This is a genomic window from Vibrio sp. HM8-C, assembly GCF_058630515.1.
This window is the reverse complement of sequence record NZ_JBMMKS010000015.1, coordinates 1-57,671: the sequence shown is the minus strand read 5'-3', so window position 1 is coordinate 57,671 and position 57,671 is coordinate 1. Positions and strand designations below refer to the sequence as shown.

Annotated in this window: 52 protein-coding genes, 9 tRNA genes and 1 pseudogene (1 of these 62 running past the window's edge); 24 read left to right on the top strand and 38 right to left on the bottom strand. The window is 43.2% G+C overall.

Annotated features, from left to right (window positions below):
- Positions 1-181 carry the final stretch of a threonine/serine exporter family protein gene (locus ACOSVQ_RS16335; protein ID WP_491983549.1) on the top strand. It extends 293 nt beyond the left edge of the window, so 181 of the gene's 474 nt are visible here — the last part of the coding sequence; the start codon falls outside the window, past its left edge; the stop codon is at positions 179-181.
- 44 nt (positions 182-225) lie between these two features.
- Positions 226-708 carry a type 3 dihydrofolate reductase gene (gene folA / locus ACOSVQ_RS16330; RefSeq protein ID WP_491983548.1) on the top strand — a complete coding sequence of 161 codons (483 nt, stop codon included), beginning with the start codon at positions 226-228 and terminating at the stop codon, positions 706-708.
- A 56-nt stretch (positions 709-764) separates the two neighbouring features.
- Here folA and apaH read toward each other — a convergent pair whose 3' ends face one another.
- Genes apaH through lptD form a run of 6 tightly spaced genes read right to left on the bottom strand, consistent with a single transcriptional unit; the run spans position 765 to position 7,641 of the window.
- On the bottom strand, positions 765-1,583 hold the full coding sequence (apaH, locus tag ACOSVQ_RS16325) for a bis(5'-nucleosyl)-tetraphosphatase (symmetrical) ApaH (RefSeq protein WP_491983547.1): 819 nt from the start codon (positions 1,581-1,583) through the stop codon (positions 765-767).
- 11 nt (positions 1,584-1,594) lie between these two features.
- Positions 1,595-1,975 (bottom strand): Co2+/Mg2+ efflux protein ApaG, encoded by a 381-nt coding sequence (gene apaG / locus ACOSVQ_RS16320; RefSeq protein ID WP_491983546.1) that lies wholly within the window; start codon positions 1,973-1,975, stop codon positions 1,595-1,597.
- A gap of 59 nt (positions 1,976-2,034) precedes the next feature.
- Positions 2,035-2,895 carry a 16S rRNA (adenine(1518)-N(6)/adenine(1519)-N(6))-dimethyltransferase RsmA gene (gene rsmA, locus ACOSVQ_RS16315; protein WP_491983545.1) on the bottom strand — a complete coding sequence of 287 codons (861 nt, stop codon included), beginning with the start codon at positions 2,893-2,895 and terminating at the stop codon, positions 2,035-2,037.
- 13 nt (positions 2,896-2,908) lie between these two features.
- Positions 2,909-3,901, bottom strand: coding sequence for a 4-hydroxythreonine-4-phosphate dehydrogenase PdxA (gene pdxA / locus ACOSVQ_RS16310; RefSeq protein WP_491983544.1), 993 nt, complete (start codon positions 3,899-3,901; stop codon positions 2,909-2,911).
- Positions 3,891-5,186, bottom strand: coding sequence for a peptidylprolyl isomerase SurA (gene surA, locus ACOSVQ_RS16305; RefSeq protein WP_491983543.1), 1,296 nt, complete (start codon positions 5,184-5,186; stop codon positions 3,891-3,893). The genes pdxA and surA overlap by 11 nt, the downstream gene beginning before the upstream one ends.
- A 46-nt stretch (positions 5,187-5,232) precedes the next feature.
- Positions 5,233-7,641 (bottom strand): LPS assembly protein LptD, encoded by a 2,409-nt coding sequence (gene lptD / locus ACOSVQ_RS16300; RefSeq protein ID WP_491983542.1) that lies wholly within the window; start codon positions 7,639-7,641, stop codon positions 5,233-5,235.
- Positions 7,642-7,788: 147 nt separating this feature from the next.
- On the opposite strand from lptD, the gene djlA reads away from it, so the two are divergent.
- The gene (gene djlA, locus ACOSVQ_RS16295; protein ID WP_491983541.1) at positions 7,789-8,652 is read left to right on the top strand and encodes a co-chaperone DjlA; all 864 of its coding nucleotides are present in this window, start codon (positions 7,789-7,791) and stop codon (positions 8,650-8,652) included.
- Positions 8,653-8,766: 114 nt separating this feature from the next.
- Here the strand turns inward: djlA and ACOSVQ_RS16290 are convergent.
- The 12 genes from ACOSVQ_RS16290 to mutY form a co-directional block, all read right to left on the bottom strand.
- Positions 8,767-8,842: transfer RNA gene (locus ACOSVQ_RS16290), tRNA-Asn, on the bottom strand.
- 39 nt (positions 8,843-8,881) lie between these two features.
- Positions 8,882-8,957, bottom strand: a tRNA-Thr gene (locus ACOSVQ_RS16285).
- 36 nt (positions 8,958-8,993) lie between these two features.
- Positions 8,994-9,069: transfer RNA gene (locus ACOSVQ_RS16280), tRNA-Asn, on the bottom strand.
- Between the two features lie 39 nt (positions 9,070-9,108).
- Positions 9,109-9,184, bottom strand: a tRNA-Thr gene (locus tag ACOSVQ_RS16275).
- Positions 9,185-9,231: 47 nt separating this feature from the next.
- Positions 9,232-9,307, bottom strand: a tRNA-Phe gene (locus ACOSVQ_RS16270).
- Between the two features lie 391 nt (positions 9,308-9,698).
- Positions 9,699-9,774: transfer RNA gene (locus tag ACOSVQ_RS16265), tRNA-Asn, on the bottom strand.
- Between the two features lie 47 nt (positions 9,775-9,821).
- A tRNA-Phe gene (locus ACOSVQ_RS16260) sits at positions 9,822-9,897 on the bottom strand.
- 7 nt (positions 9,898-9,904) lie between these two features.
- A tRNA-Thr gene (locus ACOSVQ_RS16255) sits at positions 9,905-9,980 on the bottom strand.
- A 53-nt stretch (positions 9,981-10,033) separates the two neighbouring features.
- A tRNA-Phe gene (locus ACOSVQ_RS16250) sits at positions 10,034-10,109 on the bottom strand.
- 109 nt (positions 10,110-10,218) lie between these two features.
- A complete protein-coding gene (gene mltC, locus ACOSVQ_RS16245) occupies positions 10,219-11,346 on the bottom strand; it encodes a membrane-bound lytic murein transglycosylase MltC (protein WP_491983540.1) in 1,128 nt (375 codons plus the stop codon).
- 157 nt (positions 11,347-11,503) lie between these two features.
- Entirely contained in the window at positions 11,504-11,776 is a 273-nt protein-coding gene (locus tag ACOSVQ_RS16240; protein WP_491983539.1) for an oxidative damage protection protein, read from the bottom strand.
- A gap of 16 nt (positions 11,777-11,792) precedes the next feature.
- A complete protein-coding gene (gene mutY / locus ACOSVQ_RS16235; RefSeq protein WP_491983595.1) occupies positions 11,793-12,842 on the bottom strand; it encodes an A/G-specific adenine glycosylase in 1,050 nt (349 codons plus the stop codon).
- A 188-nt stretch (positions 12,843-13,030) separates the two neighbouring features.
- On the opposite strand from mutY, the gene trmB reads away from it, so the two are divergent.
- The 3 genes from trmB (at position 13,031) to ACOSVQ_RS16220 (ending at position 15,421) form a co-directional block, all read left to right on the top strand.
- Complete coding sequence (gene trmB / locus ACOSVQ_RS16230; protein ID WP_491983538.1) at positions 13,031-13,750, top strand: tRNA (guanosine(46)-N7)-methyltransferase TrmB; 720 nt, start codon at positions 13,031-13,033, stop codon at positions 13,748-13,750.
- A gap of 106 nt (positions 13,751-13,856) precedes the next feature.
- Positions 13,857-14,777 carry a glutaminase B gene (gene glsB, locus ACOSVQ_RS16225; protein WP_491983594.1) on the top strand — a complete coding sequence of 307 codons (921 nt, stop codon included), beginning with the start codon at positions 13,857-13,859 and terminating at the stop codon, positions 14,775-14,777.
- A 20-nt stretch (positions 14,778-14,797) separates the two neighbouring features.
- Positions 14,798-15,421: a DNA-3-methyladenine glycosylase family protein gene (locus ACOSVQ_RS16220; protein ID WP_491983537.1), complete on the top strand. Its 624-nt coding sequence runs from the start codon at positions 14,798-14,800 to the stop codon at positions 15,419-15,421.
- Here ACOSVQ_RS16220 and hemW read toward each other — a convergent pair.
- The 7 genes from hemW to ACOSVQ_RS16185 all read right to left on the bottom strand — a co-directional run bounded on the left by hemW (position 15,418) and on the right by ACOSVQ_RS16185 (position 20,248).
- Positions 15,418-16,590 (bottom strand): radical SAM family heme chaperone HemW, encoded by a 1,173-nt coding sequence (gene hemW / locus ACOSVQ_RS16215; protein ID WP_491983536.1) that lies wholly within the window; start codon positions 16,588-16,590, stop codon positions 15,418-15,420. The two genes, ACOSVQ_RS16220 and hemW, sit on opposite strands and share 4 nt — an antisense overlap.
- The gene (locus tag ACOSVQ_RS16210) at positions 16,590-17,186 is read right to left on the bottom strand and encodes an XTP/dITP diphosphatase (RefSeq protein ID WP_491983535.1); all 597 of its coding nucleotides are present in this window, start codon (positions 17,184-17,186) and stop codon (positions 16,590-16,592) included. Before ACOSVQ_RS16210 ends, hemW begins: the two co-directional genes overlap by 1 nt.
- Before the next feature lie 57 nt (positions 17,187-17,243).
- On the bottom strand, positions 17,244-17,675 hold the full coding sequence (locus tag ACOSVQ_RS16205; RefSeq protein ID WP_491983534.1) for a DUF4426 domain-containing protein: 432 nt from the start codon (positions 17,673-17,675) through the stop codon (positions 17,244-17,246).
- Positions 17,676-17,761: 86 nt separating this feature from the next.
- Positions 17,762-18,055, bottom strand: a complete 294-nt coding sequence (gene yggU, locus ACOSVQ_RS16200) for a DUF167 family protein YggU (RefSeq protein WP_491983593.1) — start codon at positions 18,053-18,055, stop codon at positions 17,762-17,764.
- Entirely contained in the window at positions 18,052-18,609 is a 558-nt protein-coding gene (locus tag ACOSVQ_RS16195; protein ID WP_491983533.1) for a YggT family protein, read from the bottom strand. Before ACOSVQ_RS16195 ends, yggU begins: the two co-directional genes overlap by 4 nt.
- 39 nt (positions 18,610-18,648) lie before the next feature.
- On the bottom strand, positions 18,649-19,467 hold the full coding sequence (gene proC, locus ACOSVQ_RS16190) for a pyrroline-5-carboxylate reductase (protein ID WP_491983532.1): 819 nt from the start codon (positions 19,465-19,467) through the stop codon (positions 18,649-18,651).
- A gap of 76 nt (positions 19,468-19,543) precedes the next feature.
- On the bottom strand, positions 19,544-20,248 hold the full coding sequence (locus ACOSVQ_RS16185) for a YggS family pyridoxal phosphate-dependent enzyme (RefSeq protein ID WP_491983531.1): 705 nt from the start codon (positions 20,246-20,248) through the stop codon (positions 19,544-19,546).
- A gap of 44 nt (positions 20,249-20,292) precedes the next feature.
- Here ACOSVQ_RS16185 and ACOSVQ_RS16180 point away from each other — a divergent pair, with 44 nt between their 5' ends.
- Together ACOSVQ_RS16180 and ACOSVQ_RS16175 are read left to right on the top strand one after the other, a co-directional pair.
- Positions 20,293-21,330, top strand: a complete 1,038-nt coding sequence (locus tag ACOSVQ_RS16180; protein WP_491983530.1) for a type IV pilus twitching motility protein PilT — start codon at positions 20,293-20,295, stop codon at positions 21,328-21,330.
- A gap of 11 nt (positions 21,331-21,341) precedes the next feature.
- Entirely contained in the window at positions 21,342-22,448 is a 1,107-nt protein-coding gene (locus tag ACOSVQ_RS16175) for a PilT/PilU family type 4a pilus ATPase (protein ID WP_491983529.1), read from the top strand.
- A 67-nt stretch (positions 22,449-22,515) separates the two neighbouring features.
- On the opposite strand, the pseudogene tnpA reads toward ACOSVQ_RS16175, so the two are convergent.
- From tnpA to metK, 9 genes and pseudogenes are all read right to left on the bottom strand, one after another.
- A pseudogene (gene tnpA, locus ACOSVQ_RS16170) lies at positions 22,516-22,951 on the bottom strand (IS200/IS605 family transposase).
- Positions 22,952-23,141: 190 nt separating this feature from the next.
- The gene (gene ruvX, locus ACOSVQ_RS16165) at positions 23,142-23,567 is read right to left on the bottom strand and encodes a Holliday junction resolvase RuvX (protein WP_102942714.1); all 426 of its coding nucleotides are present in this window, start codon (positions 23,565-23,567) and stop codon (positions 23,142-23,144) included.
- 76 nt (positions 23,568-23,643) lie between these two features.
- A complete protein-coding gene (locus ACOSVQ_RS16160) occupies positions 23,644-24,207 on the bottom strand; it encodes a YqgE/AlgH family protein (protein ID WP_491983528.1) in 564 nt (187 codons plus the stop codon).
- 26 nt (positions 24,208-24,233) lie between these two features.
- A complete protein-coding gene (gene gshB / locus ACOSVQ_RS16155) occupies positions 24,234-25,190 on the bottom strand; it encodes a glutathione synthase (RefSeq protein ID WP_165312334.1) in 957 nt (318 codons plus the stop codon).
- 12 nt (positions 25,191-25,202) lie between these two features.
- Positions 25,203-25,934 (bottom strand): 16S rRNA (uracil(1498)-N(3))-methyltransferase, encoded by a 732-nt coding sequence (gene rsmE, locus ACOSVQ_RS16150; RefSeq protein WP_491983527.1) that lies wholly within the window; start codon positions 25,932-25,934, stop codon positions 25,203-25,205.
- Positions 25,935-26,099: 165 nt separating this feature from the next.
- Positions 26,100-26,801, bottom strand: coding sequence for an endonuclease (locus ACOSVQ_RS16145; RefSeq protein WP_491983526.1), 702 nt, complete (start codon positions 26,799-26,801; stop codon positions 26,100-26,102).
- Between the two features lie 148 nt (positions 26,802-26,949).
- Positions 26,950-27,453: a SprT family zinc-dependent metalloprotease gene (locus ACOSVQ_RS16140; RefSeq protein WP_491983525.1), complete on the bottom strand. Its 504-nt coding sequence runs from the start codon at positions 27,451-27,453 to the stop codon at positions 26,950-26,952.
- 145 nt (positions 27,454-27,598) lie between these two features.
- A complete protein-coding gene (locus tag ACOSVQ_RS16135) occupies positions 27,599-28,396 on the bottom strand; it encodes a DUF2189 domain-containing protein (RefSeq protein WP_491983524.1) in 798 nt (265 codons plus the stop codon).
- Between the two features lie 243 nt (positions 28,397-28,639).
- Positions 28,640-29,794 (bottom strand): methionine adenosyltransferase, encoded by a 1,155-nt coding sequence (gene metK, locus ACOSVQ_RS16130; RefSeq protein ID WP_491983523.1) that lies wholly within the window; start codon positions 29,792-29,794, stop codon positions 28,640-28,642.
- Positions 29,795-30,110: 316 nt separating this feature from the next.
- Here metK and tkt point away from each other — a divergent pair, with 316 nt between their 5' ends.
- From tkt to mscS, 5 genes are all read left to right on the top strand, one after another.
- The gene (tkt, locus tag ACOSVQ_RS16125) at positions 30,111-32,108 is read left to right on the top strand and encodes a transketolase (RefSeq protein ID WP_491983522.1); all 1,998 of its coding nucleotides are present in this window, start codon (positions 30,111-30,113) and stop codon (positions 32,106-32,108) included.
- Between the two features lie 150 nt (positions 32,109-32,258).
- Positions 32,259-33,284: an erythrose-4-phosphate dehydrogenase gene (gene epd, locus ACOSVQ_RS16120; protein WP_491983521.1), complete on the top strand. Its 1,026-nt coding sequence runs from the start codon at positions 32,259-32,261 to the stop codon at positions 33,282-33,284.
- Between the two features lie 149 nt (positions 33,285-33,433).
- Positions 33,434-34,597, top strand: a complete 1,164-nt coding sequence (locus ACOSVQ_RS16115) for a phosphoglycerate kinase (RefSeq protein WP_491983520.1) — start codon at positions 33,434-33,436, stop codon at positions 34,595-34,597.
- Between the two features lie 162 nt (positions 34,598-34,759).
- Positions 34,760-35,836 (top strand): class II fructose-bisphosphate aldolase, encoded by a 1,077-nt coding sequence (gene fbaA, locus ACOSVQ_RS16110; protein WP_491983519.1) that lies wholly within the window; start codon positions 34,760-34,762, stop codon positions 35,834-35,836.
- A 314-nt stretch (positions 35,837-36,150) separates the two neighbouring features.
- Positions 36,151-37,014 (top strand): small-conductance mechanosensitive channel MscS, encoded by an 864-nt coding sequence (gene mscS / locus ACOSVQ_RS16105; protein ID WP_491983518.1) that lies wholly within the window; start codon positions 36,151-36,153, stop codon positions 37,012-37,014.
- A gap of 79 nt (positions 37,015-37,093) precedes the next feature.
- Here mscS and ACOSVQ_RS16100 read toward each other — a convergent pair whose 3' ends face one another.
- Complete coding sequence (locus ACOSVQ_RS16100) at positions 37,094-37,726, bottom strand: LysE/ArgO family amino acid transporter (RefSeq protein ID WP_491983517.1); 633 nt, start codon at positions 37,724-37,726, stop codon at positions 37,094-37,096.
- A 111-nt stretch (positions 37,727-37,837) separates the two neighbouring features.
- Here ACOSVQ_RS16100 and ACOSVQ_RS16095 point away from each other — a divergent pair, with 111 nt between their 5' ends.
- The 3 genes from ACOSVQ_RS16095 (at position 37,838) to ACOSVQ_RS16085 (ending at position 41,559) form a co-directional block, all read left to right on the top strand.
- A complete protein-coding gene (locus tag ACOSVQ_RS16095) occupies positions 37,838-38,734 on the top strand; it encodes a LysR family transcriptional regulator ArgP (protein ID WP_491983516.1) in 897 nt (298 codons plus the stop codon).
- A gap of 95 nt (positions 38,735-38,829) precedes the next feature.
- The gene (locus ACOSVQ_RS16090) at positions 38,830-39,525 is read left to right on the top strand and encodes an oxidative stress defense protein (RefSeq protein WP_491983515.1); all 696 of its coding nucleotides are present in this window, start codon (positions 38,830-38,832) and stop codon (positions 39,523-39,525) included.
- A gap of 156 nt (positions 39,526-39,681) precedes the next feature.
- Positions 39,682-41,559, top strand: coding sequence for a sensor domain-containing diguanylate cyclase (locus ACOSVQ_RS16085; RefSeq protein ID WP_491983514.1), 1,878 nt, complete (start codon positions 39,682-39,684; stop codon positions 41,557-41,559).
- 410 nt (positions 41,560-41,969) lie between these two features.
- Here ACOSVQ_RS16085 and pykF read toward each other — a convergent pair whose 3' ends face one another.
- A complete protein-coding gene (pykF, locus tag ACOSVQ_RS16080; protein ID WP_491983513.1) occupies positions 41,970-43,382 on the bottom strand; it encodes a pyruvate kinase PykF in 1,413 nt (470 codons plus the stop codon).
- Between the two features lie 427 nt (positions 43,383-43,809).
- On the opposite strand from pykF, the gene ACOSVQ_RS16075 reads away from it, so the two are divergent.
- Both ACOSVQ_RS16075 and glmS read left to right on the top strand, forming a co-directional pair.
- Entirely contained in the window at positions 43,810-44,574 is a 765-nt protein-coding gene (locus ACOSVQ_RS16075; RefSeq protein WP_491983512.1) for a DeoR/GlpR family DNA-binding transcription regulator, read from the top strand.
- A gap of 78 nt (positions 44,575-44,652) precedes the next feature.
- Positions 44,653-46,485, top strand: coding sequence for a glutamine--fructose-6-phosphate transaminase (isomerizing) (gene glmS, locus ACOSVQ_RS16070; RefSeq protein ID WP_491983511.1), 1,833 nt, complete (start codon positions 44,653-44,655; stop codon positions 46,483-46,485).
- 69 nt (positions 46,486-46,554) lie between these two features.
- Here the strand turns inward: glmS and ACOSVQ_RS16065 are convergent, their stop codons facing one another.
- Entirely contained in the window at positions 46,555-49,143 is a 2,589-nt protein-coding gene (locus ACOSVQ_RS16065; protein ID WP_491983510.1) for a pectinesterase family protein, read from the bottom strand.
- Between the two features lie 170 nt (positions 49,144-49,313).
- Positions 49,314-50,597 carry an enterochelin esterase gene (gene fes, locus ACOSVQ_RS16060; protein WP_491983509.1) on the bottom strand — a complete coding sequence of 428 codons (1,284 nt, stop codon included), beginning with the start codon at positions 50,595-50,597 and terminating at the stop codon, positions 49,314-49,316.
- Between the two features lie 109 nt (positions 50,598-50,706).
- Between fes and fepB the strand changes: the two genes are divergently transcribed.
- The 6 genes from fepB to ACOSVQ_RS16030 all read left to right on the top strand — a co-directional run bounded on the left by fepB (position 50,707) and on the right by ACOSVQ_RS16030 (position 57,669).
- Positions 50,707-51,642, top strand: coding sequence for a Fe2+-enterobactin ABC transporter substrate-binding protein (gene fepB, locus ACOSVQ_RS16055; protein WP_491983508.1), 936 nt, complete (start codon positions 50,707-50,709; stop codon positions 51,640-51,642).
- A 4-nt stretch (positions 51,643-51,646) separates the two neighbouring features.
- The gene (locus ACOSVQ_RS16050) at positions 51,647-52,666 is read left to right on the top strand and encodes a FecCD family ABC transporter permease (protein ID WP_491983507.1); all 1,020 of its coding nucleotides are present in this window, start codon (positions 51,647-51,649) and stop codon (positions 52,664-52,666) included.
- Positions 52,663-53,721, top strand: a complete 1,059-nt coding sequence (locus ACOSVQ_RS16045; protein ID WP_491983506.1) for a FecCD family ABC transporter permease — start codon at positions 52,663-52,665, stop codon at positions 53,719-53,721. The genes ACOSVQ_RS16050 and ACOSVQ_RS16045 overlap by 4 nt, the downstream gene beginning before the upstream one ends.
- Positions 53,722-53,742: 21 nt before the next feature.
- Positions 53,743-54,567: an ABC transporter ATP-binding protein gene (locus ACOSVQ_RS16040; RefSeq protein WP_491983505.1), complete on the top strand. Its 825-nt coding sequence runs from the start codon at positions 53,743-53,745 to the stop codon at positions 54,565-54,567.
- Between the two features lie 174 nt (positions 54,568-54,741).
- Positions 54,742-56,766, top strand: a complete 2,025-nt coding sequence (locus ACOSVQ_RS16035; RefSeq protein WP_491983504.1) for a TonB-dependent receptor — start codon at positions 54,742-54,744, stop codon at positions 56,764-56,766.
- An 84-nt stretch (positions 56,767-56,850) separates the two neighbouring features.
- A complete protein-coding gene (locus tag ACOSVQ_RS16030) occupies positions 56,851-57,669 on the top strand; it encodes a siderophore-interacting protein (RefSeq protein WP_491983503.1) in 819 nt (272 codons plus the stop codon).
- Positions 57,670-57,671 lie beyond the last annotated feature (2 nt).

The following is a 57,671-nucleotide window of genomic DNA, read 5'->3' as shown; positions in this document are numbered from 1 at the left end:
CGGTGTTTTCACTTATAAAGCGATGATTGCTATGGTAGAAATCAACCATTTAGGATTTCGACCAGAACTGTTAGAAACTTTATTTGAGAACTTCCTCAAAGCGATGTTTATTATCGCAGGTCTTGCTGTTGGTCTTGCTGTGCCTGGGCTGTTATTCTATCGCCGTAAACCAATAGTCTAATAAAACGACCAATAAATAAATCGACAGTTTAATAGGGAAGAGAAATGATCATCAGCATGATTGCCGCGATGGCAAACGACAGAATTATTGGCAAAGATAACCAAATGCCTTGGCATTTACCTGCCGATTTTGCTTGGTTTAAGCGCTGCACTTTAGGTAAGCCAGTGATTATGGGACGTAAAACTTACGAGTCTATAGGTCGTCCTTTACCCGGTCGTCACAATATCGTGATCAGTCGCGATCCAGAACTGAGCATTGAAGGCGTGACTATGGTCACTTCAATTGAAGAGGCCATCAGAGCTTCAGGGGATGTTGAAGAAGTGATGATCATTGGTGGCGGTAGTGTTTATGAGGCTTGTTTACCGAACGCGAAGCGCCTGTATGTCACTTATATTAATGCCGATATAGAAGGTGATACACGATTCCCTGATTGGGGGAAAGACTGGCAAGAGACTCTCCAAGAAGCCTATTTAGCTGATGATAAAAATGCCTACGATATGAAGTTCGTTGTCCTAGAACGGATCTAAATTCAGCTTACATAAGACAAAGCCCAGCATCAGTGCTGGGCTTGTTTTTTTGAATTCTATTCAACGGCGGCACTCAGTGCATCCTGAGTGAAGAACTTCTTTTCTTCCCAATGAAGCAGAGTTAAATGTCCGCCCCAGACACATCCAGTATCAAGTCCAATAACGTCTTTACCATGATAGCCTTCCAGTGCGGCCCAGTGTCCGAATAGAACGGTTTTCTCTATTGGTATTCTGTTTTTAAGATCAAACCAAGGCTGAAGTAAATTACTGCTGACTTCCGCTGGAGGCAGCTTACATTTCATGTCTAACCTTCCATCAATAAAGCAGAATCTCATGCGAGTGTATGCGTTGATGATGTAACGATAGCGTTCTAGATCTTTAAGATCGGAACGCCATTGATCGGGGTGGTTGGAATACATATTTTCAATCAGCCATATCCAACGATCGCTTTGTAATATGGATTCGATCTCTTTCGCACATTCACGTGCAGTGGCTAAGTCCCACTTAGGTGAGATGCCAGCGTGACAAACGACAAATTCGTCATGTTCTAACAGAAGCGGTTGATCGCGTAGCCAATGCAGTAGTTCATCTCTGTCTTCCGCTTCTAGTATCGGAAGTGTTTTGTCTTTGCTTTTAATTGGATGAATGCCGCAGGCGACAGCCAGCAGATGCAAATCATGATTACCTAATACCACTTTGGCAGAATCACCGAGAGAACGAATAAAACGTAATGTCTCGAGAGATTTAGGACCACGTGCAACCAAGTCGCCAGCTACCCATAAAGTATCTTTATGCTGATCAAACTTTACTTGTTCAAGTAACAACTGAAGTTCGTCAAAGCAGCCTTGGATATCACCAACAATATAATTCGCCACGATTACTCCAATTAATTTAAAACGTTAGGAACGGCTAATCGGAAAGGCTCAATCGTTGCGACAAACTCATTTCCTTCATGGTCGTGCATAATGTAGTGTCCTTGCATCACGCCGACCGGTGTCTCAATTGCTGTTCCACTTGTGTAAGTGTACTCATCGTTGGCATCAATATAAGGTTGTTCACCTACTACGCCATCACCTTCTATGACTAGCTGTTTGCCATTGGCGTCGGTAATTAACCAGCGACGGCTGATGAGTTGTACGGTTTCAGGGCTTAAGTTCTTAATCGTGATCAGATATGCGAAAACGTAGCGTTGTTGCTCAGGAGTTGATTGTTCTGGTATGTATTTGGTATGAACTTGGATTTTAATACAAGGCGTAGAGACATCCATGTGAACTCCTTATATAGGTATGAAAAACAACAGGACGAGCTATGTCGTCCTGTTTGAGTTTATGCTTCGTAGCGATTTAAGTCAGAGCTATTTTCTGCTTCAGAGCTGAGATCATCAGAAGAATTTGCATCTAACCAGTTTGCCATCGCAACGAATTGAGGCAGTGTCAGGTTTTCTGGACGCATGGTTGAGTTGATACCGAGCTCTTCCAATACTTCTAATGATAGTAAGGCTTTATAGCAGTTACGTACGGTCTTACGGCGTTGGTTGAAACCTTCACGTACAACGCGATCTAGCCATTTTAGGCTTGTCGCTGGGTATGGTAACTCTTCATAAGGCACGAGGCGTACCACTGCTGAATCCACTTTTGGTGGCGGAACAAATGCTGTTGGTGGCACTTCCAGTACTGGTACAACTTTACAGTAGTATTGAGCCATTACCGTTAAGCGGCCATAGGCTTTACTACCCGGGCCCGCCGCTAGACGGTTCACCACTTCTTTTTGCAGCATAAAGTGCATGTCTTGCACATCTTTATGATACTCAAACAAATGGAACATTAGAGGTGTTGAGATGTTGTATGGCAAGTTACCAAAAATGCGCAGTTTGTTGTTTGGCTTTACTAGTTGAGTAAAGTCAAAACGCATCGCATCGCCTTCGTGAATGGTCAGTTTATCTGCCAGTTCTGGATGGTTACGAAGACGCTCCGCTAAGTCACGGTCAAGTTCGATTACCGTGAATTTATCCACTTCACGGCCAACAGGTTCAGTAATTGCACCAAGACCAGGTCCGATTTCAACCAAGTTCTGACCCGGGCGAGGGTTAATTGCTGAAACGATACCGTCGATAATGTAAGGATCGTTTAGAAAGTTTTGACCAAAACGTTTACGCGCTTTGTGTCCTAAGTGGACATCATTTCTCATAGTGTTCTCGAAGTTAATTCGTTTTCTTATCAACTAATTCAATAGCTTGAGCGAGTGCTGTTCTAAAACTACCAATATCGGCTGTACCTGTAGCAGCAAGGTCTAATGCTGTTCCATGGTCAACAGACGTTCGGATAAAAGGCAGACCTAATGTGATATTCACTGAGCGACCAAAGCCTTTGTATTTTAATACAGGAAGAACTTGATCGTGGTACATACCTAAAACGGCATCCGCTTTTTGCAAGTATTTGTCGTTGAAGATAGTGTCTGCTGGCAGTGGACCAATTAGATTAAAACCATCTTGTTGACGTAATTTTTCCAGTGTTGGAGTAATGGTGTCGATTTCTTCTCGACCCAGTACGCCATCTTCACCTGCATGAGGATTGAGGCCACATACATATATAGTAGGCTGCTCAATCGCAAATTTCTCAACGAGATCCTTGTGGAGAATATGAATGATCTTTTCTAGACGCTCACTAGTTACCGCTTTGGATACGTTAGCCAGTGGTATATGCGTGGTTACAAGTGCAACTCGTAACCCTTCCGTTGCCAGCATCATTACCACGAGAGGGGTATTGGATTGCTCTGCAAAAAATTCGGTGTGTCCGCTGAATGCGACACCTGCTCGGTTGATCACCCCTTTATGTACAGGGCCGGTGACAATAGCATCAAATTCATTATTCATACAGCCCAAAGCGGCTCTTTCTAATGTTTTTAATACATAATGTCCGTTTTGCTCATCAAGCTTTCCAGCAACAACAGGCGTTGCCGTTGCTATATGGTCGACAACGAGAGTGCCTGCTTTCTGAGGTTGGGGATATGAATTGTTATCATAATCAATGAGTTCAACTTCAATCCCTAGCACAGCCGCTCTTTGTGCCAACATGTTCTTGTCAGCACAAACAACAATTTGATGAGTCCAATCTTCTTTTGATAAAGCGAGAACGAGATCGGGGCCAATACCTGCGGGTTCACCCGCAGTTACCACGATACGTTTAATCTTCATCTTGCTCACCTTTTAGCTCTTCAATGAAAGCACTGGCGCGAAGTTCTTGAATCCAAGCACTTGCTTCTTCGTTGAATTTACGGTTAAAGAGAATTCCGTAAGCTTTGTTTTTAAGAGCAGAATCAGTACGGTCAACTTCGCGTCGATCAAGGATTTCAACGATGTGCCAGCCATGTACGGTTTTAAATGGTTCGCTGATTTGGCCCATAGGAAGGGTTTCAACTTGGTGTTTGAACTCTGGTACATACAAATCTGGCGTTTGATAGCCAAGCTCGCCATGTTGCGCAGCAGAACCTGGATCTTGGCTATACTGCTGAGCCAGATCTCCAAAGCTTGCTTGGCCTGCTTTGATTTGCTGAATGAACCCTTCAAGTTGTTTCTTAGCGCCATCGTCGCTCAGAATAATGGTTGGCTTAATCAGGATATGTCGCGCGTTGACTTCCGTTACTGCAACGGTTTCTAGGCCTTTAACATCATCAATTTTCAAAATGTGGAAACCGACACCACTACGGAATGGACCAATAATGCTACCTTTGTTTTGCATCTTGATTTGGTCAGCAAAAATGGTTGGCATTTCTTCTTTACGCATCCATCCCCAGTTACCTCCTTCCAATGCTTTTGGCCCTTTAGAATAGGTGTAAGCCATCTTACTGAAGTCTGCTCCAGCGTTTAGCTGTTCAACTAACTCATTAGCTTGCTTTTCTATCTGAGCCTTATCTTGATCATCATTGAAGCGCAGCTGAATATGGCTGATTTTGTACTGAACAGTGGCGTTGGTTTCTTGTGCAAGTAGCTCTGCCAGCGTGTCTACTTCTGCTGGAAGAATGTTAATACGACGACGAACCATCGCATTGCGCGCTTCGCTTGCAGACATCTCTTTACGAATTTGCTCGCGAAACTCAGCGTAAGTAAGTCCTTGTTCACTGACTGATGCTTGCAGCTGTTCTAAGGTTTGATTGTTCTGTTTAGCGATATTACTAATGGCATCACTTAGGCGAGCGTCATCGATACGTACCCCAATACGCTCTGCTTCTTGCTGCTGCAATGTGTCAATAATCAGTTTTTCTCTTACTTGCTCACGTAGAACCGATTCTTCAGGCAGAGCCTGACCATTGCTGCTGGCATTGACACGTACAGTTTTTAACGCGCTATCAATATCGCTTTGTAAGATAACACCACCGTTGACGATGATGGATACTCGGTCAAGTTCTACAGGAGCAGCATTGGCATTAGACAAGCCAAGAACAGCCACTAATCCTAAGAGAGTGTGTTTCCACAAATTCATTTAAAATCCTATTATCTTAATAACGTAAAGTTATCTAAATCGTAAATCAGTTATTCAAGAAGAATGGGCGACCATAGCTTAGAGAGTTGCCAGAACTATCTAGCCCCGTCATGCTTGACCCTGCACCAACACTAGTGCCAAAACCGATAATGCCGATGTTAAAGCTAAAGTTGTTTTCATAAACAGGGTCTTTGTAGTACGCCACATCGTTGAGGCTGGTGGTTCCCCAGCTCTTAAGTTGATTGCTGTAGGTGAATCCCATGTACCAGCAGTCCGAGGTATAGCGTAGATTCGCTAGCCATTCTAAGGCTTCGTCGGTGGTTAAATCATGGAAATATTGCGCACTGGCATACCATTTTTTAGATAATTGATATCCAGCAAGCACACCCGCTTGAGAAATGCCATCCTGCGTAATGCTGGCTACATCAATACTGTCACCTACCGTGTTTTCAATATATTCTTTGGTAACATAGCGATAGTTAGTCTGGATAAATCCACCGTCAAAGCGATATTCGAGCGTACTGTTCGCTAATTGCAGCGCGCTGGTATCAACGTCGTATTGCACACCACCATGATAGAAGAGGAAATCATCATAGTTGAAGTCCATTTCCATTGCCCAGGCTGAGTAATTAGTTTTCGTGCCGTCTTCACTCTCTGATTCGTCTGTATTGTTCGTCGGCTTAAATTTCTTATCAATATAAAAAATTTGACCAAAGGCGATGTTTAAACGCTCTTTATAGGCCTCATCGAAAAAGCGGCTAGAGGCACCGTAGCTGAACTGGTTTGCTGGAGCAATGTAATCAACGCCACTGTATTTACGGCTGCGGAAAAGACCATAGTAATCAGTTTGCAACAAAGTCGTATCGTAAAGACCGATGTTACTTTGATCTTTACTTGGCACATATACGTATTGGACTTGAGGTTCCAGTGTCTGAGTATAGTTATCCAATAAAACTGTATCGCGTTCTAGAACAATTCCTGCATTTGTCCTGAACTCAGGAATAACACGAGAAACGCTCTCTTCCAATCCATAATAGTCATTATCGTTTACTCCATTACCATCACTATCTTGATAGGAGGTATCGACACCATCAAGATCTTGCTGGTAATAAGTACCAAGCACTCGGGCTTCAGTTGTCCAGGTGCCCCAAGTATTGGCTAGCGGTATTTTGAATCCGGGCTCGATATGTAAACGAGTTGCTGACGGTTTGCCTTCACCATCTGTCTCAAAGCGCGAAATGTGGCTTTTTAGATCAAAATCCAAATAACGCATCAGTTCTGGCGAATAGTAGTTAAATGCTAATTGAGGCATCAAACGATATGGCTGACTAGAACTAGTTTGGTCTTCCAGTAGCAACTGGAATTGTCGAACGAGAATAGATGTATCCCAGTTTTGGCTACGGTAGGTTACTTGACCTTCTTGAATGAGCTGACCATCTTCTCTACTACCAATGCTGGAGTCCAAATCAGAGAAGTATGAGTAATCACTGACTTTTGAATAATCTACTTCAAACTTCCACGCTTGTTGGTAGATACCGCTGTGTTCGTATTGATATCCCCAACGCGCCCCTTTTTCTAAATGAAGTTGGTCTTCATTCAGGTATTCAGACTTTATTTGTCCTTCACCAAAATCAGTGAGGTAGCGGAATGTACTGTTAATTTGCGACCCACGATTCTGCATATAGTGGAAGGCGGTTTCGAGATCGTAGTTTGGCGCTAAGTTCCAGTAAACTGGAATGTCCATTTCGAAACCGTCTCGAGTACCATAAGAGACTGTTGGGTACAGGAAACCTGTTTTACGAGTATCACCAATGGGAACCGTCAAGAATGGCAAATAAAAAACAGGTACGTTCTGAATCTCTAGTCGAGGATTATAAAAGGTTGCTTGCTCTTCATTTTGGTCAATATCAATACTTGATGCGCGAAGACGCCAAGAGTTATCATCTTCAGGGCAGGAGGTAATAGAACCGTCTTCTATTTCGTAGACTGCCTTACCTGTTTTAGCCACATATTTAGCATCGCCTCGTCCAGGTTCGCACAAGAAATTGTAACGAGTGTTCTCTAGCGTCATCTCATCGTTATTGAGATTATTGACTGCTTTATCCGCTACTGCTTTGACTTCGCCATCGCTGAAATTTACGTTTCCTTCAGCAACGGCAATGTTGTCTTTCTGGAGCAGAGTCACGTTATCCGCTTCAATGCGCTTTTTACCTTGTACAACAACCACATTACCTGAGTAAGTCGCTTTATCGCCATTAATTGCTTCTAGATTATCCGCTTCGACATTGATAGGCTGTTCGTTTGGATTATCGGGTTCAGGTTCATTGATAAGACACTGATCGATAGCAGGCAATTTTTGCACACTGTCATCTAGCGTATCTTCTGCGTGGATCTGGGGTGCAAAGAGTGCAGCGCTAATGGAAACAGCTAAAAATGAGCGGGAAAAAAGTGACATTGAATTGTACTATCCTGTTGAACTTGTGTAATTCCAATATTGGGAGCAAATGCTAAATGATAACGTCCGATATCATAAAGGAATTTCACTCTCCCGGCACTATCAGACCGCTTTACTCCTAAAAAATTCATAGATTGAGAGCACATAATGCATATTTTTGGCAAAATTCTTGGCGCTTTCTTCGGCTTTCTGTTCGGAGGACCCGTTGGCGCACTTTTTGGTCTATTTCTTGGACATCAATTCGATAAGGCTAAGCGATTAAATCAAGCAGGATTTCATACAGGGAGTTTTGGTTCAGGTCCAAGTCAAGCTGAAAGACAAGAAGAGTTCTTTAAGGCTGCATTTTCTGTAATGGGGCATGTTGCAAAAGCAAAAGGTCAAGTCACAAAAGAAGAAATTCAGCTCGCCAGTATCATGATGGATCGCATGAGCTTACATGGTGAGCAGCGTTTGGCTGCACAAAATGCATTCCGAGATGGGAAAGATGCGAATTTTCCTTTGGAAAACGTGTTAGAGAGAGTACGCATTTCTGCTGGTGGTCGTTTCGATTTGATGCAGTTCTTCCTTGAGTTGCAGATCTCTGCTGCTTTTGCCGATGGAGATATCCATCCAAGCGAACGAAATGTACTTCATAAGATCGCGAGAGGATTAGGATTTTCTTCCGAGCAACTTGAAAGCCGTCTTCGTATGCAAGAAGCTTCTTTTCGTTTCCAACATGGTGGCGGTTTTGGCGGGCAGCAACGTCAGCAACAATATTCTTCTGGAGGAGGGCAGTGGCAACAACCCTCAACTAAAGATCGGTTATCTGATGCCTATTCGGTGCTTGGAGTGAGTGAAAATGCAGATGATAAAGAGATTAAGCGCGCTTATCGTAAGTTGATGAACGAACATCATCCAGATAAGTTGATGGCTAAAGGCTTGCCGCCAGAGATGATGAATGTTGCTAAAGAGAAGTCTCAGGAAATTCAGCAAGCCTATGACTTAATCAAAAAAGAGAAAGGCTTTAAATAGAATGTGATTTGTAAGGGTAAGCAAGGCTTGCCCTTTTTTATGTACACAGTTTCTGTTTGAAAGATATTTGTGACAGATAGAAAAAAAGCCAAGTCTTCGACTTGGCTTCAAAAGTGGCTCCCCCTGCAAGACTTGAACTTGCGACATACGGATTAACAGTCCGCCGTTCTACCGACTGAACTAAGGGGGAATTGCTTTTACATATCTTAGAAAGACATCTTTTTAATAATGGTGCCGACTACCGGAATCGAACTGGTGACCTACTGATTACAAGTCAGTTGCTCTACCTACTGAGCTAAGTCGGCTTTATCAACAAGTATAAATATACTCATCAATGAAAGTGGCTCCCCCTGCAAGACTTGAACTTGCGACATACGGATTAACAGTCCGCCGTTCTACCGACTGAACTAAGGGGGAATTGTTTTTTTACCTATCGAGGTGATAAGTTTGAAAGAATGGTGCCGACTACCGGAATCGAACTGGTGACCTACTGATTACAAGTCAGTTGCTCTACCTACTGAGCTAAGTCGGCCCAAATTTTCTTTCTGTTGCTCGTTCTAAACACCAACAACTTAAATATGGTGCCTCGAGGCGGAATCGAACCACCGACACGAGGATTTTCAATCCTCTGCTCTACCGACTGAGCTATCGAGGCAACGGGGTGTATTAAAAGGTTTTTCGCATTTAACGTCAACACTAAATTGCAAAAAAAATGTCGTTTGTTGCTTTTCTATACTTAGTGACTTGTTTTTGCCCATTTTCGTTAAGAAATAGCGGGGTTTTCTGTTAATAAAGAGGTATTGCTAGTGAGTTAAACCTGACATTTGAGTCTAATTCTGGCCATAAAGCTTTAAAAACTGTCGATGCTATTTATGTTTCTTTAGGTGGTTTGTTCTTAAAAATGAGAAGCAGAAGGGGGGGCTGACTGTTAATTGAAATCAGCAAAACACATAACGAAAGAATGGTTTAAATAATAGTTTTTTAATGTGAGATTTTTTTGGATTCAGATATGAAAAAAGCCAAGTCTTTCGACTTGGCTTTAAAAGTGGCTCCCCCTGCAAGACTTGAACTTGCGACATACGGATTAACAGTCCGCCGTTCTACCGACTGAACTAAGGGGGAATTATTTGTGTGTAATTCCTAATGAAAGAAACAACTGCACCAAATAATGGTGCCTCGAGGCGGAATCGAACCACCGACACGAGGATTTTCAATCCTCTGCTCTACCGACTGAGCTATCGAGGCAAAAGAATGGTGCCGACTACCGGAATCGAACTGGTGACCTACTGATTACAAGTCAGTTGCTCTACCTACTGAGCTAAGTCGGCACACTAATATTCTTATATGCACATTGATGTCTTAGACACCAACAATCAAATTGTGGTGCCCGGAGGCGGAATCGAACCACCGACACGAGGATTTTCAATCCTCTGCTCTACCGACTGAGCTATCCGGGCAACGGAGCGCTATTAAACGGATTTTCCCTCTCGGCGTCAACCAGTTTTTTATAAAAAAATTAAAAATCGTGTTGTTTGCTGATGTTTTGAGCTGATTGCGCGTTTTTTATCACTGTGCGTTGAATTCTTTCTTATATTTCGTCACTTTTTCTAGGTAACGACGTGATTCAGAATTTGGATGTTTTTTGGTGAGAGCCCAATAAACTTGATTTGGTTGTAATGAGTTAAGGTCAGACATTGCTCGTTTTCTATCCTTGCTAAAGGTATTTAGTACGCCTCCCGTACCACCGTTGTAGGCTGAAATCATACTGTATTCGAGAGATGTGGGGTTACGCACATCTTTTAGATAACGAGTTTTCAGGATATGGAAATAGGCGGTTCCAGTATCAATGTTGTTTTCTGGATTAAACAAATACTCAGGGGTTGGCTGACCGGATTTGTTTTTCACTAGCTTATACACGTCACGACCAGCTGTTTTAGGCACGACCTGCATCAAGCCATATGCATTCGCCCAACTGACCGCATAAGGGTTAAAACTGCTCTCTGTTTTGATGATGGCGTAAATCAGATCCTCTGGGATGTTATATTTGCGCGACGCCTTTTGTACGATGCTCGCGTATTGATAACTACGGATCTGAATTTGATCTTCTACCATCGGAATTTCAACGTAATAGGCTTTTTTGAAATCCACTTGTTTGACTTTGACCTGATTGGCAATCAGATAATCAGCGAAACGATTTGCACGCCAGCCCCATTGAATGGGCTGCTTATCTTGATCGAGTACTTGGTTGTAGAGAAAGGGTTGTCCTTTTAATTCAATCTCTTGAGAGGAAAAAAGGTCAACGCTCATAGGATCGTCTGGTGTGAGTAAAGTAGTGACAATCGCTCTTTTTAAATGACCTTCAGGATCGGTAGGAGAAACCGTTTCGACGATGATTTTACCTTCTTGGAAGTTTACTTCAGCGCGGCTTAGATAGTTATCAATGTATTTTACGTAGTTGCTTTTGCCTGCAACTTTTATTTCACGGCTACCCCAGCGCTTTTCAATATTGCCGGAGAAACTATTAATGAGAGCATCAAGTGCTGCTGTATCTTTTTCAAATTGCCCCGGAAGTTGGGCTAGATTTTTTGCGAAACGGTTTGTTGGTTCGTAGTTCACATCGTAAATGCTTTCAACGAATTCACGGCTGCATCCAACTAGCGTTAGGGCAATCATACAGTATGCAAACTTTCTCATGCGCTCCTCAAAACAGCCTTCAAGGTGAAATTAATCAACGTGATAGGCTCAAATAAAAATGACATCACAACTTGAGTTCATAGACTCTCGCCAATGATGTCATTTATTTTCCTTCGATAAAATAGGGTTTTTCTTTATCTACTTTGGACTTGATTTCTTACTGGCTAGGTGGAGTGTAGCCTTCGATGTGCACCTCTTTACCTTCAAACAAGAAATTCACCATCTCTTGTTCCAGAAGTTTACGATGCTCAGGATCCATCATGTTGAGTTTCTTCTCGTTGATCAACATGGTTTGCTTGGCTTGCCATTGACCCCAAGCTTCCTTAGAAATGTTGTCGAAAATACGTTTACCGAGTTCACCTGGGTAAAGCTGAAAATCCAAACCATCAGCTTCTTTTTCTAGTCGAGCACAAAATACCGTGCGGCTCATAAGGATTTCCTCTTAATTAAATCTCATACAGAAGGCTTTGCAGTAATTGTTTTACTGGGGCAGCTAAGCCAACTTCTTCAGGTTTGTTTAAGTTATACCAAAGACCTTTGTTTGCTTCCATTACCATGTCTGGTTTGGTGGACAGTTCCAGCAAAACTGGCGTGATATCGAGATGGTAATGGCTAAACGTGTGACGAAAAGCGATAAGTTGCTTCTTAGCCAGCACTTGCTTGTCGTGAATAGCACGTTTATCTAAAACAGTTTCAATCTTAGAGTCGCCATTTTCGGGAAAGCAAAACAGTCCCCCCCAAATGCCACTTTGTGGACGTTGTTCAAGCCAAACATCATCTCCGTGACGCAGAATCACAAACCAGGTTTCTTTTTCTGGTTTGGTTGTTTTGGGCTTCTTACCCGGATAATCCAATGGATTACCTTGTTGTTTTGCTAGGCAAAATTCTTCAACAGGGCACAGGCTACATTTGGGTTTTGAACGGGTGCAAATCATCGCCCCCATATCCATCATGGCTTGATTGTATTTGTCGACATCTTCCTTTGGAGTATGCATTTCTGCATATTGCCAAAGTTGGTTTTCAACCGTTTTTTTCCCCGGCCATCCATCAATGGCAAAGCTGCGAGCTAATGTTCGTTTAACGTTACCGTCTAAAATCGCATGTGGCTGTTTATGGACAGAAGAAAGCACGGCTGCGGCGGTAGAACGCCCAACACCGGGTAGTGCATTCATATCTTCAATATCCGTTGGGAACTCACCGTTATATTGCTGTGCAACTGTTTTTGCTGCTTTATGCAAGTTACGAGCGCGAGCGTAATAACCTAGCCCCGTCCAATAATGGAGAACTTCATCTTGCTCAGCGTTAGCAAGGTCAGTCACCGTTGGAAAACGCTGCATAAAGCGCTCGTAATAGGGAATAACGGTGGCTACTTGCGTCTGTTGGAGCATGATTTCCGACAGCCAGACGCTATATGCGGTTTTATTTTGCTGCCATGGCAGATTTTTACGCCCGTAGCTGTCATACCAAGTGAGAATTGCCTTAGCAAAAGGAGTCACGACTTTACTCATCTATATTAATTAAAATAATGAGGCAAAATTGCACCACAGATTGGTCAGGATGTAAAACAGACAAAAACTACGGGTATTTGTGTTGATTTGACCAACAATAATACTTGCACCTAAAGTAATTCTTTGGATAATCACAGCCCTCAAACTCAAGACTAAATTTTATACAGGCAATATCAATGAGTGAAGTAACCACTAACGAGTTCACAGAAGATGGCAAAATCGTTCGTCGAATTCGCAGTTTTGTTCGTCGTGAAGGTCGTCTAACTAAAGGCCAAGAAACAGCGATGAAAGAATGCTGGCCAACTATGGGTATCGAATATCAAGCGAGCTTACTCGATTGGAATCAAGTATTTGGCAACAACAACCCAGTGGTTTTAGAGATCGGTTTCGGCATGGGTGCGTCTTTGGTTGAAATGGCAAAGAATGCTCCAGAGAAAAACTTTATTGGTATTGAAGTGCATAGCCCAGGTGTTGGTGCTTGTTTGTCTGCTGCTCGTGAAGCGGGTGTAACTAACCTGCGTGTTATGTGTCACGACGCTGTAGAAGTATTCGCGCACATGATTCCTGACAACAGCCTGCACACATTACAACTATTTTTCCCAGATCCTTGGCACAAGAAACGTCACCACAAACGTCGTATTGTTCAACTAGAGTTTGCTGAAATGGTTCGCCAAAAGCTGATTGTGGATGAAGGTATCTTCCATATGGCAACTGACTGGGAAAACTATGCTGAGCACATGATTGAAATCATGAATCAAGCACCGGGTTTTGCGAACATCGCACAAGATGGTGATTACATTCCACGCCCAGATGAGCGTCCACTGACTAAGTTTGAACAGCGTGGTCATCGCCTTGGTCACGGAGTTTGGGATATAAAATACAAGCGCGTGAGCTGATTTTTGTTCCAAAGAATGAATTTTCAAAATGCCAACATTGCTGCAATGTTGGCTTTTTTTGACCTTTAACTTTTGATAAAGCGTGTTGACACAAGTAAGTGACATGATGAAACCGACTTCAGAAATACTTGCGAGCATATTGGATGACGTTCGCCCTTTGATTGGACAAGGAAAAGTCGCTGATTACATCCCAGCATTGGCAAAAGTACCGAACAGCAAATTAGGTATTGCGGTTTACACCAACCAAGGCGAAGTGTTTACCGCCGGAGATGCCGAAGAGGGATTCTCCATTCAGTCTATTTCTAAAGCACTGAGTCTGACATTGGCAATGGGGCTTTATCAGCCTGAAGAAATATGGCGCCGTGTTGGTAAAGAACCTTCTGGTCAGGCATTTAATTCGTTGATTCAGTTGGAAGTTGAGCAGGGTATCCCGCGCAACCCCTTCATCAATGCTGGAGCTATTGTGGTTGCAGATATGCTTAGTAGTCGTTTGTCTGCACCTCGCCAACGTTTACTTGAATTTGCCCGTCAGCTAAGTGGCGAGCCACAGATCGTCTACGATAAGGTGGTTGCCGCTTCAGAAATGATGCACAGTGACCGCAATGCTGCAATTGCTTACCTGATGCGTTCATTTGGTAACTTCCATAATGATGTATTGCCCGTATTGAATAACTACTTCCACGCTTGTGCATTAAAAATGAGCTGTGTTGAACTGGCAAAAACCTTCAGCTATCTTGCCAATAAAGGTGTTTCCGTTCATACCGGAGAAGAAGTGATAACGCCAATTCAAAGTAAACAAGTAAATGCGTTACTGGCAACATGTGGTCTGTATGATGGCGCTGGGGAGTTTGCTTACCGAGTAGGGATGCCGGGTAAATCAGGCGTTGGCGGTGGTATTGTCGCCATAGTTCCGGGTGAGATGACGATCGCGGTATGGTCTCCAGAGCTGGATGCTTCTGGTAACTCGCTGGCAGGGACTCGTGCTCTTGAACTGTTAGCGCAACGTATTGGTCGTTCTATCTTTTAACGAGACGTGAGGAAAGGAAGATGTCACAAGCGATTCATAAAGCTTTACTTGAACAAACAAAGGCTCTTCCTTACCTACAACAGTTACTCCACGCCAACGGTATTCAACAACTCTCTCTGCAAGGTGAAGAGAATTTCTTCCCTTATTTAGCTCGCTCTGTAGCGGGGCAACAACTCTCTAATACCGCAGCTCGAACGATATGGCAGCGTGTCGAAGCGTTGTTAACCGTCGATCAGCAGCTGTTGGATTTATTTGTTGAGTCGAACCGCGAAGTGCTTCGGGGATGTGGATTGTCGAATGCGAAAATAAAAACAATCTGCGGTGTGAGAGAAGCTCTTGAGCAGAGAGTGATTGTTCCTGAGGTACTCGCCACAATGCCGGAATCAGAGATGGTTAAAACACTGACTCAGCTTTGGGGGATTGGCCCCTGGACGGCAGAGATGACAGCGATTTTCTTTTTTGGATTGCCAGATGTTTGGTCAAGAGGAGATGTGGCATTAGCCAGAGGTCTTGATTTGGTTGCAGAAAAAGAAGGTGTGAGTGGACAAGAGATTCTGTCGACAGTCACACCTTATCGTTCTTACTTTGCATTGCATATTTGGCAAAGTTTGGATACCGACCTGTTCACTTCAATGGCGAATTAGTCTTCTTCCGCCATAAATGCTTCAAGCAGATCATTGAGGAACAATTTACCTTTTTCTGTGATCTGCCAGTGCGTTGCATCTTCACTTAAATATCCTAATTCCAACGCCCAATTGATCGTTGGTTCAATGATGTCGAGATCTAAGCCTGTCGTCGCACCAAAATCTGCTTTCGGGCAAGGCTCCATCAATCTAAAGCGGTTCATAAAGAACTCAAATGGACGATCTTCATCAGCCACTAGCTGCTCTGAATCCAAGTATGGTTTAGTCAGGTTCTGGTATGCCGCTAGATAACCTTTCGGGTGCTTAACTTTGGTTGTGCGAACAATGCGTCCATCACTAAAGCTAAGCTTGCCGTGAGAGCCACAACCAATACCGAGATAATCGCCAAATCGCCAGTAGTTCAGGTTGTGCTGGCACTGATAACCGGGCTTGCTGTAGCCAGATATCTCATATTGCACGTAACCGGCTTCGGTGAGCTTCTTATGTCCTAATTCAAAAATGTCCCACAATGCATCGTCATCGGGCAACGTCGGTGGTTTGAAGTAAAACATGGTGTTAGGTTCAATCGTCAACTGATACCAAGATAGGTGCGGCGGATTTAACGCGATAGCTTGATCGAGATCGGCTAACGCTTCTTCAATGGTTTGATCAGGTAAACCATGCATCAAATCTAAGTTAAAGCTCGTTAGCCCAATGGTATGAGCCAGATTTGCTGCTCGCAGAGCCTCATCTTTACCGTGTATTCGACCAAGACGTTGCAGCTTTTCAGGCGCGAAGCTTTGCACGCCTATCGAGATACGAGTGACCCCCGCTTTTCTGTAACCAGCAAAACGTTCAGCTTCAATCGTGCCCGGATTGGCTTCCATGGTAATTTCAATATTCGGTTTAAACGCTATTCGCTCTTCAATACCTTGCAATAAGCGCTTGATCCCCTCGGCAGAGATCAAGCTTGGAGTGCCACCACCGATAAAGATCGAGTGCAGTTGGCGTGGATCGTCAGCAAGTTGATAACGTTCAATATCGGTATCAAGATCTTCAAGCAAAGCATCAATGTAGTGATCTTCTGGGATCTCAGCTTTTAGTGCGTGAGAGTTGAAATCACAATATGGGCATTTTTGTACGCACCAAGGGATGTGTACATAAAGGCTAAGATCAGGCGGTGTTAACATTAATGTTGCTCTTTAATCGCTTGGAAAAGCTTTTGTAGAGCTTTAGCTCGGTGAGAAAGCTGCTTCTTACGTGCAGGTTCTAACTCTGCTGATGCACAGTTCTCTTGTGGCACAAAGAAAATTGGGTCATAGCCAAAGCCATTAGTGCCGTGTGCTCGCTCTAAAATACGACCTTCCCATTTGCCGTGGCAGACAATCGGAGTAGGGTCGTTTTCGTGGCGCATCAGAACCAACACGCAGTGGAAACGAGCGGTACGCAGCTCTTCTGGAACGCCCTGCATTGCGTTAAGCAGTTTTTCTAGGTTCTGTTGGTCAGATGCACCTTCGCCAGCGTAACGCGCTGAATAGATACCCGGTGCGCCTTTTAGATAGTCGACCTCTAAGCCAGAATCATCCGCAATCGCGGGCAAACCAGTCTCTTTTGCTGCATGGCGCGCTTTGATGATGGCATTTTCAATGAAAGTGGTGCCTGTTTCGGCTACTTCCGAAACGTTGAATTCGCTTTGAGCTACTACGTCGAAGCCGAAGTCCGCCAATAGGTCAGCCATCTCGCGAACTTTACCTTGGTTGCCGGTCGCTAATACAATCTTTTTCATTTTCTGTTATCTCTATGTTCGACGTCATTATTGCCAAAGAACGAGCCTTAATATGCGTCATTCTTCAACATAAAATTTTTGGGTGAATTTAACTTTGCCTGCGCCTTTATTGCCAGCATTAACGTCGATATCAAATATCAAATCTTCTTCGTTGTTAATCGGAAATTCAGCTAAGTAGTAGATGGCTTCGCCTTCTTTAATTTCACTAAAATCCAAGTTTCGAATGTTACCTAGCAAGCTTCTTACATTTCCTGAAACTTTTGCTTCAACCGCTGGTTTGCCAAGCGCTGAGTTATCCAACACGCTGATATTCAAAATCGCAGAATAACCATTGCGAGTGAGTTTGTAGCTGCGAGCTACCTGCGGTGTTAAAAACGTTGAATTAAACGCAGAGTAGTGTACTTCAACATCTTTGATGTTCTGAAATTGTTCTGCTGAGCTTGGCAGAGCGATAAATGTCAGTAGTAGGGCTATCATCCATTGGCGCATGATCATTTCCTTCGTTATGAACACTTAGCTATAAAAATAATGCTAGCTAAAAACATTCCCCACATAAGTGGGGAATGAAAGTGTCGTTATTGAATAATGGCTTGAATTTCTTGAGGTATCTCGGCAGGCGCAATAATTCTGATTTGCTTATGCCTACCAAGTTCGCCTTTTTCTATTGCTATCAGCCCTTTAGCCACTTTGCATTGTTTGGCTAAATATTTGGTGAGATGGGCATTGGCTTTGCCGTCTACAGGTGGCGCGGTGATCGCTATTTTTATCTCCCCGCCGTGTAGACCAACAATGCTGTCACGACTTGCTTTAGGCTGGATATAGAGCCTAAGAATCAAGTCTTCGCCATCAAACCAAGCTGCTTTCATTATAGTTGATGCCAGATAGGACCAATGATATCGCCCATCAGGAAGTTAGCGAATTGCAGCACAATGAATAGAACCAATACACTTAAATCAATGCCACCTAGTGCTGGCAGAATACGACGAATCGGTGCAAGCATTGGCTCTGTTAATTGATGGAATACGTATTCAATCGGGCTACGACCTTGGCTAATCCAGCTTAGGATTGCGCGCAGCAACAGTACCCAGAACAGTAAACCACCGGCAGCTTTCACTAGTGATAGCAGACCTAGGAATAGGAAATCGGTGCTAAAGCTTACCGAACCTTTAGAAGCGATAAGAATTAGGGCAACGAACTTCACTACGCACAATACGTAAGCAAAAAGAACCGTTGCTAAATCAATGCTGCCCAAAGATGGAATAACACGACGCAGTGGTGCTACTACCGGTTGAGTTGCCTTGACGATAAATTGAGAAAATGGGTTGTAAAAATCTGCACGTGCCGCTTGTAGCCAGATACGTAGAATCACGACCATGATGTACAGGTCGAACACAGTGGAGATTAGAAAACTCATAGAATTCATAGAGAGCCCTTAGTTTGAGTTGTTTGGGTGTTTCGCTAATTAAAATAGTTTTTCCATCTCTTCGGCTCTTGCTACTGCAGCTTGCATCGCCTTAGCAACAATCTCTGAGAGATGACTTTCATTGAATGTACGAATAGCTTCAGCCGTTGTACCGCCTTTAGATGTCACTTGTTCACGCAATGTTGCCAGCGAGACGTCAGGGTTAGCTTGAACCATTTCTGCAGCGCCAAGAGCCGCTTGTTGGACAAGCAGGCGCGCTGTTTGTTCATCGAACCCTTGTGCCATTGCTTCTTCTTGCATGGCTTGCATGAAAAGGAAGAAATACGCTGGAGCACTACCTGCCGCAGCAATGACACTGTTGATACCAGACTCTTGTTCTACCCAGCAAACTTCACCAACAGCCGACATCAGCTCTGAAGTGAAATCTTTGTCTTGCTGAGAAACAGAATTAGCTGCATAAAGTCCAGCCATACCTTTGTTCACTAACGAAGGTGTATTTGGCATCACGCGAACCAGTTGTAGTTCGGTTGCCAGCATTTCGTTGAAGCGAGCCACTGAAATGCCAGCAGCAATTGAGATCACTAGCTTGTTTGAATAGTCGACAGCTTGTAGAGGCGCACATACTTCAGCCATTAGCTGTGGTTTTACCGCCATAACAACCACATCGGCTTCATGGGCTGCAGCAAGGTTATCGCTGGTGGTACGAATACCGTATTTCTCTTCCAGTGGTTTACGACGAGTCTCTGAAGGCGCTGTTGCGATGATCTTCTTTGCATCGTAACCGCTTGCCACTAGACCTGCGATAATCGCATGAGCCATATTACCCGCACCAATAAACGCGATTGTTCTTTGTTCCATGTCTGCTCTTCTATCCAAAATTTTTAGTGTTAGATTTTTTGTCAGCGATAGTCATTTTTGTTAATGACTATCTTTCTTAATGACTGTAGTCACGCTGACCAAATACAGCTGTACCGATACGAACTATGGTGCTGCCAGCTGCAATCGCGGCTTCCATATCACCGCTCATCCCCATAGATAGGGTATCGATACTCGGGAATTTATCAGCCAATTTGCTCTTCAAATCCGCTAGTTTCTTAAACGCAGCGAGTTGGGATTCGTAATCTGAGACATTCTCAGGAATCGACATCAATCCTCTTAACATGAGGTTTGGTAAGCCAGAAATCAATTCAGCCAGTTCAAATACTTCATTTTCGGAAATGCCTGATTTGGATGCTTCGCCGCTGGTGTTAACCTGAATCAATACTTGTAATGGCGGTAGATTCGGTGGTCTTTGTTCACTGAGGCGTTGAGCGATTTTTGATCGGTCAATGGTATGCATCCAATCGAAGTTTTCAGCAATAAGACGAGTTTTGTTTGATTGCAGCGGTCCAATGAAGTGCCATTCTAGCTTAAGTTCAGGGTGATTCTGTTGAAAATACTGAACCTTTTCGACACCTTCTTGCACATAATTTTCACCAAAACTGCGTTGTCCGGCTTGTGCCGCTTCTAGAACTGCCTCGACAGGTTTGGTTTTACTCACCGCGAGAAGTTGCACTGAGTCTGGAGTACGTCCACACTTTTGTTGTGCGCTCTCAATTTGTGAAATGATATCTTTGATATTTTGTTGAATACTACTCATAGCCTGACTTTATTTGGTCCACAGACCCTAAGGAAAATAAATAAATGAATATCGCTGAGTTACTGGATTTTAGTGTAAAGCATAATGCGTCAGATCTACATCTTTCTGCAGGTGTTCCTCCTATGGTACGGATAGATGGCGAAGTAAGAAAGCTTGGCGTGCCTGCTTTTACTCATGCGGATGTTCATCGCCTAGTGTTCGAAGTGATGAATGATGCTCAGCGCAGTGAGTTTGAAGAGAAACTCGAAGTGGATTTTTCGTTTGAGCTGCCGGATGTTGGACGATTCCGTGTCAACGCTTTCCATCAGGCTCGTGGCTGCTCTGCGGTGTTTCGTACTATCCCAACAGTCATTCCCACTCTTGACCAGTTAGATGCGCCAGAGATTTTCAGCAAAATTGCCAACTATGAAAAAGGTCTAGTTCTGGTGACTGGACCTACGGGTTCTGGTAAATCAACCACCTTGGCAGCGATGGTTGATTACATCAACAAGAATCACAATAAGCATATTCTTACCATTGAAGATCCAATCGAGTTCGTTCACAGCAACGACAAGTGTCTGATCAACCAGCGTGAAGTTCACCGCGATACGCACAGTTTCAAGAATGCACTGCGTTCTGCACTGCGTGAAGACCCTGACGTGATTCTGGTCGGTGAGCTGCGTGACCAAGAGACCATTAGCCTAGCATTAACGGCTGCGGAAACAGGACACCTAGTCTTCGGTACACTGCATACCAGTTCTGCGGCAAAAACCATTGACCGTATTATTGATGTGTTTCCGGGCAACGATAAAGATATGGTGCGCTCTATGTTGTCTGAATCATTACGCGCGGTGATTGCTCAGAAACTGCTAAAACGTGCTGGTGGTGGACGAGTTGCTTGTCATGAGATCATGTTGGCAACACCTGCAATTCGTAATTTGATCCGTGAGGATAAAGTGGCGCAGATGTATTCGATCATCCAAACTGGTGCTGCTCACGGAATGCAGACTATGGATCAAAACTCCAAGCAGCTGATTGCTCAAGGCTTAGTGGATCCGGCTGAAGTGCAGAAGAAGATTGAGTCTGAAATCTCTACCTTTTAAGAGCGAATGAAATGGAATTGAATCTCTACCTTGAAGCGATGACCTCGCTAAAAGCGTCAGATTTGTATATCACCGTAGGCGCTCCAGTATTATTGCGCGTCGATGGTGAGATGCGTCCGCAAGGCGAGAAGCTTTCACAGCAAGAGGTGCTTTCTTTATTGCACGAAATGATGGATGAAGAGCGTAAGTCTGAGTTTAACGCATCACACGAAGCGAACTTTGCCATCGTACGAGGGAACGGACGTTTCAGGGTGAGTGCCTTTTTCCAGCGTGAGTTACCGGGCGCTGTGATTCGACGCATCGAAACGCAGATTCCGACATTTGAAGAACTCAATCTGCCTGCTGTTTTGCAGGATCTCTCGATTGCTAAACGAGGCTTAGTGCTGGTCGTGGGCGCGACAGGTTCAGGTAAATCCACCACCATGGCTGCAATGACAGGGTATCGTAACCGTCATCGCACAGGGCATATCTTATCGGTTGAAGACCCGATTGAATTTGTTCATGAGCATCAAAAATGCATCGTCACCCAGCGTGAAGTGGGTTTGGATACTGAGAGCTACGAGGTAGCACTGAAGAATTCTCTACGCCAAGCGCCAGACATGATTTTGATTGGCGAAATCCGTAGTCGTGAGACCATGGAATATGCGATGACCTTTGCTGAAACTGGGCATTTGTGTATGGCAACATTGCATGCCAACAACGCCAACCAAGCATTAGAACGCATATTGCACCTTGTGCCTAAAGAACAAAAAGAGCAATTTTTGTTTGATTTGTCGATGAACTTACGAGGTGTAGTTGGTCAGCAGCTTATTCGCGATAAAAATGGTAAAGGTCGTCACGGTGTGTTTGAGATTTTACTCAATTCACCTCGCGTTTCAGATTTGATTCGCAAAGGAGAGTTGCATGAGTTGAAATCGACGATGGCGAAGTCCAAAGAGATTGGCATGCAGACCTTCGATCAAGCGTTATATCAATTGCTGGTGGAAGATAAGATCACTGAGCAAGATGCAATGCACAGTGCTGACTCAGCCAATGACTTACGCATGATGCTTAAAACTCAGCGTGGAGATGCTCCAAGCTCAAGCTCTCTCGCGAATGTAAAAATCGATATGAACTAGTAAAAATCCGCCTTCTTAGAAGGCGGCTTTGGCTTACAGCCCCCTTAAAGGGGGCATACCTACGCTGTTAGTTCATCTTCAACTCTAACTGCGCCTCATGTTCTTGATCTTTCTTGTCTTGGTGTTTTACGTATCGCCTGATAATTTCTTCATTTACACCGACCGTATCAACAAAGTACCCTCTTGCCCAAAAATGATTCCCCCAAAGTTTCTTTCTTATATGTGGGTATTTATTAAACAAGCGGATTGCTGAACGCCCTTTCAATATCCCCATCAACGTTGATATCGATACTAGGTGGAACTATCACAACTAAATGAACGTGGTCTGGTTGGATATTTAGCTCCAAGACTTCACAATCTTTCATATTGCACAAAATATAGATTGAGCGATAAAGCTCCTTACCTACATTCCCTTTCAAGATTTTAAATCTGTATTTCGGTGTCCAAACTATGTGGTATTTACAACGCCAATACACATGTGATGAACTTCTATAGTCGCCCATGTTTTTTGTTTCCTCTTACTTGTGGTGAATAAGAGGCTTACTTCTAACATGGGCATTCCTTCGGGCAATAGCCCCAAGGTTCAATCACCACCGCCCAAGGCGGTGGTTTAGAGATGACAATAAAAAACGCGCTGATAAAGCGCGTTTTTTGTCTCTGCTGTCTTTTTGTCTCTGCTGTCAGCGTCGGGTTTTATTCACCCCACTGGTTTTCAAACCAGCTTTCTAAGATAATCACCGCTGACTGGCAGTCAATGTTGCCTTTGCTTAACGCCTTATAGCCACCCATAGAAAAAAGTTCAGCTCGCGCCTCTGCAGTTGATAATCGCTCATCATGCAGTTCAACTTGAACACCAAAACGCCCATGAAGGCGCTGAGCAAATTTTTTGGCTCTTGGGGTAATGGTTTCTAAATCTTTGCCATGTAAGTCAGTAGGTAAACCCACAACCACAAGGTCTGGTTTCCACTCTTTCAATTGCTTTTCGATGTCATCCCAATTTGGAATACCATCATTGGCTTTAAATGCTTTGAGCGGTGAGGCTGTACCTGTGATTTCCTGACCAATGGCGCTACCAATACTTTTGGTTCCGTAGTCGAAAGCCATAATAGTTCGAGACATGTAAAACTCTTTATATAAAAACGATGTTTGGCTAAAAACAGAAGCGCTCAATTAATATTGAGCGCTTTGGATTGTGTTAAGCGTGACCGGCTTCACCAGATAACTGAACGGGGTCTATTCCTAGCTTCTGGATGGCTTTGTTCCATTTATCTCGGGTTGGAGTATTAAAAATCAAATCCGAGTCTGCTTCTATGGTGAGCCATGAGTTATCTGACAGCTCACTTTCCAATTGACCCGCTTCCCAGCCAGAGTAGCCAAGTGCAACCAGATAGCCTTTAGGTTCGGCATCTGTACCCAAAACACTGAGGATATCTTTGGACGTCGTTACCGCGATATCATCGGTCATGCGAATACTCGATTCATAGTGATCTTTCGGTCTGTGCAGAATAAACCCGCGATCTTCAGACACAGGACCACCGTTGAAAACCGGCTCCGTAAGACTTTTACTTTGCGATTGAGGATAAGCAGGCTCCACATCCACCTGCTTCAACATTTTGCCGACCGTAATATCAATCGGTGAATTGATGATTAGCCCCATCGCGCCTTCTTCATTGTGCTCACAGATGTAAATAACACTGTGTTTGAAGTAAGGGTCTTTCATGCTCGGCATAGCAACGAGAAAATGATTAGTAAGATTCATAGTATCTCCAACCTCAAAGATTGGTATCACATCGCCATTGCTTTAATGCGCGTCTCAATGGCATCCATTAACTTGCCAGTGATAGAGATATCGTAAGCTGCCTCGATTTCACGAATACAAGTTGGGCTGGTTACGTTAATTTCAGTCAGTTTATCTCCAATCACATCAAGTCCTACAAAAATTAGACCTTTTTCTTTTAGTGTTGGTGCAACTGCAAGTGCAATTTTCTTATCGGTTTCACTTAGTGGACGAGGTTCACCACGACCACCTGCTGCCAAGTTACCACGCGTTTCCCCTTTAGCAGGGATACGAGCTAAGCAGTAAGGCATTGGTTCACCATCAACCACTAGAATACGCTTGTCACCATTACTAATATCTGGAACGAAGGTTTGCGCCATACAGTAATTTTGACCGTGATTGGTTAGCGTTTCGATAATCACAGAGACGTTTGGATCACCTTCTTTCACTCGGAAAATAGATGCACCACCCATGCCATCAAGTGGTTTTAAAATCACATCGCCATGCTGCTCTCTGAATTGCTTAATTTTTTCTGCTTTACGGGTCACGATAGTGGTTGGTGTTAGTTCTGGGAACCAAGCAGTAAACAGTTTTTCGTTACAGTCACGTAGACTTTGTGGCTTGTTGACGATCAGCGTACCTTCATCTTCTGCACGCTCTAGGATGTAGGTTGCGTAAATGTACTCGGTGTCGAAAGGAGGATCTTTACGCATTAACACAGCGTCTAACTCAGATAACTTAATAGTTTGCTCTGATTTGAACTCGTACCAACCCTTTGGATCTTCTTTCAGTGTGACGATTTTTGTATCAGCGACAGCCACACCTTGATCTAAGTGTAGATCATTCATCTCCATATAATGAATTTCATAGCCGCGACGCTGCGCTTCTAACATCATCGCGAAGCTAGAATCTTTCTTGATATTAATGGATGAAATTGGATCCATTACGATGCCGAGTTTAATCATTGGAATTCTCCGTTATCCAAGATCGCCAAAACGAACTTGTAAGGCTGTAATTGCGGTTAACGCTGCGGTTTCTGTACGCAGGACACGAGGCCCAAGCAACGTTTCTTCAAAGTTGTATTTGGTGGTCATATCGATTTCTTTTTCAGAAAGACCACCTTCAGGACCAATTAATAAGCGAACTTTAGTAACAGGTTCTGGAAGAGTGTTAATTGAGTATTGAGCACGAGGATGTAGGTTCAGCTTCAATGCGTCACTTGGCTCAGCACACCACTGTTCTAATTCCATCACAGGGCGAATTTCTGGAACGACATTGCGTCCGCATTGTTCACAAGCACTGATGGCGATTTTTTGCCATTGCTGAAGCTTTTTCTCGAAACGTTTCTCATCCAGCTTAATACCACAGCGTTCAGACAGTAGTGGAGTAATGGTGTTGACGCCTAATTCCACCGATTTCTGAATAGTGAATTCCATTTTGTCGCCACGTGAAATCACTTGTCCTAAATGCAAATCAAGCGGTGATTCGCTACTGTTTTCTACTCGCTTCGTCACTTCAACGGTGACGTGCTTTTTACCACTTTCACTAATGACTGCTGGAAATTCTGCACCGCTACCATCAAACAGAAGGATTTCTTGTCCTTCTTTCATACGCAGTACTCGACCAATGTGGTTTGCTGCATCATCGTCGAGGTTAATGTTGCCCAACTGAGTAATGGGCTGCGGATGATAGACACGGGGAATGCGCATGTGTTGTTTCCTAATCAAAATATACTCTTCCTACTTTAAGTAGCTTGAGTATTGCTATTCAATAGCGTGGGATATCTCGCATCTAACATGGATGCTTTGTGCTGAAAAAACAAGGGGGGAATGTGAATCCCCCTCATATATCCGTTGAGTTGGATGGATTATTTTTTATTTTTGGCACTGCTCAAAAACGAAAGGATTGCGATTACCTTGGACTTTGAAAATTCGCCTTTCGCGTTCACATTCCCATTCATCGACAGGATAGGTTTTGTTCCATGCATGCATCAGCTTGGTTTGAGCCGAGGATAATTTAAAACCGTGTTCGTTACTCATATACAAGTATGTGCGAGCAATTGCACCTCTGGCTCTGGCTGGTGGCATTGCGCTACGCTGTTTGAAATCGACCTGCATTTCACATTGCCCATAAGTAGCACCAGATGTGCCGTTCCACTGGCTAAAATTGAAGTTGGATCTGTCGCCGTTGACTTCACCAATTGCTGGCGTCAGGTTGTGAAGGTCTGCCTCCATGCGGCGAAAAACCTCATCACTGTTGCTACAGAGTTTGCGTCCACCTTCTTGCCAGCATTGACGTTGGTGTCCGAATTGCCAAGCTGGCACAACATGCTCCCATTCTATGCGGCTAGCTCGGATTTGTTGTTTGCGAACTTGATATCCGCAGCCTTCTAAGTCTGGAATGCCTTTCTTGCCTTGCCATGAAATATCACAGCCACAGTAAAAAGACTTTGGGTGATCTTTATAGATTTTCATTGCTTCGTTTTTGGCTTGAGAAAACGAACTAGGAAAATCAGCCAGAGAAGGGAAGGTAGCTAAGATCAAGCTACAGCTAAGCAGAAAGCGAAAATTAAACATATGTTGGACTGTATTTTATTGTTTTTTACAGTCTAACATTCTCTAATTTGAAAGCTAGTTGATAAATACAACGTTAATTTCTAAGGAAATATTAACGTCACTCACAGTTATTTTGTTTGCGAAGGTGATTTGTCTGCTAGGGTGATGGTTACCCAGTCAGTTGAATTCCAGTGTAAGTCAGAGTTTGTTTGCACTGCTGGCAACGGTAGGTCGCTTGCTTACGCAGTACTTTGTTATGACGGCGCACGGAGAGTGGATACTGATTACAAGCGCACTGATAAGCGAATGTTTTTCCTTGTACGGATTCAACCGACATTTTATGTGTGGTTTCCGCTGGCAAATTGAATACTCGATTCATCACGGCTTGCCATTCGATACCATGTGGTTTTACACGACCGTAAATGGCATAGGTAATGAGGTGGGCGATTTCGTGGGGAATCACTTCATTGAGAAAAGCTTGCTGGTTTTCTTTGAATAAAACGGGGTTTAAGCGAATTTCCCACAGTTGCAGATAAGCTTTACCTGCCGCCTTACCTCTGAGTCGATAGCTGATTTCTGGTAGTTCAAATTGGCGTTTGAAATATTGAGAGGCAGTATCTATGCACTTCTTCACTTGTGATAATGCTTGGTACTGCAGTTGAAAATCGGTCAAAGCTGGCTCCAAAAAATTCCCCACTAATACATATCTAGTTCGGTATTAGCGGGGAAATTATAACATCAAACCTCTTTTTATCACTGAGTTGTGTTCTGAGCCTTATTAAGAAAATACAAATAGCGATAAAGAGAAGGAGGAGACCCTATGGTTGATGTTTTTTCTTAATCGTTGCTTGGTAACCATGCCATGTGGCATATCCGAGTATTGGCATGGTAAACAACATTCCAATCCCGTAAGTTGCGAAGCCGATTAAAATGCCTCCACAGATGATTGCAGCCCAAACAATCATCGCTGGGATATTCGATTTCACTGCATTAAAGCTACTGAATATAGCCGTCATCACATCAACACGTCTCTCCATCATCAATGGAATAGAGAACGCGGAGATGCTGAAAATAACGCACGCTATGATGAAACCAATCAGTGAGCCGATGACTAAGAAGGGGAGAAAGTCGGTCAACGGAGCGCCTTGAACCGATGGATAAAGTGCGTGTAACAGCGCTGCAATTCTCATCCAAAATATCATTGCTACAGCTAGAACAACGGCAAACATCCATTGTGAAGTGCTATTTCGAGTAATGGCTTTCATGGAGTGCATTAAGCCTGAGTCTCTGCCTCTTTCTCTTTGCCAAGATGCATCGTAGAGTCCGAGCGCTAGGAAGGGACCTATTAACATATAAACCACTAGAGCTGGCATGACGACAAGATGAGTGCCTTGCCATTGAATGAGCAGAACGATACCAACAGCAGCAGCCATAAAGCAAAGCCCATAAAATGCGCTGATTAAAGGTAGTCGAATAAAATCGTGCAAACCAAGAGCAAGCCAGTGTAAGGGTGCAGAAACTTCCACTTTGTTGCAAGGCAGCGTGCGAGCATATTCTTGATGGCTGACTTCTTTGTCTTTTTGCTTGAAGTCAGAAGGGTCTACTGTACGAGGCATAAATCCTCCCAAAACAATATGGCAGTGAATAAGAAAGTTCGGTTTTGTTCGAGCACAAAATACTCGTTAGTTTTGTAACATTTTATTAACTGTTACTTTGTTAACTATTGTTGATAAGGCTGAAAATTACAAATGTGCTGGTGGAATTTTAATCAGGCGAGATTTTGAAAGTGCACAAAAACAAAAGCCCCCGCCAGATGGCGAGGGCTTGTCAGTAAAGCGTTTTGAACTACTTGTTTTGAATTACTTAAGGTTTGCGAAATCGCGTAGTAATTCAACTTTGTCAGTTGCTTCCCAAGGGAATTCTTCACGACCGAAGTGACCGTAAGCTGCTGTTTTCTTGTAGATAGGCTGAAGTAGGTTCAACATCTCTTGCAGACCGTATGGACGTAGGTCGAAGAACTGACGAACGGCTTCGATGATGATGTCGTGAGATACTTTCTCGGTACCGAACGTTTCAACCATGATAGATGTTGGATCAGCAACACCGATTGCGTATGAAAGTTGGATTTCACAACGATCAGCCATGCCTGCTGCTACGATGTTCTTTGCAACGTAACGAGCTGCGTATGCTGCTGAACGGTCAACTTTTGATGGATCTTTACCAGAGAATGCACCACCTCCGTGACGAGCTGCGCCGCCGTAAGTATCTACGATGATTTTACGACCAGTCAGACCACAGTCACCCATTGGGCCACCGATTACGAAACGACCAGTTGGGTTGATGAAGAACTTAGTTTCTTTGCTCAACCATTCTGCTGGAAGCACTGGTTTGATGATCTCTTCCATTACTGCTTCACGCAGATCTGGAGTAGAGATTGAATCACAGTGTTGAGTTGAAAGAACAACTGCATCGATACCAACGATCTTACCTTGTTCGTATTGGAACGTTACCTGAGATTTTGCATCAGGGCGTAACCAAGGAAGCGTGCCGTTCTTACGAACTTCAGCTTGCTTTTGTACTAGAAGGTGAGAGTAAGTGATCGGTGCTGGCATCAGTACGTCAGTTTCGTTTGTTGCGTAACCGAACATGATACCTTGGTCACCAGCGCCTTGCTCTTTAGGATCTGCTTTATCAACACCTTGGTTGATGTCTGGAGACTGCTTACCAATGGTGTTTAGAACTGCACATGAGTTAGCATCGAAGCCCATATCTGAATGGACATAACCGATTTCACGAACAGTCTCACGAGTTAGTTCTTCAATATCAACCCATGCTGAAGTTGTGATCTCACCACCAACCATAACCATGCCGGTTTTTACGTAAGTTTCACAAGCAACACGTGCTTTAGGGTCTTGTTCCAAAATAGCATCTAGAACCGCATCTGAGATTTGGTCTGCGATTTTATCTGGATGGCCTTCTGATACCGACTCAGAAGTAAACAGGTGTTTAGCCATGGTAGCTCCATATAAGTAGTCAAAAAGTAGGGAAAAACTATTTTCACTACTTTGAAAAAAGTTCATTATGTAGGCGTTTCTACATCTAGACGGCTATTTTAGTTCTCTATGCTTAAATTACAAGCTCTTTTTCACTTTTAGATATAACCAAACGTTTGCTTACATACTGTCTTTACAAGCAAGTTCATCTGTGTGTAACCGACAAAAATTACTTGAACAACTAAGTAAACGATTGCAGTGGTTTAGGTGCTTTGTAACAATACCGCATAGTATAGATGGGATTATTTTACTTCGCTTAAATCAATCAGGAGCTGACATGGCGTCTCGCAAACAATTGGCTAATGCAATCCGTGCTCTGAGTATGGACGGTGTTCAAAAAGCTAACTCTGGCCACCCGGGTGCACCTATGGGTATGGCGGATATCGCTGAAGTACTTTGGCGTTCACACCTAAACCATAACCCTCAAAACCCTAACTGGGCTGACCGCGACCGTTTCATTCTGTCTAACGGTCATGGCTCGATGCTGATTTACTCACTGCTTCACCTTTCTGGTTACGAGCTTTCAATGGAAGATTTAAAGAACTTCCGTCAGCTTCACTCAAAAACTCCAGGTCACCCAGAATACGGTTATGCGCCAGGTGTTGAAACGACGACTGGTCCACTAGGTCAAGGTATCACTAACGCTGTGGGTATGGCGTTGGCTGAGAAAGCGCTTGCTGCTCAGTTCAACAAAGAAGGCCACGACATCGTTGACCACTTCACATACGCGTTCATGGGCGACGGCTGTATGATGGAAGGTATCTCGCACGAGGCGTGTTCTCTTGCGGGTACACTAGGTCTGGGCAAACTGATTGCATTCTGGGATGACAACGGTATCTCTATCGATGGTCACGTAGAAGGTTGGTTTGCTGACGATACACCAAAACGTTTCGAAGCGTACGGCTGGCATGTTATCCCTGCGGTTGATGGTCACGATGCTGACGCAATCAACGCAGCGATTGAAGCAGCGAAAGCAGAAACAGGTCGTCCAACTCTAATCTGTACTAAAACCATCATCGGTTTTGGTTCGCCAAACAAAGCTGGCTCACACGACTGTCACGGTGCTCCACTAGGCGCTGATGAAATCAAAGCAGCACGTGAATTCCTAGGTTGGGAATACGCACCGTTTGAAATCCCAGCAGATATTTACGCGCAGTGGGATGCAAAAGAAGCTGGCGCAGCGAAAGAAGCAGCATGGGATCAAAAATTCGCAGCGTACGCAGCGGCATACCCAGAGCTAGCAGCAGAATTCAAACGTCGTGTGAACGGCGAACTTCCAGCTGAGTGGGAAGAAAAAGCAAACGCGGTTATCGCTGAGCTTCAAGCAAACCCAGCGAACATTGCATCACGTAAAGCATCACAAAACGCACTCGAAGCGTTTGGTAAAATGCTCCCTGAGTTCATGGGCGGCTCGGCTGACCTTGCACCTTCAAACCTAACCATGTGGTCTGGCTCTAAGTCAATCACGCCAGAAGATGCATCAGGCAACTACATCCATTACGGTGTTCGTGAATTCGGTATGACGGCTATCATGAACGGTATCGCGCTACACGGTGGTTTCGTTCCTTACGGCGCAACCTTCCTGATGTTCATGGAATACGCACGTAACGCACTGCGTATGGCGGCACTGATGAAAGTGCAAAACATCCAAGTGTACACGCACGACTCTATCGGTCTTGGCGAAGATGGCCCAACTCACCAACCGGTTGAGCAAACCGCTTCTCTACGTCTGACTCCAAACATGAGCACATGGCGTCCATGTGACCAAGTTGAATCAGCAGTGGCTTGGAAACTGGCTATCGAGCGTAAAGACGCGCCAACAGCGCTTATCTTCTCTCGTCAAAACCTGGCACAGCAACCACGCTCCGCAGAGCAAGTAGCTGACATCGCTAAGGGTGGTTACATCCTGAAAGATTGTACAGGTAAACCTGAGCTAATCCTGATTGCAACAGGCTCTGAAGTTGATTTGGCTGTGAAAGCGGCTGAGCAACTTACTGCTGAAGGTAAACAAGTACGTGTTGTTTCAATGCCATCAACCGATGCATTTGATAAACAAGACGCAGCTTACCGCAGTGCAGTTCTGCCAGCAGACGTAACAGCGCGTATCGCTATCGAAGCGGGTATCGCGGATTACTGGTACAAGTACGTTGGCCTAAACGGCAAAATCATCGGTATGACGACATTCGGTGAATCTGCACCTGCAGATCAACTGTTCAAGATGTTTGGCTTCACAGTTGAAAACGTAGTTGAGAAAGCAAACGAGCTACTTGTTTAATCAAATACGATAAAGAACAGACCTCCCCGCCACAGTGCGGGGTTTTTTTTGATGTGAAATAAATGGTTGGATCACCTCTGTTCAGGGTGCGCTTTAAGCTGTCATCGGTTACTATCTGTGCCACGAATTTTTAGTCGGTTGATAGTACGGATGTTAAGAGTCGCAATTAATGGATTCGGGCGAATAGGGCGTAATGTTTTGCGCGCTGTTTACGAAAGTGGCAAAGCTCAGCAGATAAAAGTGGTTGCTGTAAATGAATTAGCTCAGCCTGAGGCTATGGCGCACTTATTACAGTACGACACCAGTCATGGTCGTTTTGGAAAGAAAATTTCTCACGATCAAGAACATCTCTATGTCCATCATGAAAATGGTGAGTTTGATAGTGTTCGAATTCTTCACTCTTCTGACATTCATTTATTACCTTGGCGTGATCTCGAAGTCGATATCGTTTTAGATTGTACCGGTGTATACGGCTCTAAAGCAGATGGGGAGCAACATATTGCAGCTGGTGCGAAGAAAGTTCTGTTTTCTCACCCAGGCTCTGCCGATCTTGATAACACCATTATTTACGGTGTGAACCATGAAACGTTGACCGCGCAGCATCATATTGTTTCCAATGGATCCTGTACTACGAACTGTATCGTTCCAATCATTAAAGTGTTGGATGAGGCTTTTGGTATTGAGTCAGGCACTATCACTACTATTCACTCGTCGATGAATGATCAGCAAGTCATCGATGCTTATCATAGCGATTTACGTCGTACCCGATCCGCTAGCCAATCGATCATTCCCGTTGATACAAAATTACATAAAGGGATAGAAAGGATATTTCCGAAATTTTCTAACAAATTTGAAGCGATTTCGGTACGAGTTCCGACTGTAAATGTGACGGCGATGGATTTGAGTGTCACTATTAACGCAAATGTGAAAGTTAATGACGTAAATCAAACCATGATAGAGGCATCTCAGTGTACATTACAGGGCATTGTTGACTATACTGAATCACCGCTCGTATCCATTGATTTTAATCACGATCCACATAGTGCGATTGTTGATGGAAGCCAAACTCGAGTGAGTAACGGGCACCTCGTTAAGATGCTTGTTTGGTGTGATAACGAATGGGGATTTGCTAACCGAATGTTGGATACAGCGTTAGCAATGCAAGCTGCAAAGTAGTTACCTCCCCTAAAGGCAAAATTATTTATTTTAGAACTTGAAATAAATATCCGATGCCCCATATTAGTATGCAGTTTAAGATTTTACAGGCTCGGCGGGATAGCCGGGCTTACAGAAACTTTTCTTTTTAATATTTGAGAGGACAAACCATGTCTGTAATCAAGATGACTGACCTGGATTTAGCAGGTAAACGTGTATTTATCCGTGCTGACCTAAACGTACCTGTGAAAGATGGCAAAGTGACATCTGATGCACGTATTCTAGCTTCACTACCAACTATCAAACACTGTATTGAAGCTGGTGCTAAAGTAATGGTGACTTCTCACCTAGGTCGTCCAACTGAAGGCGAATACGCTGAAGAGTTCTCTCTACTACCTGTAGTTAACTACCTAAAAGACGCACTAGATTGTGAAGTTAAACTAGCTAAAGATTACCTAGACGGTCTAGAGCTAAATGCTGGTGAGCTAGTTGTTCTTGAAAACGTTCGCTTCAACAAAGGCGAAAAGAAAAACGAAGAAGAACTATCTAAGAAATACGCTGCACTATGTGACATCTTTGTAATGGATGCATTCGGTACTGCACACCGTGCTCAAGCTTCAACTCACGGTGTTGGTATGCACGCTGCTGTTGCTTGTGCTGGTCCTCTTCTTGCTGCTGAGCTAGAAGCACTAGGTAAAGCAATGGATAAACCAGAGCGTCCACTAGTTGCTATCGTTGGTGGTTCTAAAGTTTCTACTAAACTAACAGTTCTAGAATCTCTTTCTAAAATTGCTGACCAACTTGTTGTTGGTGGTGGTATCGCGAACACATTCATCGCTGCTGCTGGTCACAACGTAGGTAAGTCTCTATACGAAGCAGACCTTATCGAAACAGCTCAAAAGCTAATGAAAGAGTGTTCTATCCCAGTAGCTACTGACGTTGCATGTGCGAAAGCATTCGACGAAAACGCAGAAGCTGAAATTAAGAACGTTGCTGATGTTCAAGATGACGACATGATCTTCGACCTAGGTCCAGACTCAACTGCGGCTCTTGCTGAAATCATCGGTAATGCAAAAACTATCCTTTGGAACGGCCCTGTAGGTGTATTCGAGTTCAAGAACTTCGAAGCGGGTACTAAAGGTATTTCTGAAGCTATCGCTAAATCTGCAGGTTTCTCTGTAGCGGGCGGCGGTGACACTCTAGCTGCTATCGACAAGTTCGGTATCAAAGCGGATGTGTCTTACATCTCAACTGGCGGCGGTGCGTTCCTTGAGTTCGTTGAAGGTAAAGTACTTCCAGCAGTAGCGATGTTAGAAGAGCGCGCGAAAGCTTAATCATCATAATTTATTAATAAAGCGGAAAATATTTTTCCGCTTTATTGTTTGCTGCGCAATAAGCTTGGATCTGTTAAACTTCAGGTGTTGTGAGCAGACGTATGAAAGAATTTAAACTCACCGTTTTTATTTGTTAAAACGACAGAAAATAGGATCAAATCCATGTCTAAGATCTTCGATTTCGTAAAACCTGGTGTTATCTCTGGTGATGACGTACAAAAAGTATTTCAAGTAGCTAAAGAGAACAACTTCGCTCTTCCAGCAGTTAACTGTGTGAACACAGATTCTGTGAATGGCGTACTAGAAGCGGCTGCTAAAGTTAAAGCTCCTGTTATCGTTCAATTTTCTAACGGTGGCGCTGCTTTCTTTGCAGGTAAAGGCGTTAAGCTAGAAGGTCAAGGTACTCAAATTCTTGGTGCTGTTGCTGGTGCGAAATACGTTCACGCTGTTGCTGAAGCATACGGTGTTCCTGTAATTCTTCACACTGACCACGCTGCGAAGAAACTACTACCTTGGATTGACGGTCTACTAGACGCGGGTGAAGAGTTCTTCGCTCAAACTGGTAAGCCTCTATTCTCTTCTCACATGCTAGACCTTTCTGAAGAGTCACTAGAAGAGAACGTTGAAACATGTGCTAAATACCTAGAGCGCATGGCAAAAATGAACATGACAATCGAGATCGAACTTGGTTGTACTGGTGGTGAAGAAGATGGCGTTGATAACTCAGATATGGATTCTTCTGAGCTATACACATCTCCTGAAGATGTTGCATACGCATACGAGAAACTAAACGCAGTTAGCCACCGTTTCACTATCGCAGCTTCTTTCGGTAACGTTCACGGCGTTTACAAGCCAGGTAACGTTGTTCTTACTCCAACTATCCTACGTGATTCTCAAGCGTACGTTTCAGAGAAATTCGGTCTTCCAGCGAACTCTCTAAACTTCGTATTCCACGGTGGTTCTGGTTCTACTGAAGCAGAAATCAAAGAGTCTATCTCTTACGGTGTTATCAAAATGAACATCGATACTGATACACAGTGGGCAACTTGGGATGGTATCCGTAAGTACGAAGCAGAAAACCACGATTACCTACAAGGTCAAATCGGTAACCCAACTGGTGAAGATGCTCCGAACAAGAAATACTACGATCCACGCGTATGGCTACGTGCTGGTCAAGCTTCTATGGTTGCTCGTCTTGAGAAAGCATTCGCTGACCTTAACGCTGTAGACGTACTGTAATCTGAATTGATTGCTTGAAAAGCCCGCTCATTGAGCGGGCTTTTTTGTTTCTCTGTTATGGAACAGAAAAAGCTATTTTTTTCAAAGCACTGGCAGAATGCGTATTTATTGCTTACTCTGATACAGGATCTAAATAGATGGGATAACCTTTTGTTTTGTAGTTTGCAAAATACTGACTTTGCAAAAAGTTATACGTCATATCATATAAAGCCCACAATGAGTGAAAATTAGCAGTGCAGTTTTGTAATGCCAGACAAACTCAGTGAGTCAAATAGTCGGTTGTTAAAATTAAGAGTCTTAGAGGGTAAGAAAGTATGGCTGGTGAATCGTTGGATATGGATGCTCCAATTGCTGATGGATTAAATAAAATGAGTGATTGGCTTAGTAGTAATTCAGATTTGTTAATTCAGTACGGGGTAAATATTGTTTCGGCAGTTCTTATCCTGATCATTGGTAATATGATTGTTAAGGCTGTAGCGGGAAGTGTCGCTAAAGTTCTTAAGAAGAAAGAGATGGATAAGGCGGTTGTTGAGTTTATCCATGGTCTTGTTCGTTACGTTTTATTCGTTATCGTATTGATTGCGGCGCTAGGCAGAGTGGGTGTAGAAACAGCTTCAGTGGTAGCTGTTATCGGTGCTGCTGGTTTAGCGATTGGCTTAGCTCTACAAGGTTCTCTTTCTAACTTTGCTGCTGGTGTATTGATTGTTGGATTCCGTCCGTTTAAATCTGGTGATTATGTTGAAGTTGCAGGTGTGGCTGGTTCTGTAGAAGCGATTCAAATCTTCCAAACGATTTTAAAAACGCCTGACAACAAAATGGTTGTAGTGCCAAATGGTGCGATTATCGGTGGTTCAATTACAAACTATTCTCGCCATTCAACTCGTCGTGTTGATTTGGTGATTGGTGTGTCTTACAAGTCTGATTTGAAAAAAACCAAGCAAGTTATTCGTGAAACTTTAGAAAAAGACACGCGTATTTTGAAAGATCCAGACATCACGATTGGTGTGTTGGCACTAGCAGATTCTTCAGTGAACTTCGTGGTTCGCCCTTGGTGTAAAACTGAGGAGTATTGGGGTGTGTACTTCGATTCAATGCAAGCGATTAAAGAAGCGTTGGATGCGAACGGTATTGAAATCCCATTCCCACAAATGGATGTTCATCTCAACAAAGTCGATTAATATTGATGATGAATTTGAAAACGGGGGCATTAGCCTCCGTTTTTTATATCATTTTAAGTCTATAAATTTGCTAAAAATTTCAGCTTAGCCATTGATTATAGAGGCTTTTGGCTAAAGCAAAGGCGATAACGAACATCATTGTTGCTACTATTAGATCGATGGTTTTCTTCGTTTTAGGTTTTGAGAGCACTGGCGCTAATTTAGCTGCACCAATGGATAGGCCATAAAACCAAACGAAAGAAGCCGTCATCGTGCCTAAAGCAAATGAGATGCGATCGCTTCCCTCAAATTGTCCGCCTATTGAACCCAGAATCACCACTGTATCTAAATAAAGATGTGGATTGAGTACAGTCACAGCGAGTGCACCTAATATAACGGCTCTTCGTCCTCTCGCCAGTTTCTGAGGCTGACTTTCCTGTGCTTCAGCACTCTGTAACGCAGCTTGGAGAGAAAGCCACCCATAAAATGATAGGAAGGCAATTCCGCCCAACGTAACGACGGTTAGCAATGTCTCATTTTGAGACAATAGCGCTCCTCCACCAAATATCCCCAAAGAGATAAAGAACACATCCATAACACTACAAATAGTCGCAGTAGTTAAATGATGGTTTCTTTTTATTCCCTGATTAAGCACGTACGCATTTTGTGCTCCGATAGGGATGATCATTGTCGCGCCTAAGCTAAACCCTTGTAGCAATATCCATAAATTCATCGTGTTGTTTCTGATTCGAGTTAAGAAATGTTGCAAGAAAAATACGGCATAGAGAAAAAGAAATAAAACTAATAATATTAATATGTCATTAGTAAGACTTATGGTGTAACGATGCGTGGATTAGATTACCGATGGCTTGAAGCCTTGGATCAGATTATTTTGCAAAGAAGTTTTGAAAAAGCAGCTGCCGTATTGTGTGTATCACAATCGGCGGTGTCACAAAGAATTAAACAGTTGGAAAAATGGTTAGCACAGCCTGTACTCGTTCGGGAAACACCACCTAAAGTGACTCCTGCAGGGCAAAAGCTATTAGGGCTATATCGTCAGGTGTGTGTATTGGAACAAGATATACTGCCAGAGCTCAGTGATGATATTGGTGAAAAGCCGATTTCAGTTTCCATTGCAACCAATGCTGATAGCCTCGCAACATGGTTATTGCCCGCGATTGCCGATGCTATGCAGCAAAGTAACCTCGAGATACATCTAGTTGTGGATGATGAACATCGGACACTTGATAAGCTAAAAAATGGAGAGGTGATTGGTGCAATTAGCCAATCTTCACGAACGTTACCTGGCTGCAACGCTGTTTTGCTTGGAGATATGCCTTATCTCTGTGTCTCTTCTCCTCAGTTTTATCAGCAGTACTTTTCTCAAGGTGTCACGATTGAAGCATTTGAGAAAGCACCTGCGGTGGCATTTGATCGGCATGACTTCGTCAATGAACGTTTTGTTCATGACCATTTCGGAACTGAAATGGTTAGCGAAGTGAAACACACCGTCGGTAGTTCTGAAGCCTGTGTAAAGGCAGCTTTAGCGGGCTTTGGATACTGCATGATTCCGAAAATTCAGATTGTTGAAGAGTTAAAACAAGGAAGACTTGTGGATATTACGCCGTGTATGTATATCGATCAGAAACTCTACTGGCATCATTGGCAACTGGAAACTGGAAGGTTGAAGAAATGTTCCCAAGCTATTGTTGAATATGCGAGCAAAACGCTGCCACAGTAAGCATGTCAAGATTGTGCAATTTACCGACATAAACTCTAGGACTGAAATCTTTTTCATCTATTATTTAGCCATATGAAGTTAAATAGGAAAATGAAATGAAGGCACTATCTGTATTGGCTTTAGTGGTATTGAGCTCAGCTTCAATGCTTGTTCAGGCTCAAGAATTCGATTTTCCGCATGTGACTACATCTGGCTATGGTGAAGTTATTGCGACTCCGGATATGGCTCAGTTTTCGGTGAAAGTTGTCGAAATTACAATGAATGCGGAGCAAGCCAAGGAGAGTGTCGATAACATTGTCACCTCGTTTATTAAGCGTCTTAGAGAAGCGGGTGTAAAAGAGTCGCAAATAACCAGTTCAAACCTCTATTTAACGCCTCAATACCACTACCCGAAAACGGGAAAACCTGAGTTGGTCGGTTATCGTGCGATTAGAAATGTATCTGTTGAAGTGGATGAGCTATTCAAACTAAACGAATACTTGGATATCGCCTTAGAGGAGAAAATTAACCAAGTTGACGATATTCAGCTAAAAGTGCGGGATGAAGAGAAGTACCAGCAGCAAGCGCGTATGGCGGCGATTAAAGATGCGCAACAAAAGGCTCAGTCTTTAGCGAATGGATTTGGACGTAAACTTGATGGTGTTTGGCGAATTGAATATAACGCGCCGATGAGGAAGCCAGTTTTGACTCGAGCAGCAACATTTAGCGAAGATTCAGCAGTAAGTAATAGTTATCAAGATTCTACGCTGATTATTCGAGATAACGTGAATGTCGTATATAAACTTGAGTGATTTGTAACTTATTGAAAGTAATCATATTAGTATGCGAGGCTTGTAACACTTTTTATTGAGTAGAATGATATTTAGGCGCTACTTTTTTATTCAGATTACTATCAATGGTGATATAATGCGCGCCTTTGCTTTTGCTGTTAATTGTTAGTCTGGGTTATGAGATATTCTAAAATCATTGTCGCTTTTCTCATAACCTGTGCGCTTATTACAGCTGGTATTGTTGCTTTCTACTCTTACCGATACGAGCAAGTCCAATCTACGAATAACAGCCGTTCTATACGCGAAGCCGTTAAGCAACTTTCTTATAGTGAACACGAGTACCGCAACTTAAGAGATCAGGTGTTTTCAACCATATCCCTTTTAAGTCATGGTCGTAGTGCTTATAACTATGTTGAATCTCCAAACTTAGTTACCCGTAATCAGTTACAACTTGCTTTAGCCTCTACTGCCAATGGGCAGAAGTGGTTTGATGGTGTTGGTTTTATTGATGTTAAAGGCATCGACACAGTTCACGTAGATTACCTACCAAGCATTCATAAAGCGAAAGCTTTAGATGGCGTGGTAGATATTTCTCAAACCGAATTCTTTAAATATGCTCAGTCTTTAACTGAAGATGAAGTTGGCGTTTGGGCGGAAGAACTCTCAAATGATCCTGATACTTTTACTAAACCATACACGCCCACCATACAGGTGATTACTCCCGTATCTGTTCTCGGTGTCCGAAAAGGCTACATCGTTATATCCGTAGATATGTCGATGATGGTTGATAAACTAAATTACACGCCCAAAAATGACTTAACACCAGCTATTGTGGGTAGTAACGGGTATTTGGTGACAGGAAAGAACATGTTGCCATTTTATGGTGATGTGACTAATCAATATCATGGTTTCGATCTCGCTACCTTTTTCCCTAAAACATGGGAAGCAATGCAATCGTCAGATCGTCAGTATCTGATGGAAGATATGAACCTTATTGTCTTCAAACCAATAGACAAGTTTTTCGGTCAAAACATTCATCTAGTGATTCGTTTTACACCCAAGCAACTCAGTGATCGAGCTACACACGAGCTAAACGATGTGGTTAAAGAAGGCTTCTTCGTCTTTATGATCATGCTGGTATTTGCTTTGCCGACAGTTTCAATGTCGCTTCATTACTATCATCGTAATATCGAAAGTAAGCTTGCGAGAGCTGCTTTGGATGGCATGACTGCGGTAATGATTTCAGACAAGTCTCACCAAGTAATCATGGTGAACAGAGAGTTTGAAACCATGATCGGTTTAACCAGCGAAGAGGTTCGTGGGCACAATGCGCTTAAAACCTTACTCAGCCATAATGGTATGGAGTTTATTCTCAATGTACTGGAACAGGTTGATCAGAATGACCTCTGGGAAGGTGAAGTTGAGTGTGTGACCCCTGAAGGGCAGATGCTGACAACGATCATGCGTATTCAAGCAATTATCGAAGCTGGAAAAGTCAGTTATTACATCACTTCTATCGTTGATATTTCTCAGCGAAAAGAGCTTGAAAATAGGCTGAGAGAACTGAGTGAGAAAGATTCACTTACTCATCTTTGGAACCGTCGTAAGTTTGAAAGAGAGCTTACCCTGCAGACTCAGCTTGTTGAGCGATACCCTGATGATTACGCTGTTTGCCTGTGTTTAATTGATATTGATTATTTTAAACGTGTTAATGATGAACAAGGCCACGATCAGGGAGATAGAGTTATTACTAAAGTGGCAGACGTCCTTTCTGAAAAACTGCGTGCGACAGATTTTCTTGCCCGAATTGGTGGCGAAGAATTTGCTGTCATCATGCCTCATACTTCAACGCCAGAAGCTCAGGTAGTAGTTGAACGTTTAAGGCTGGCGATTGAATTAGACGAAAGTCTAACTGTAACCATAAGTGCTGGTATATCAGACCTTTCCAAAGACAGTATACGTTCCTATAAGTGTGCGGATATTGCGCTTTATGAGTCAAAAAGTCTTGGTCGAAATCAAGTTTCTCTCTGTTTAACGACGGATGATGTGGCCTGATGTCACATTTTTGTTACGCATCGACTAAAGTCTAATTTAAAATTTAACTTGAGCTAAACTGTACAATAAGTAAACTGTTGTTTTTTTCATCAGTAGTGATCCGGTTTTCCCATTTATGGCAATTTACTGAGTTCGGGTATGTAAGCTCAGCTAAGTAAACAGAAGGAAATCAAGCACTCTGAGCAACATGAGGCAGGGTATGGTTAATCATTTTCTAGTGAAGCTGACAATTAGTTCTTTATTGGTGCTAGGAATAAAATTAAGCGCACTTTATTTTCTTCTTATGGTGTTATTGCTTAACACCCACCATAAAGAATTTTTTGGTTGGTAGACTACAAGTAACGATAAAAAATTCGTGAAATAAAAAAGCCGGAGCATATGCCCCGGCTTTTTAGTATCTAGAATTCTAATTAAAGAACGTGTACAGATGCAGTGTTAGTAGTACCTGAAGCAACTAGAGCGCCAGAAACCATAACAATGATGTCGCCTTTCTTACCTAGACCAGAAGAAAGAGCAATTTCTTTACCTTGACGGTAGAAATCATCAGTACTTTCGTAAGCGTCAACAACTACTGGAGTGATGCCTTTAGAAAGAACAAGCTGTGCAGCAGTTTTAGCGTTAGTAGTTACAGCGATGATGTTTGCTGTTGGGAAGTACTTACGAACTGAACGAGCAGATTTACCTGCTTCAGTTGCAACAACGATAAGTGGAGCAGCTAGTTTCTCAGCAGTGTCTACAGCGCCTTTACATACCGCTTCAGTGATACGTAGACGTGGGCTGTCTAGACGAGAACCTAGTTCAGCTTTAAGTACAGAGTCAGTACGTTTAGCGATTTGCGCCATGATAGTTACCGCTTCAACAGGGTATTTACCTTTCGCTGTTTCGCCAGAAAGCATTACTGCGTCAGTACCATCCATGATTGCGTTCGCAACGTCACCCGCTTCTGCACGAGTTGGACGTGGGTTTTTGATCATAGAATCAAGCATTTGAGTTGCAGTGATTACAACTTTACGTGCACGGTTACATTTCTCGATCATCATCTTCTGAGCGAAGATTACTTCTTCAGCTGGGATTTCAACACCTAGGTCGCCACGTGCAACCATGATGCCGTCAGATAGCTCAAGGATCTCGTCAAAATTGTCCACACCTTCTTGGTTTTCAATTTTAGAGATGATTTGGATGTCTGCGCCGCCGTTAGCCGCTAGAACTTCACGGATTTCTTGAACGTCAGAAGCTTTACGGATGAAAGATGCAGCAACGAAGTCAACGCCTTGCTCACAACCAAACTTAAGGTCGCCTTTATCTTTTTCAGATAGAGCTGGTAGGTTAACTGAAACGCCAGGTAGGTTAACACCTTTGTTTTCGCCAAGTGCGCCGTTGTTTAGAACTTTACAGATAACGTCAGTGTCAGTTGTAGAAACAACTTCCATTTCGATTAGGCCGTCATCAACAAGGATAGTGTTACCAGCTGATAGGTCTTTTGCGAAACCAGCGTAAGTTACCGCTACTTTGTCTTTGTTACCGATAACTGAAGTATCAGTTGTAAAAGTGAACTCTTGACCAGCTACTAGATCAACGTCGTCGCCGTTTTCTAGTTTGATAGTACGGATCTCTGGACCTTTAGTATCTAAAAGGATAGCTAGTGGCTTACCAGTATTTTCCATAACTTTACGGAAGTTAGCGATACGAGTACCGTGCTCTACGAAGTCTCCGTGAGAAAAGTTAAGGCGCATTACGTTCATGCCTGCATTAACAAGTTCTGTTAATTTTTCTACAGATTCAGTTTTAGGGCCAATCGTACATACGATTTTGGTCTTTTTCATGGAAGAGTCTCTCCGGTGAATATTATCAATTTGAAAGTTAATATATAGCTTAAGAATGGCCTCGATGGCGGCAATTTTATCTCTTCATTACCACATTTCTTTCTCGAGTACTGCTCACTCCAAAACTGAAAGTCTTACAAAAGGTTTAGTCATTTTATGACTACCATTTGAGGGTGTATCGTCACGTTAGTGTGATCTGTATCACCGTGTTTGGTGACAATTACAAAAGTATCACACACCATTCTGTAATTTTTTTTCTTTAGGGTGCGAATTCTAACACCTAATCATTTCAATATCACTGCTTAAGAATTGTCTTAGGACAAGGTTTTAGCCAGAAATATTAATTTTTTAGATCGAAATAAATAGACATAAATGTTTCGTTTTGAATATACTTCCTTTCGTTTTGAAACTTATATCAGTGGGCCGCATGTCAAAACGTAATACTCAATTAAGAAGACACACGATTGCGAACTTAGTGAATCAATTAGGTGAGGTAAGTGTTGATGAATTATCCGCCCAGTTTGAAACATCAGAAGTCACGATTAGAAAGGATTTAGCTTCACTAGAGCAAAACGGCCAATTACTTCGTCGTTATGGTGGTGCGATTGCTTTGCCTAAAGAAGTCGTCAATGATGAATTAAATTCAAAAGTTTCAGTTCGTAAGGAAGCGTTGGCAAAAGCCGCCGCAAAACTGATTCGAGATCACAACCGCATTGTCATTGATAGCGGAAGTACAACCGCTGCGTTAATTAACCAGCTTAATGACAAACACGGGCTCATCGTTATGACCAATTCTTTGAATGTAGCGAACGCACTGAATGAGCTAGAGAGCGAGCCTACATTACTTATGACGGGTGGTACTTGGGATACGCATTCCGAATCATTCCAAGGCAAAGTGGCTGAGTCTGTTCTTCGTTCCTATGATTTTGATCAGTTGTTTATTGGTGCAGACGGCATTGACCTTGAACGTGGTACTTCAACATTTAACGAATTGGTAGGCTTAAGCAAGGTAATGGCTGAAGTTTCCAGAGAAGTGATTGTCATGGTCGAGTCTGACAAAGTTGGGCGAAAAATCCCAAATTTAGAGCTTCCATGGGAAGACATTGATGTTCTGGTGACAGACAAAGGCTTGTCAGACGAACTTGTAGAAAAAATAGAATTTCATCAGGTACGAGTTATTCGTGCCAGATAAAAATTAATCTGCCTCTACATTATGGCTTTGCTTGCAGCCGTAGAGAGCATTAGATAATGAAAATATTGGAGTAATAACATGTGTGGAATTGTTGGCGCTGTTGCACAGCGTGATGTGGCTGAAATTCTGGTAGAAGGTTTACGTCGTCTAGAGTATCGCGGTTACGACTCAGCGGGTGTTGCAGTTGTTGATGCGCAGAGCAACTTAACTCGTATTCGCCGTTTAGGTAAGGTTCAAGAGTTAGCTGATGCTGTTGATTCCGCACAAGTTAGCGGTGGCACTGGTATTGCGCATACTCGTTGGGCAACACACGGTGTTCCTTCTGAAGTGAATGCTCACCCACATGTTTCAGGTGATATTGCTGTGGTTCACAACGGTATTATCGAAAACCACGAAGAGCTTCGCACTCTACTTCAAGAGCGCGGCTATGTATTCGTATCCCAAACCGATACAGAAGTAATTGCGCACCTTGTTGAGTGGGAATTACGCACATCAGAAACTCTGTTAGAAGCACTACAAAAAACAGCTACTCAGCTTGATGGCGCTTACGGTACTGTGGTTCTTGATCGTAAAGACCCAAGTCGTATTGTTGTTGCTCGTTCAGGCAGCCCAATTGTTATCGGTTTAGGTATTGGTGAAAACTTCCTAGCTTCTGACCAACTTGCTCTTTTAAGTGTTACTCGTCGCTTTATGTTCTTGGAAGAAGGTGACGTTGCTGAAATTACTCGTCGCAATGTGACAATTTACGACCAAGCGGGCAAGCTTGTTGAGCGTGAAATCATCGAATCAAACATCGAGCACGATGCTGGTGATAAAGGTCAATACCGTCACTTCATGCAGAAAGAAATTTTTGAGCAACCAATGGCGCTGAAAAGCACAATGGAAGGTCGAATCACACATAACTCTGTAATCACTGAAAGCATTGGCGTAAATGCAGTTGAGATTCTGAAGAAAGTAGAACACGTACAAATTATCGCGTGTGGTACCTCTTATAACTCAGGTATGGCTGCTCGCTACTGGTTTGAGGACATCGCAGGTGTTAGCTGTGACGTAGAAATCGCTTCTGAGTTCCGTTACCGTAACTTTGTTACTCGTCCAAACAGCTTGCTGATTACGCTTTCTCAGTCAGGTGAGACGGCAGATACACTTGCTGCGCTGCGCATTGCTAAAGAGAAAGGCTATATGGCGGCAATGACCATCTGTAACGTATCTGGATCTTCGCTAGTTCGTGAATCAGACATCGCATTTATGACTCGCGCAGGTACTGAAATTGGTGTGGCATCAACGAAAGCATTCACTACTCAACTTGCAGCAATGTTGATGCTTGTAACCGCAATTGGTAAAGAACAAGGTCGCATCGATGCAGCTAAAGAAGCGGAAATTGTTGAAGCAATTCATGCACTGCCAGTGCAGATCGAAAGTGCATTAGCATTTGATAAACAGATTGAAGCATTAGCAGAAGATTTTGCTGATAAGCACCACACCTTGTTCCTAGGTCGCGGTGAGTACTACCCAATTGCTATGGAAGCAGCACTTAAGCTCAAAGAGATCTCTTACATTCACGCTGAAGCTTATGCTGCTGGTGAACTGAAACACGGTCCATTGGCTTTGATCGATGCAGATATGCCTGTTGTGGTTATCGCGCCAAACAACGACCTACTAGAGAAACTGAAATCGAACGTTGAAGAAGTTCGTGCTCGTGGTGGTCTGCTATATGTATTTGCAGATGAAAAAGCAGGCTTTGAAGCGGACGATACTTTGAAAATTATCCCAATGCCGCACGTCAGTGAAATCACTGCACCAATTTTCTACACAGTGCCAATGCAGCTACTTTCTTACCATGTAGCGCTAATTAAAGGCACCGATGTTGACCAACCTCGTAACCTTGCAAAAGCAGTTACTGTTGAGTAACAAACCTCAATAAGAAAAGGCGATGAGCATTAAGTTCATCGCCTTTTTTGTTTGTATTTTTATTATTTCTTACTGTGTAATCACTTGGCTCAATTTAGACAGTGATTTCTGAGCTTTGATCTCTTCTAACACTAAATCAGCAATAGCTTCAGCACCTTGTTTTTGGAAGTGTGTGACGTCCGGTTTTTCAATTGAGCCAGTTTTCCCTTGATAATACGGGTACTGATTAGGATCGACCGCTAACCATAGGTTTTGCCACTCTCCAGCCGCTTCGTTGTTCGCCATCTCGATAACACTGGTTTGCATGTCGAGAAGTGGAACTTTGTTGGCTTGAGCTGTTTGACGAACGGTTGCGGTGTAATCACCAAAGAAACGGTAGCCGTTATCGCCGTTTTGCGCTGTAGTGTGTTGCTCTGTGTTAATCGGAGTGCCTGCTTTTTTATCTGCGGTACGAGCTCTTGGTACTGAAGTTAGCATCACCGGAGTTAGTTGGTGTTGTTTTGCAAAGCTTAAGTAACGTTCAAGAGAGTATTGGAAAGAGTATTCCTGCTCGCCTTGAGGAAACTGACGTTTGCCATCAGCACTGTTTGGATAAGTACACAAAGTACCGACATCTAGCGGACCACGCCCTTTAGCGGCGCCATTACATTTTTCATCGTTGTGACTGAACTGAATGAAGAGATAATCGCCCGGTTTAACCAAAGGCTCGATGAAACTCAGCCATCGACCATTGATGAAGTCACGAGAACTACGACCTGATTGAGCAGCGTTCACAACCACAAGTTGATCATTATTGAACTTATCTGCAAAAGCTTGTCCCCATCCCATGCGAGGGAAGACATCTTGCGAGTAGTTCGATGCCGTTGAATCACCCACAATGAACAAACGAGTTTTCTTCTCAGCGACGGCTTTAGCTGCTTGAGCTAATTGTCCGTCTTTAAGCTCGTAACGAGGAATGGTGTCTAGGCTGACAATAGGATTGAAAGCCAAATCAGATAAGAAGGTTTTGGAAAGCTGCCCTGTGCGAGTGTTGTGGCCAAGGTTATGAATAACTTGAGACGCTAACTCATTCATCACTGGTTGGTAGCTGCTGTTGTAGTTAACAGGGTTCCACTCTTTTGATGCATCCAACCCATGAGCTTTAACAACGCTTTGGAATGCCGTGCTGAAGTTGCTGTTTGCATCTAACCAAGCTTGATGTGAAAAAGCTGGAAGGTGAGCTTGAGCGGCTAGCACTTGTGGTCCATCAATGCTCTCGTTATCTGCCAGTCCGGAGACAATAAGGTCTGTGAAAGGGTTCACGTTCGCTACTGTCACTTTGTTGCTATGTGCTTCAGCTACTAACGCCGTTACACACACAGAGCGTTTGGTGTCACTGTTGATACAGGTGTTGCCACTTTGATCATCCACAGAAACTAACAATGGAGGAGTCATTGAAGCGATGGATAGCTGATAGTGACCTTTATTGTCGGTATTAGTTTTTGCTACTTTGCCTAAGCTGTCTTTGACATTTACCACTGCTGGGAAACTCATGCTTCTATGAGTGACTTGACCTGCCAGTTGACTGTTTGCTCCAAGAGAAATATCTGGCTCCCAGCCAGAAAGTATATTTTTATTGGTGTAGTTTTCGGCTTCTGATTCTGCCAACTGTGGACGCTCGGCTGTTTGTGCTCCGCTACCTGTATTAGCAAACTCCCAGAAGCGTGAATCTTTTGGATAGAACCAAATTTTCTCGCCTTTGATGTCCTTACCACTCATGCGATCCCACCCGTAGATATGATCGTCCATTTGGCAGTTGATGAACGCTGCATGTCCAATAGCATTAGGATCGGCATAGCGGCCGTCAGTAAATGTGGTGGTTGGGTGCCAAGGGCGACCTAAGCCATAGCTACCAGCCGGTACTTGATCTTCTTTGGTGAGATGACAGTTTTTAAAGACCAGACCAAATGGTGAATTGATGTCTGTCGCTGGAGCGGTAATGTAGCCAAGCGGTTCATTTTCTTCATTGTCACTTCGGTAGCGAGCAATGATGTCGCTGTTTTCTATCAAAGCAGTCCCGTGACCAAAAATGAAGTCGACAGTGCCACTGACTTGAGATTGGTCGAAGTAAGATCGACCTGAACGAAGATATAAGGTGTCTTGGTAGCTAACGAGGTTAACGTCTTTAAACTGAGCCTTGTCACCGTTGTGTGAAACAAGCAAAGCCACTGCTTGAGTGCCTTTTTGACGAGTAGGATCATCGGCTGCTTTGGCTTGGTTTGCTGGGAAATCAAAACCGTTTTCAATCGTTAGAGAGCGAGCTTTGAAATCAACGGCATCGACACTAACAGTTCGGCTACCGAAAGTTCCGAAGTTTTTCCCATTCTCATCCTTCATGCTGTTCGCTGTTGTTGCTGTAATGATCGTTTTGTCACGATCTTCGCCAATCAGGTAGATATTAGGACGAGTAATATGCAGTTTTTCTTGATAAACACCGTTCTTGATATAGATAACGAATGGTTGGTTATTGTCAGGAGCACTGTCGATAGCTTGTTGAATAGAAGCGTAATCAGCAGAACCATCAAGAGAAACTTTCACATCGTAAAGAGCGGTGGCAGAGGCAGAAGAGAGGTAGAGTAAAGCTGCAATCCCTAGCCCGTTTGCTACAGACTTATTCATTTTATTTTCCTTTATGAAATGTCGGATCTTTTAAATAGAAACGCAGTTTCATTATAGGAATTAAGAGTTGTTAAACAGTGATCTGACCATAAAAAGGACATATGCATCCGTTTAGATAATGGAGGCAGGTCACTGTTTTGCAAATCTTCGTAGATAAGCCTTGGTTATATTTAATCTGAAAACAGCCAGATTAAACCTTTAATTAATCCTTCTCTCCATATAAGACTGTCGTGCCCGCCATCATATAACTCAATGATTAAACTGTGTTTATTATCTTCTAACTTTTTATGTATGTGTTTAGCAAGCGGCACCATCATTCCCTCTCGCTTTCCCACTTCCATATAGATTTTGTGTTGATAGGTCGTGCTCAGAACATCGATATATTGATCAAGATAGAGTGACTCAGGTAGTTGCTGAAGAATATCCGGCTGATGAGAGTTATGAATCAATGAATCATTTGGCCACCAGAAAGATCCCGATTGAGAAACTGCTTTACCAAATTTTTCTGGCCAATTAAGAAGGGCAAAAACCGCAGACAAACCGCCGTAGCTTTGTCCTGTCACAACGGTGTTGTTTCGCTCTGATGTGATGTCATATTTCTCTGAAATAATAGGAATGAACTCTTCAATGACCGATTTCCAAAAGGTCGAATTACAAGGAAGATCAATTGATCTCTGTGTCATGGACATCACATCGATCATCAGATAAACCGCTGGTGGAAGAAGTTTTTGTTGAGTACATGAGTCTAGAGCAGACATGATTGGTATGCTTTGCGTCCATGTTTGACCATCAAGAACGATAATAAGAGGAAGATTTTTTTCTCCATTAAGCGCCGTTGAATAACTCCAAAAACGTCTTTCTTGCTCTAAGATCTCGCTATGAAAAATATGTTCATGACAGAGAGAAGTTAGTTCTGCCTTACCTTTGCTACGATCAAAAGTACTCCAAGCGGGATGAATAACGGAAGGATCTAGGTAAAGTCGAGAATGCATTTTACCCCACTCACACAATGGAAGGTTTCTTTTGTTGAGTGGGTCTGCCACGTGGTATGCACGTCTCTTTATGATCCAATTTCGATGTTGAGAAATTTGCTCTTCACGGGTTCCATAGTACTCAGGTTGTTTTGCCTCCTCAGTGACAGGAATTAACGCATAGGTACCATTCCAACTGCTCGGAGCGCTGCAAACGTAATAAAAAACGTCGGTATTTTCGAATTGAGTAAACTGAGCCGCGTTGAAGTCATGGTGGTTAATGACGCCATTAATATCTATGTAGGCAGCGATAGTTTCGGGCGAAGTAGCGGGTTTCCTCCACAGAAAAATAAGTTCAGTTGTTCCGTTGTCTCTCGTAATTTGTAATGGAGTACCGACTGAGGAAACTTTATTCCACCAAGACTCGGAACCGATTGATAACCCTACTAAGAGTGTGCTTTCCAACAGCGATTCTAAACTCACCTAACTTCTCCTGATCGATTCTTTTTTCGATTCATCCAATGAAAGCGACTGTTTACCTGAATGATTTTTGTGTTAGCATACGTTGATTTTATTAATAATGGTAATGTTTATGATACGTATTATCATTTCATTCTTTGTTGTATTCTGTTCAATGAGTTCTGTCTTTGCCGCTGACACATCGAGTGAACAGTGGCCCAGAACATTTGTGAATGCGGATGGTTCGACAACGATTATCCCGAAAAAACCGATGAAGGTACTTTCCACTTCAGTGACGCTTACTGGCACTCTTGTCGCGATTGATGCTCCAGTTGTTGCCAGTTCAACAGCGGGAGATGGGAAATTTTTCTCTCAATGGGAAGCTGTAGCGAAGCAGCGAAAGATTACCGAGCTTTGGCCTGTTGGCGGGGTTGATACCGAAATGGCTTACGCTGTTATGCCTGATCTTATTGTTGTGGCTAAAACCGGTGGGGATTCAGTGCTTGATTTGGTTCCTGAATTGAAGCTTTTAGCCCCTGTTATTGTGGTTGATTATGGTAGCCAGACTTGGCAGGAGCTAGCTATCAAACTGGGTTACGCGACTGGGCGAGAGGATTTTGTTAAACAAAAAATAGCTGAGTTTGACCAATACGTTGAAGCCACTAAGCTGAATCTACCAGCAAAACAAGCCAATATTATTCGCTATAACGGTCCTGGGATGGCTAATGCGATAGCTAAAGTCACAGGCCCTCACAGTGAATTAATCCATGCTTTAGGGTTTGAGATTGAAGGAGCTAAAGATGAGTGGGAAACGTTCAGTGATAAAAGAAATGATTTTGCCCGCGTTCATTACGAGACATTGACACTGCTTAAAGCTCCAGTGAGCTTTGTTATTGTTGCTGACGAATCGAGTATTCAAACCCTATTGAAAGATCCGGTGTTAGTAAATTTGCCTTCGGTGAAACAAAAGCAGGTTTACGAACTGGGACTCAATTCTTTCAGAATCGATTACTACAGTAGCCTAGAAATCATTGAGCTGATGAAAAAGCATTTCGGGTTGGCTCAATAGTGAAATGAAAGCTTCATCTAGCCATCGAGATTCTTTCTACTACACTGGGCTGTTCTTTCTTCTGGTTGTAGCCCTAGTGTGTGCTTTTACAAGCGTTTTCTTCGGTTCTAGAGATATTGAACCGGAGGTAACGTGGCAGGCATTAACTCAATACTCGCCACAAAATAGTGAGCATTTAATTGTTCATCATCTACGTTTACCCAGAGCCCTTCTAGCTATCGTGGTTGGACTGGCTATCGGCGGGGCTGGGGTTTTGATGCAAACTCTAACTCGAAACCCCCTCGCGGAGCCCGGACTGTTAGGTGTGAATTCAGGAGCAACCTTAGCGGTCGTTATTGCAATAGCATTCTTTGGTATTACTGATGTCCACTATTACATGTGGTTTAGCATTTTAGGGGCAATGCTTGCAGGCGGTATTATCTATCTTCTGGCTGGGCTCAATGGTGGCGTTAACCCTGTTAAAGTTGTTCTTTCGGGCATAGCACTGTCGGTCATTCTGCTTTCGATAACCCAAATTATTACTGTTAATAGTCAGGAAGAAGCCTTTAACCAGTTTCGACATTGGGTTGTAGGTTCACTTCAGGGCAGAGGTTTTGATGTTCTCTATCCTATATCTGGATTAGTGTTCCTTGGGTTAATTTACACTATGTTTTTGATCAGAGAGCTGAATACCGTTTCTTTAGGTAGAGACATCAGTCAGTCGCTTGGAATTAATCATACCAGTGTATGGATTCGCGCCTCTTTATCTATCACTATTCTTGCGGGAGCAGCAACAGCAGCATCAGGGCCACTTAGCTTTGTTGGTTTAACTGCGCCACATATTGCACGTTTTTGGGTTGGAACAGAGCACAAATGGTTGCTTCCATATTCGATGATGATTGCGGCTGTATTGGTTTCCATCGCGGATATCTTAGGAAAAGTACTGGTTTCTCCTGACGAAATTAGCGTAGGAATAATGACGGCTTTACTAGGCGGACCAATCTTTGTCATCTTAGTTCGGCGCTGGAGGATGACTGAGTTATGAGCCTGATGTTTCAGTCTAAGGTGTTGAGTGACCAGCTCATTCATCGCAGAGACATTACCATTCGATACTCAAAAAAAGAGTGGCTGTTTGTAATGTACTCATTAGTCGGTTTACTCGCGATAAGTTGTTATTTGCTTACCGTCGGGTCATTTCCTTTAACGTTTGAACAATTGTTCTCTGTGCTTTTCCATACTGGTGGCGATCAAGCAATTGCTGAACGTATTGTTTGGAATGTTCGTTTGCCGAGAATCATTACGGCTATTTTTGTGGGGATGGCATTGGGTGTATCAGGTTCGATCTTCCAATCTATCTCCAAAAATGCTCTGGGCTCGCCAGACATTATCGGCTTTACCACAGGGGCAGCATCTGGTGCTTTAATCCAAATTATTGTGTTTCAGAACTCAGCTCAAGCTGTGATGATTTCCGCATTAATTGGGGGAATGTTGACTGCCGGTACGGTTTATTTTCTTTCCCGAAAAAGTGGTGTTGTAGGCGGTTATCGACTGATTCTTATCGGCATTGGAATAGGTTCTATATTGAGCGCATTCAACAGCTTGATGTTAGTCAAAGGCGATTTAGATCAGGCCGTGATGGCGAACCTTTGGCTTGCCGGATCTCTCAATGCGAGAAACTGGGGGCATGCTTTACCAGTCATGCTCGGCGTCTTGCTGATTGTTCCAATTATTATTTCCAAAGCTAGGACTCTTCATTTATTGGAAATGGGAGATGAAATGGCTTCACAGATTGGAGTTTGCGTAGAAAGAGAAAGAGTAGTCATGACTTTCCTATCTGTGGCACTTGCAGCTTTAGCGACAGGGGCAGCAGGACCAATCAGTTTTATTGCGTTAGCTGCACCTCAGCTTGTGGCTCGCTTACTTAGAGTTGGTCATATTCCCGTTGCTGCTTCAGCCGTAATGGGAGCTACTCTTTTAGTCATTGCTGACCTTGTCTCTCAAATCAAACCATTTTCTATCAACCTTCCCATCGGGCAATTAACAAGCCTTGTTGGTGGTGTGTATTTGCTTTGGTTATTAACCCGAACAAAGAATTTTTGAGTTGCGAAGCTTATGAGTATTATGGAACAAACGTTATTTGAATCATTAGGAGAAAGTTTGCATATCGATCGGCTATCGGGTTCAAACATGAATCTCAGCTATGAATCTGAGCAAATCTTTTCGTCGCTTGATGTCACTATTCCGGATAACAAGTTCACCGTTATTATTGGGCCAAACGGTTGTGGTAAATCAACACTACTACGTATGCTTTGTCGTCTGCAGAAACCGAATTCAGGTCGAGTTGAGTTAGATGGAGAAGAGATCTATTCGATTCACCCCAAATCTTTAGCAAAACAGATTGGTTTGTTGCCTCAGCGAGTCACAGCTCCAGATGGTATTCGAGTGAAAGATCTCGTATCCAGAGGTCGCTACCCATATCAGAAGCTTTTTCAGCAGTGGAGTGATGAGGATGAGCTGGCGGTATGTGAAGCAATGCAATTGACCGATATTGAGCATTTAGCAGAAAGGTTGATTGATGAGCTTTCAGGTGGACAGCGACAACGAGTATGGATTGCGATGGTTCTCGCGCAACAGACGCCAATTCTTTTTCTCGATGAGCCAACAACGTATTTAGATATTGCTCATCAGATTGATTTATTAGAGCTTTGCCGTGATTTGAACCGCAGGAAAAAGTTCACCATTGTGGCCGTGTTGCATGAACTCAACCAAGCTTTTCGCTACGCAGACCATATTTTGTTGATGAGTGAAGGTAACATCGCCGCGCAAGGCGCACCGCAGGACATCATCTCCAGTGAGATCATCAAACAAGTTTTCAACTTAGATTGCCTAATCATGGATGACCCCATTTGTGGCTCGCCGATGGTTATTCCTTATGGCACCAGATAGCACATGTTATTAACCCAATAGTCTTACTAAATTCTGTTCGTTATTTGTTTTTTAAATTATTGCTTAATTTTTTAATTGATATAACAAATGATAATCAATATCATTGCGATTAAGATTTGAAGTTAAGCTCATTAAAAAATAGGTAACAGGATGAAATCTTTACAAACAAAAAGGATGAATTACTTAAGTTATAGCATCGCAGTGGCTATCGGTATGGCTGTATCTTTACCAGCGTTAAGTAATGAAACAAAAGGAACAGAAACAATCGTCATTACTGGCGAGCGAATGGATAAAAGTCTGAAGGACACCACCACCGCAGTCACCGTTATCGGTGAAGAGCAATTGGAAAATGGTGAGAAGACGTCAATAAATGACATTGCTACTTCAGCACCAAACGTGGTTACAGCAGGTTATGAGTCGATCAGCATTCGTGGTATTGAAGGTGCTGGTGTTGCAACTGGTGGTAATGCATTTTACAGCGGTGGTAAAGCTCGTGTTTCGACTATCGTAGATGGTGTTGCTCAAGCTTGGATGGGTCAAGGCTATACCCCAAGTAAATCATGGGATGTAAAACAGGTAGAAGTGCTGCGTGGACCACAATCGACTAACCAAGGTACTAACTCTATCGGTGGTGCTTTGGTGGTTCAAACCAACGATCCAACTTACTACTGGGAAACGAAGCTACGCGCAGGTTTTGAAACCTACGAGAACGGCAATGTTAAAAACAACTTGGCCGTTATGACATCTGGCCCTTTAATTCAAGATGAGCTTGCTTTCCGTCTAGCTGTTGATGGCAACAAAGGTGATGGTTGGATGAACTATACTCAAGCATCTGATGAGCTTGAAGGCGCACCTGATCTTGAAGAATCTGAAAATCTCAATGCTCGTTTGAAACTGCTTTGGGAACCGTCTTCAATGCCTGGTTTGAGTGCTAAGTTGACTTACAACCGTCACACTTACAAAGGTGAGTACCTATCTTTTGCTTCAACTGATTATGTTTATGATCCGGCATTGATTTTAGACAGCGCTAACTCTTCAAATACTCGTCTTCAAGATTCAGTTGCTCAAAGTATCGCCGCCGATGTTGATTACGATTTTGACAATGGTTTTGTTAACTCACTACATGTTGCTTATCTCACTTCTGATGTGGAGTTTGATCAATATCCTTCTGCGTTCAATGTTGTATCTGATGTCGATAATATCACCGTAGAAAACCGACTTTTAGTACAAACTCCTGGCTCAGACTTCTCTTCAGTTTTAGGGCTTTATTATTCAAAAGCGGATACCAACACTGAATTTACCGGAACGGTAATTGATGGAACGACGACCACTTCCGCTGCATTTGGTGAAACAACGTACACGTTAAACCCAGCGTTTAAACTTGTTGGTGGTGTTCGTTTTGAAAATGAAGATTTTGAGCATAAAGGCACAAATATCTCAGCACGTACCAGCACATTTGATGTAGAAGATAACCGTAGTAACAACATTTTCTTGCCTAAAGTGGGCGCAATCTATTACTTCGATGATACGACTACTGTGAATGCCTCTGTTCGTAAAGGCTATAACTCAGGCGGCCATGCTTTAGACTTCACTGAGCAAGAATACTATGAGTACGATAAAGAGACGGTTATCGCTTACGAAGCTGGTCTACTGAAAGAATTTGAGCGTGGACAATTCAGTACTAACTTGTTCTACAACGATTACTCCGGCTACCAAGCTTATGTAGACAGCCGATTCGATAATATCGAAGAGTCACGTACGTACGGTGTGGAGCTTGCTGGTTCTATCTGGGCAACGACAAGCACACAACTTCGTGCAAGTGCTGGTTACCTAGAAACGAAAATTGTTAAAGATGACGTAGCAGAAAGTGGTTTAGAACTACCGAATGCGCCAAGTTCTAACTTGTCTGCAGGTTTCACTCAATATATAGGTCAAAACTTCTCCGTAGGTGCTGACGTGACTTACGTAGGTAAGTACTACTCTGATTTAGAGAACAGCGAAGATTACACCGCTGGTGATTATGTTACTGCTGATGCTCGTCTTCAGTACACGATTGGCGATTTTACTCTTGATGGCTACGTGACCAACTTAACGGATGAAGATGTGGTTTACCAATATCAAGTGAGTTCAAGAGGCACAACTAAAGCGTCTGTTGGTCAAACAAGAACCTTTGGTTTAAATGCAACTTACCGAATGTAGTTTCAACCATAGATAACATTATTGAGCTCGGCTTCTTCTGGAGAAGTCGGGCTTTTCTGCTTTTATCAAAAATGAGTCTGTCGTATGAGCGAACAAGTAATCTATCCAATCAAAGCTAAGCTAATTGTTTGCAAGCGTAAGCAATACATAACCCCACATCTTATTCGAGTTACTTTTACTGGTGATGAACTTATCGGTTTCGCTGAAAATCGAAATGGTGCACACATCAAAGTGTTTTTCCCTAATCAGGAATCAGGCATTTTACAACTTCCTGTTCGTTATGAAGACCATGTTGAATATCCAGAGCACAAACCTGTACCACGTGCATATAGCGTAAGAAAGTACCATCCTGAGAGCAATGAGCTTGATATCGATTTTGTCGCGCACGGTGAAGACAGTGTTGGTTCTGGTTGGGCTATTGCTGCACAAGAAGGTGATGCATTAGGTTTGATTGGGCCAGCAGGCCCAGATCCGCTACTTCAGCCTTCAGATTGGCATATTTTAGCGGGAGATCTCACGGCTGTTCCTGCTATCAGCGCTATTTTGGAAGAGATGCCAGCCGATGCGAAAGGTGCGGCATTTATTGAAGTGGACTCATTCGATGATGTTCATGAAATTGAACATCCACAAGGCGTCTCTTTAACTTGGTTGAAAATTGATGATGAACAAGGTTCATCGGTTTTAGTCAATGCAATCAAAACTACTGGTCAGCCTGAAGTTGAATGTACAGTCTCGGCATTTATCGCAGGGGAAAACCGCAGTGTGATTAACTGCCGTAAATATTTAGTTGATACATTCCAACTGACCAAAAAAGAGCTTTATGCCGTACCTTATTGGAAACGAGGCAATACGGAAGAGGCTTATCATGAAGAGCGTCATCGCATTATGGATGAGCAAAACTGATA

What these genes read in the sequence shown, in the direction of transcription:
- folA (WP_491983548.1), top strand. Translation starts at nt 226, where the DNA reads ATGATCATCAGCATGATTGCCGCGATGGCAAACGACAGAATTATTGGC.
- apaG (WP_491983546.1), bottom strand. Translation starts at nt 1,975, where the DNA reads ATGGATGTCTCTACGCCTTGTATTAAAATCCAAGTTCATACCAAATAC.
- rsmA (WP_491983545.1), bottom strand. Translation starts at nt 2,895, where the DNA reads ATGAGAAATGATGTCCACTTAGGACACAAAGCGCGTAAACGTTTTGGT.
- pdxA (WP_491983544.1), bottom strand. Translation starts at nt 3,901, where the DNA reads ATGAAGATTAAACGTATCGTGGTAACTGCGGGTGAACCCGCAGGTATT.
- surA (WP_491983543.1), bottom strand. Translation starts at nt 5,186, where the DNA reads ATGAATTTGTGGAAACACACTCTCTTAGGATTAGTGGCTGTTCTTGGC.
- lptD (WP_491983542.1), bottom strand. Translation starts at nt 7,641, where the DNA reads ATGTCACTTTTTTCCCGCTCATTTTTAGCTGTTTCCATTAGCGCTGCA.
- djlA (WP_491983541.1), top strand. Translation starts at nt 7,789, where the DNA reads ATGCATATTTTTGGCAAAATTCTTGGCGCTTTCTTCGGCTTTCTGTTC.
- mltC (WP_491983540.1), bottom strand. Translation starts at nt 11,346, where the DNA reads ATGAGAAAGTTTGCATACTGTATGATTGCCCTAACGCTAGTTGGATGC.
- ACOSVQ_RS16240 (WP_491983539.1), bottom strand. Translation starts at nt 11,776, where the DNA reads ATGAGCCGCACGGTATTTTGTGCTCGACTAGAAAAAGAAGCTGATGGT.
- trmB (WP_491983538.1), top strand. Translation starts at nt 13,031, where the DNA reads ATGAGTGAAGTAACCACTAACGAGTTCACAGAAGATGGCAAAATCGTT.
- glsB (WP_491983594.1), top strand. Translation starts at nt 13,857, where the DNA reads ATGAAACCGACTTCAGAAATACTTGCGAGCATATTGGATGACGTTCGC.
- ACOSVQ_RS16220 (WP_491983537.1), top strand. Translation starts at nt 14,798, where the DNA reads ATGTCACAAGCGATTCATAAAGCTTTACTTGAACAAACAAAGGCTCTT.
- hemW (WP_491983536.1), bottom strand. Translation starts at nt 16,590, where the DNA reads ATGTTAACACCGCCTGATCTTAGCCTTTATGTACACATCCCTTGGTGC.
- ACOSVQ_RS16210 (WP_491983535.1), bottom strand. Translation starts at nt 17,186, where the DNA reads ATGAAAAAGATTGTATTAGCGACCGGCAACCAAGGTAAAGTTCGCGAG.
- ACOSVQ_RS16205 (WP_491983534.1), bottom strand. Translation starts at nt 17,675, where the DNA reads ATGCGCCAATGGATGATAGCCCTACTACTGACATTTATCGCTCTGCCA.
- ACOSVQ_RS16195 (WP_491983533.1), bottom strand. Translation starts at nt 18,609, where the DNA reads ATGAATTCTATGAGTTTTCTAATCTCCACTGTGTTCGACCTGTACATC.
- proC (WP_491983532.1), bottom strand. Translation starts at nt 19,467, where the DNA reads ATGGAACAAAGAACAATCGCGTTTATTGGTGCGGGTAATATGGCTCAT.
- ACOSVQ_RS16185 (WP_491983531.1), bottom strand. Translation starts at nt 20,248, where the DNA reads ATGAGTAGTATTCAACAAAATATCAAAGATATCATTTCACAAATTGAG.
- ACOSVQ_RS16180 (WP_491983530.1), top strand. Translation starts at nt 20,293, where the DNA reads ATGAATATCGCTGAGTTACTGGATTTTAGTGTAAAGCATAATGCGTCA.
- ACOSVQ_RS16175 (WP_491983529.1), top strand. Translation starts at nt 21,342, where the DNA reads ATGGAATTGAATCTCTACCTTGAAGCGATGACCTCGCTAAAAGCGTCA.
- ruvX (WP_102942714.1), bottom strand. Translation starts at nt 23,567, where the DNA reads ATGTCTCGAACTATTATGGCTTTCGACTACGGAACCAAAAGTATTGGT.
- ACOSVQ_RS16160 (WP_491983528.1), bottom strand. Translation starts at nt 24,207, where the DNA reads ATGAATCTTACTAATCATTTTCTCGTTGCTATGCCGAGCATGAAAGAC.
- gshB (WP_165312334.1), bottom strand. Translation starts at nt 25,190, where the DNA reads ATGATTAAACTCGGCATCGTAATGGATCCAATTTCATCCATTAATATC.
- rsmE (WP_491983527.1), bottom strand. Translation starts at nt 25,934, where the DNA reads ATGCGCATTCCCCGTGTCTATCATCCGCAGCCCATTACTCAGTTGGGC.
- ACOSVQ_RS16145 (WP_491983526.1), bottom strand. Translation starts at nt 26,801, where the DNA reads ATGTTTAATTTTCGCTTTCTGCTTAGCTGTAGCTTGATCTTAGCTACC.
- ACOSVQ_RS16135 (WP_491983524.1), bottom strand. Translation starts at nt 28,396, where the DNA reads ATGCCTCGTACAGTAGACCCTTCTGACTTCAAGCAAAAAGACAAAGAA.
- metK (WP_491983523.1), bottom strand. Translation starts at nt 29,794, where the DNA reads ATGGCTAAACACCTGTTTACTTCTGAGTCGGTATCAGAAGGCCATCCA.
- tkt (WP_491983522.1), top strand. Translation starts at nt 30,111, where the DNA reads ATGGCGTCTCGCAAACAATTGGCTAATGCAATCCGTGCTCTGAGTATG.
- epd (WP_491983521.1), top strand. Translation starts at nt 32,259, where the DNA reads ATGTTAAGAGTCGCAATTAATGGATTCGGGCGAATAGGGCGTAATGTT.
- ACOSVQ_RS16115 (WP_491983520.1), top strand. Translation starts at nt 33,434, where the DNA reads ATGTCTGTAATCAAGATGACTGACCTGGATTTAGCAGGTAAACGTGTA.
- fbaA (WP_491983519.1), top strand. Translation starts at nt 34,760, where the DNA reads ATGTCTAAGATCTTCGATTTCGTAAAACCTGGTGTTATCTCTGGTGAT.
- mscS (WP_491983518.1), top strand. Translation starts at nt 36,151, where the DNA reads ATGGCTGGTGAATCGTTGGATATGGATGCTCCAATTGCTGATGGATTA.
- ACOSVQ_RS16100 (WP_491983517.1), bottom strand. Translation starts at nt 37,726, where the DNA reads ATGAATTTATGGATATTGCTACAAGGGTTTAGCTTAGGCGCGACAATG.
- ACOSVQ_RS16095 (WP_491983516.1), top strand. Translation starts at nt 37,838, where the DNA reads ATGCGTGGATTAGATTACCGATGGCTTGAAGCCTTGGATCAGATTATT.
- ACOSVQ_RS16090 (WP_491983515.1), top strand. Translation starts at nt 38,830, where the DNA reads ATGAAGGCACTATCTGTATTGGCTTTAGTGGTATTGAGCTCAGCTTCA.
- ACOSVQ_RS16085 (WP_491983514.1), top strand. Translation starts at nt 39,682, where the DNA reads ATGAGATATTCTAAAATCATTGTCGCTTTTCTCATAACCTGTGCGCTT.
- pykF (WP_491983513.1), bottom strand. Translation starts at nt 43,382, where the DNA reads ATGAAAAAGACCAAAATCGTATGTACGATTGGCCCTAAAACTGAATCT.
- ACOSVQ_RS16075 (WP_491983512.1), top strand. Translation starts at nt 43,810, where the DNA reads ATGTCAAAACGTAATACTCAATTAAGAAGACACACGATTGCGAACTTA.
- glmS (WP_491983511.1), top strand. Translation starts at nt 44,653, where the DNA reads ATGTGTGGAATTGTTGGCGCTGTTGCACAGCGTGATGTGGCTGAAATT.
- ACOSVQ_RS16065 (WP_491983510.1), bottom strand. Translation starts at nt 49,143, where the DNA reads ATGAATAAGTCTGTAGCAAACGGGCTAGGGATTGCAGCTTTACTCTAC.
- fepB (WP_491983508.1), top strand. Translation starts at nt 50,707, where the DNA reads ATGATACGTATTATCATTTCATTCTTTGTTGTATTCTGTTCAATGAGT.
- ACOSVQ_RS16050 (WP_491983507.1), top strand. Translation starts at nt 51,647, where the DNA reads ATGAAAGCTTCATCTAGCCATCGAGATTCTTTCTACTACACTGGGCTG.
- ACOSVQ_RS16045 (WP_491983506.1), top strand. Translation starts at nt 52,663, where the DNA reads ATGAGCCTGATGTTTCAGTCTAAGGTGTTGAGTGACCAGCTCATTCAT.
- ACOSVQ_RS16040 (WP_491983505.1), top strand. Translation starts at nt 53,743, where the DNA reads ATGGAACAAACGTTATTTGAATCATTAGGAGAAAGTTTGCATATCGAT.
- ACOSVQ_RS16035 (WP_491983504.1), top strand. Translation starts at nt 54,742, where the DNA reads ATGAATTACTTAAGTTATAGCATCGCAGTGGCTATCGGTATGGCTGTA.
- ACOSVQ_RS16030 (WP_491983503.1), top strand. Translation starts at nt 56,851, where the DNA reads ATGAGCGAACAAGTAATCTATCCAATCAAAGCTAAGCTAATTGTTTGC.